Source organism: Vibrio sp. Vb0888 (genome assembly GCF_033338835.1).
Classification (GTDB): domain Bacteria; phylum Pseudomonadota; class Gammaproteobacteria; order Enterobacterales; family Vibrionaceae; genus Vibrio; species Vibrio alginolyticus.
In genome coordinates this window covers 1-57,671 of record NZ_JAWOTL010000011.1, presented here as the reverse complement: position 1 = coordinate 57,671, position 57,671 = coordinate 1, and the positions used below count along the sequence as shown (strand labels likewise).

General features: G+C 45.4%; 53 protein-coding genes and 1 pseudogene (1 of these 54 running past the window's edge). 22 read left to right on the top strand and 32 right to left on the bottom strand.

What is annotated here, in order from left to right; genetic code table 11:
- The 6 genes from R7P72_RS15870 to pgpA all read left to right on the top strand — a co-directional run.
- Positions 1-570, top strand: the 3' portion of a protein-coding gene (locus tag R7P72_RS15870; RefSeq protein ID WP_005381574.1) for a riboflavin synthase. 84 nt of this gene lie to the left of the window's left edge; the window shows 570 of its 654 coding nt (coding positions 85-654); the start codon falls outside the window, past its left edge; its stop codon occupies positions 568-570.
- 173 nt (positions 571-743) lie between these two features.
- The gene (ribBA, locus tag R7P72_RS15865) at positions 744-1,853 is read left to right on the top strand and encodes a bifunctional 3,4-dihydroxy-2-butanone-4-phosphate synthase/GTP cyclohydrolase II (RefSeq protein WP_005381573.1); all 1,110 of its coding nucleotides are present in this window, start codon (positions 744-746) and stop codon (positions 1,851-1,853) included.
- 169 nt (positions 1,854-2,022) lie between these two features.
- A complete protein-coding gene (ribE, locus tag R7P72_RS15860) occupies positions 2,023-2,493 on the top strand; it encodes a 6,7-dimethyl-8-ribityllumazine synthase (protein WP_005381572.1) in 471 nt (156 codons plus the stop codon).
- On the top strand, positions 2,493-2,960 hold the full coding sequence (gene nusB, locus R7P72_RS15855) for a transcription antitermination factor NusB (protein WP_005381571.1): 468 nt from the start codon (positions 2,493-2,495) through the stop codon (positions 2,958-2,960). The genes ribE and nusB overlap by 1 nt, the downstream gene beginning before the upstream one ends.
- Before the next feature lie 78 nt (positions 2,961-3,038).
- Entirely contained in the window at positions 3,039-4,004 is a 966-nt protein-coding gene (gene thiL / locus R7P72_RS15850; RefSeq protein ID WP_005381570.1) for a thiamine-phosphate kinase, read from the top strand.
- A 91-nt stretch (positions 4,005-4,095) separates the two neighbouring features.
- Positions 4,096-4,602, top strand: coding sequence for a phosphatidylglycerophosphatase A (pgpA, locus tag R7P72_RS15845; protein ID WP_005381569.1), 507 nt, complete (start codon positions 4,096-4,098; stop codon positions 4,600-4,602).
- A 58-nt stretch (positions 4,603-4,660) separates the two neighbouring features.
- Here pgpA and dxs read toward each other — a convergent pair whose 3' ends face one another.
- Genes dxs through xseB form a run of 3 tightly spaced genes read right to left on the bottom strand, consistent with a single transcriptional unit; the run spans position 4,661 to position 7,695 of the window.
- Positions 4,661-6,526 (bottom strand): 1-deoxy-D-xylulose-5-phosphate synthase, encoded by a 1,866-nt coding sequence (gene dxs, locus R7P72_RS15840; protein ID WP_005381568.1) that lies wholly within the window; start codon positions 6,524-6,526, stop codon positions 4,661-4,663.
- 20 nt (positions 6,527-6,546) lie between these two features.
- The gene (ispA, locus tag R7P72_RS15835; protein ID WP_213907319.1) at positions 6,547-7,431 is read right to left on the bottom strand and encodes a (2E,6E)-farnesyl diphosphate synthase; all 885 of its coding nucleotides are present in this window, start codon (positions 7,429-7,431) and stop codon (positions 6,547-6,549) included.
- A 21-nt stretch (positions 7,432-7,452) separates the two neighbouring features.
- Positions 7,453-7,695 carry an exodeoxyribonuclease VII small subunit gene (gene xseB / locus R7P72_RS15830; RefSeq protein ID WP_005381566.1) on the bottom strand — a complete coding sequence of 81 codons (243 nt, stop codon included), beginning with the start codon at positions 7,693-7,695 and terminating at the stop codon, positions 7,453-7,455.
- Between the two features lie 263 nt (positions 7,696-7,958).
- Here xseB and pomA point away from each other — a divergent pair, with 263 nt between their 5' ends.
- The 7 genes from pomA to rlmM all read left to right on the top strand — a co-directional run bounded on the left by pomA (position 7,959) and on the right by rlmM (position 14,856).
- A complete protein-coding gene (gene pomA, locus R7P72_RS15825; protein WP_005381564.1) occupies positions 7,959-8,720 on the top strand; it encodes a flagellar motor protein PomA in 762 nt (253 codons plus the stop codon).
- Positions 8,721-8,734: 14 nt separating this feature from the next.
- Positions 8,735-9,682: a flagellar motor protein MotB gene (locus R7P72_RS15820; protein ID WP_213907318.1), complete on the top strand. Its 948-nt coding sequence runs from the start codon at positions 8,735-8,737 to the stop codon at positions 9,680-9,682.
- A gap of 211 nt (positions 9,683-9,893) precedes the next feature.
- Positions 9,894-11,342 (top strand): tRNA uracil 4-sulfurtransferase ThiI, encoded by a 1,449-nt coding sequence (thiI, locus tag R7P72_RS15815; RefSeq protein ID WP_005381986.1) that lies wholly within the window; start codon positions 9,894-9,896, stop codon positions 11,340-11,342.
- 513 nt (positions 11,343-11,855) lie between these two features.
- Positions 11,856-12,776 carry a transcriptional regulator GcvA gene (locus R7P72_RS15810; RefSeq protein ID WP_005383616.1) on the top strand — a complete coding sequence of 307 codons (921 nt, stop codon included), beginning with the start codon at positions 11,856-11,858 and terminating at the stop codon, positions 12,774-12,776.
- Entirely contained in the window at positions 12,757-13,380 is a 624-nt protein-coding gene (locus R7P72_RS15805; RefSeq protein WP_017820609.1) for an alpha/beta fold hydrolase, read from the top strand. Before R7P72_RS15810 ends, R7P72_RS15805 begins: the two co-directional genes overlap by 20 nt.
- Positions 13,370-13,768 carry a DUF423 domain-containing protein gene (locus R7P72_RS15800; RefSeq protein WP_047010151.1) on the top strand — a complete coding sequence of 133 codons (399 nt, stop codon included), beginning with the start codon at positions 13,370-13,372 and terminating at the stop codon, positions 13,766-13,768. Before R7P72_RS15805 ends, R7P72_RS15800 begins: the two co-directional genes overlap by 11 nt.
- Positions 13,765-14,856, top strand: coding sequence for a 23S rRNA (cytidine(2498)-2'-O)-methyltransferase RlmM (gene rlmM, locus R7P72_RS15795; protein WP_017820611.1), 1,092 nt, complete (start codon positions 13,765-13,767; stop codon positions 14,854-14,856). The genes R7P72_RS15800 and rlmM overlap by 4 nt, the downstream gene beginning before the upstream one ends.
- Positions 14,857-14,964: 108 nt before the next feature.
- Here rlmM and xni read toward each other — a convergent pair whose 3' ends face one another.
- The 5 genes from xni to queF form a co-directional block, all read right to left on the bottom strand.
- Entirely contained in the window at positions 14,965-15,747 is a 783-nt protein-coding gene (gene xni / locus R7P72_RS15790) for a flap endonuclease Xni (protein WP_005381982.1), read from the bottom strand.
- Between the two features lie 59 nt (positions 15,748-15,806).
- Entirely contained in the window at positions 15,807-17,183 is a 1,377-nt protein-coding gene (ppnN, locus tag R7P72_RS15785; RefSeq protein ID WP_005383611.1) for a nucleotide 5'-monophosphate nucleosidase PpnN, read from the bottom strand.
- Between the two features lie 291 nt (positions 17,184-17,474).
- Positions 17,475-19,040, bottom strand: coding sequence for a sensor domain-containing diguanylate cyclase (locus R7P72_RS15780; protein ID WP_005381978.1), 1,566 nt, complete (start codon positions 19,038-19,040; stop codon positions 17,475-17,477).
- Between the two features lie 98 nt (positions 19,041-19,138).
- Positions 19,139-21,421, bottom strand: coding sequence for a tetratricopeptide repeat protein (locus R7P72_RS15775; RefSeq protein WP_005381976.1), 2,283 nt, complete (start codon positions 21,419-21,421; stop codon positions 19,139-19,141).
- Between the two features lie 164 nt (positions 21,422-21,585).
- The gene (gene queF / locus R7P72_RS15770) at positions 21,586-22,431 is read right to left on the bottom strand and encodes an NADPH-dependent 7-cyano-7-deazaguanine reductase QueF (RefSeq protein WP_005381974.1); all 846 of its coding nucleotides are present in this window, start codon (positions 22,429-22,431) and stop codon (positions 21,586-21,588) included.
- Between the two features lie 108 nt (positions 22,432-22,539).
- Between queF and syd the strand changes: the two genes are divergently transcribed.
- Complete coding sequence (syd, locus tag R7P72_RS15765) at positions 22,540-23,085, top strand: SecY-interacting protein (RefSeq protein WP_005381970.1); 546 nt, start codon at positions 22,540-22,542, stop codon at positions 23,083-23,085.
- Between the two features lie 2 nt (positions 23,086-23,087).
- Positions 23,088-23,864: a Zn-ribbon-containing protein gene (locus R7P72_RS15760; protein WP_005381968.1), complete on the top strand. Its 777-nt coding sequence runs from the start codon at positions 23,088-23,090 to the stop codon at positions 23,862-23,864.
- 111 nt (positions 23,865-23,975) lie between these two features.
- Here R7P72_RS15760 and R7P72_RS15755 read toward each other — a convergent pair whose 3' ends face one another.
- From R7P72_RS15755 to metN, 3 genes are read right to left on the bottom strand one after another with little or no spacing between them, the layout of a single operon-like run.
- Complete coding sequence (locus R7P72_RS15755) at positions 23,976-24,785, bottom strand: MetQ/NlpA family lipoprotein (protein WP_005381966.1); 810 nt, start codon at positions 24,783-24,785, stop codon at positions 23,976-23,978.
- A gap of 32 nt (positions 24,786-24,817) precedes the next feature.
- Complete coding sequence (locus tag R7P72_RS15750) at positions 24,818-25,495, bottom strand: methionine ABC transporter permease (protein ID WP_005381964.1); 678 nt, start codon at positions 25,493-25,495, stop codon at positions 24,818-24,820.
- Positions 25,485-26,519, bottom strand: a complete 1,035-nt coding sequence (metN, locus tag R7P72_RS15745) for a methionine ABC transporter ATP-binding protein MetN (RefSeq protein WP_005381962.1) — start codon at positions 26,517-26,519, stop codon at positions 25,485-25,487. The genes R7P72_RS15750 and metN overlap by 11 nt, the downstream gene beginning before the upstream one ends.
- 341 nt (positions 26,520-26,860) lie before the next feature.
- Here metN and gmhB point away from each other — a divergent pair, with 341 nt between their 5' ends.
- From gmhB to treC, 4 genes are all read left to right on the top strand, one after another.
- Positions 26,861-27,412 carry a D-glycero-beta-D-manno-heptose 1,7-bisphosphate 7-phosphatase gene (gene gmhB, locus R7P72_RS15740; protein ID WP_005381961.1) on the top strand — a complete coding sequence of 184 codons (552 nt, stop codon included), beginning with the start codon at positions 26,861-26,863 and terminating at the stop codon, positions 27,410-27,412.
- 74 nt (positions 27,413-27,486) lie between these two features.
- Positions 27,487-28,434, top strand: coding sequence for a trehalose operon repressor TreR (treR, locus tag R7P72_RS15735; protein ID WP_005381960.1), 948 nt, complete (start codon positions 27,487-27,489; stop codon positions 28,432-28,434).
- Between the two features lie 176 nt (positions 28,435-28,610).
- A complete protein-coding gene (gene treB / locus R7P72_RS15730) occupies positions 28,611-30,035 on the top strand; it encodes a PTS trehalose transporter subunit IIBC (RefSeq protein WP_025768902.1) in 1,425 nt (474 codons plus the stop codon).
- A gap of 87 nt (positions 30,036-30,122) precedes the next feature.
- Positions 30,123-31,808, top strand: a complete 1,686-nt coding sequence (treC, locus tag R7P72_RS15725; RefSeq protein WP_025768903.1) for an alpha,alpha-phosphotrehalase — start codon at positions 30,123-30,125, stop codon at positions 31,806-31,808.
- 98 nt (positions 31,809-31,906) lie between these two features.
- Here the strand turns inward: treC and R7P72_RS15720 are convergent, their stop codons facing one another.
- The 3 genes and pseudogenes from R7P72_RS15720 to R7P72_RS15710 all read right to left on the bottom strand — a co-directional run bounded on the left by R7P72_RS15720 (position 31,907) and on the right by R7P72_RS15710 (position 35,152).
- Complete coding sequence (locus tag R7P72_RS15720) at positions 31,907-32,806, bottom strand: hypothetical protein (RefSeq protein ID WP_005381957.1); 900 nt, start codon at positions 32,804-32,806, stop codon at positions 31,907-31,909.
- Between the two features lie 131 nt (positions 32,807-32,937).
- Positions 32,938-34,459: pseudogene (locus tag R7P72_RS15715) on the bottom strand (winged helix-turn-helix domain-containing protein).
- Positions 34,460-34,549: 90 nt separating this feature from the next.
- Positions 34,550-35,152: a YitT family protein gene (locus R7P72_RS15710; RefSeq protein WP_017635671.1), complete on the bottom strand. Its 603-nt coding sequence runs from the start codon at positions 35,150-35,152 to the stop codon at positions 34,550-34,552.
- A gap of 347 nt (positions 35,153-35,499) precedes the next feature.
- Here R7P72_RS15710 and glyA point away from each other — a divergent pair, with 347 nt between their 5' ends.
- Positions 35,500-36,750: a serine hydroxymethyltransferase gene (glyA, locus tag R7P72_RS15705; RefSeq protein WP_005381985.1), complete on the top strand. Its 1,251-nt coding sequence runs from the start codon at positions 35,500-35,502 to the stop codon at positions 36,748-36,750.
- 418 nt (positions 36,751-37,168) lie between these two features.
- Here the strand turns inward: glyA and lipA are convergent, their stop codons facing one another.
- From lipA to leuS, 12 genes are all read right to left on the bottom strand, one after another.
- Positions 37,169-38,134 (bottom strand): lipoyl synthase, encoded by a 966-nt coding sequence (gene lipA / locus R7P72_RS15700; RefSeq protein ID WP_005391329.1) that lies wholly within the window; start codon positions 38,132-38,134, stop codon positions 37,169-37,171.
- Positions 38,131-38,793, bottom strand: coding sequence for a lipoyl(octanoyl) transferase LipB (lipB, locus tag R7P72_RS15695; RefSeq protein WP_005384137.1), 663 nt, complete (start codon positions 38,791-38,793; stop codon positions 38,131-38,133). Before lipB ends, lipA begins: the two co-directional genes overlap by 4 nt.
- A gap of 176 nt (positions 38,794-38,969) precedes the next feature.
- Positions 38,970-39,248 carry a DUF493 family protein YbeD gene (ybeD, locus tag R7P72_RS15690; protein WP_005384135.1) on the bottom strand — a complete coding sequence of 93 codons (279 nt, stop codon included), beginning with the start codon at positions 39,246-39,248 and terminating at the stop codon, positions 38,970-38,972.
- A 139-nt stretch (positions 39,249-39,387) separates the two neighbouring features.
- Complete coding sequence (locus R7P72_RS15685; protein WP_005384132.1) at positions 39,388-40,566, bottom strand: serine hydrolase; 1,179 nt, start codon at positions 40,564-40,566, stop codon at positions 39,388-39,390.
- Positions 40,567-40,657: 91 nt separating this feature from the next.
- Complete coding sequence (locus tag R7P72_RS15680; RefSeq protein ID WP_005373001.1) at positions 40,658-41,461, bottom strand: septal ring lytic transglycosylase RlpA family protein; 804 nt, start codon at positions 41,459-41,461, stop codon at positions 40,658-40,660.
- 2 nt (positions 41,462-41,463) lie between these two features.
- Positions 41,464-42,585 carry a rod shape-determining protein RodA gene (gene rodA / locus R7P72_RS15675; protein ID WP_005373004.1) on the bottom strand — a complete coding sequence of 374 codons (1,122 nt, stop codon included), beginning with the start codon at positions 42,583-42,585 and terminating at the stop codon, positions 41,464-41,466.
- Positions 42,585-44,501, bottom strand: coding sequence for a penicillin-binding protein 2 (mrdA, locus tag R7P72_RS15670; RefSeq protein WP_005373006.1), 1,917 nt, complete (start codon positions 44,499-44,501; stop codon positions 42,585-42,587). The genes rodA and mrdA overlap by 1 nt, the downstream gene beginning before the upstream one ends.
- A 29-nt stretch (positions 44,502-44,530) precedes the next feature.
- Positions 44,531-45,001, bottom strand: a complete 471-nt coding sequence (gene rlmH / locus R7P72_RS15665; RefSeq protein ID WP_005373008.1) for a 23S rRNA (pseudouridine(1915)-N(3))-methyltransferase RlmH — start codon at positions 44,999-45,001, stop codon at positions 44,531-44,533.
- 4 nt (positions 45,002-45,005) lie between these two features.
- Positions 45,006-45,323: a ribosome silencing factor gene (gene rsfS, locus R7P72_RS15660; protein WP_005373015.1), complete on the bottom strand. Its 318-nt coding sequence runs from the start codon at positions 45,321-45,323 to the stop codon at positions 45,006-45,008.
- 88 nt (positions 45,324-45,411) lie between these two features.
- Positions 45,412-46,431, bottom strand: a complete 1,020-nt coding sequence (holA, locus tag R7P72_RS15655) for a DNA polymerase III subunit delta (protein WP_005373017.1) — start codon at positions 46,429-46,431, stop codon at positions 45,412-45,414.
- Between the two features lie 5 nt (positions 46,432-46,436).
- Positions 46,437-46,976: an LPS assembly lipoprotein LptE gene (gene lptE / locus R7P72_RS15650; protein ID WP_005373019.1), complete on the bottom strand. Its 540-nt coding sequence runs from the start codon at positions 46,974-46,976 to the stop codon at positions 46,437-46,439.
- A gap of 152 nt (positions 46,977-47,128) precedes the next feature.
- A complete protein-coding gene (gene leuS / locus R7P72_RS15645) occupies positions 47,129-49,702 on the bottom strand; it encodes a leucine--tRNA ligase (RefSeq protein WP_005373022.1) in 2,574 nt (857 codons plus the stop codon).
- Positions 49,703-49,855: 153 nt separating this feature from the next.
- Here leuS and R7P72_RS15640 point away from each other — a divergent pair, with 153 nt between their 5' ends.
- On the top strand, positions 49,856-50,326 hold the full coding sequence (locus R7P72_RS15640; protein WP_005373024.1) for a zinc ribbon-containing protein: 471 nt from the start codon (positions 49,856-49,858) through the stop codon (positions 50,324-50,326).
- Between the two features lie 83 nt (positions 50,327-50,409).
- On the opposite strand, the gene lnt is transcribed toward R7P72_RS15640, so the two are convergent.
- The 5 genes from lnt to miaB form a co-directional block, all read right to left on the bottom strand.
- On the bottom strand, positions 50,410-51,927 hold the full coding sequence (lnt, locus tag R7P72_RS15635; protein WP_005373026.1) for an apolipoprotein N-acyltransferase: 1,518 nt from the start codon (positions 51,925-51,927) through the stop codon (positions 50,410-50,412).
- A gap of 32 nt (positions 51,928-51,959) precedes the next feature.
- The gene (gene corC / locus R7P72_RS15630; protein ID WP_005384118.1) at positions 51,960-52,859 is read right to left on the bottom strand and encodes a CNNM family magnesium/cobalt transport protein CorC; all 900 of its coding nucleotides are present in this window, start codon (positions 52,857-52,859) and stop codon (positions 51,960-51,962) included.
- 105 nt (positions 52,860-52,964) lie between these two features.
- Positions 52,965-53,429, bottom strand: coding sequence for an rRNA maturation RNase YbeY (gene ybeY / locus R7P72_RS15625; RefSeq protein WP_005373030.1), 465 nt, complete (start codon positions 53,427-53,429; stop codon positions 52,965-52,967).
- A gap of 2 nt (positions 53,430-53,431) precedes the next feature.
- On the bottom strand, positions 53,432-54,529 hold the full coding sequence (locus R7P72_RS15620) for a PhoH family protein (RefSeq protein WP_005373033.1): 1,098 nt from the start codon (positions 54,527-54,529) through the stop codon (positions 53,432-53,434).
- A 73-nt stretch (positions 54,530-54,602) separates the two neighbouring features.
- Complete coding sequence (gene miaB / locus R7P72_RS15615) at positions 54,603-56,027, bottom strand: tRNA (N6-isopentenyl adenosine(37)-C2)-methylthiotransferase MiaB (RefSeq protein WP_005373038.1); 1,425 nt, start codon at positions 56,025-56,027, stop codon at positions 54,603-54,605.
- A 257-nt stretch (positions 56,028-56,284) separates the two neighbouring features.
- On the opposite strand from miaB, the gene R7P72_RS15610 reads away from it, so the two are divergent.
- On the top strand, positions 56,285-57,463 hold the full coding sequence (locus R7P72_RS15610; protein ID WP_005384117.1) for a 2-octaprenyl-3-methyl-6-methoxy-1,4-benzoquinol hydroxylase: 1,179 nt from the start codon (positions 56,285-56,287) through the stop codon (positions 57,461-57,463).
- Positions 57,464-57,476: 13 nt separating this feature from the next.
- On the opposite strand, the gene R7P72_RS15605 is transcribed toward R7P72_RS15610, so the two are convergent.
- The coding region (locus R7P72_RS15605; protein WP_206949545.1) for a hypothetical protein at positions 57,477-57,671 on the bottom strand (195 nt) is incomplete at its 5' end.

The following is a 57,671-nucleotide window of genomic DNA, read 5'->3' as shown; positions in this document are numbered from 1 at the left end:
GGTACGCTTGATATGTCAGACGTTAAGTTAGGCGATAGCATTGCGACCAATGGTGTTTGCTTAACGGTAGTTGACTTCGGAAGCCACTATTACAGTGCTGATCTGTCATTAGAAACCTTGAAGAAAACTGGGTTTGCTGAATACCAAGTAGGCGATAAGGTGAATCTAGAAAAAGCCATGTTGCCAACAACGCGATTGGGTGGACATATCGTTTCTGGCCATGTCGATGGGGTTGGTGAAATTGTCGAACGCAATTCAGTTGGCCGTGCGATAGAGTTTTGGGTTGCAATGCCTGCGGAAATTAGCAAGTACGTTGCAGAGAAAGGCTCGATTACTGTTGATGGTATTAGCCTAACCGTCAACGACTTACGTAAAAATGCTTTTAAGCTGACGATCGTTCCTCATACGAGTGAAGAAACTACGATTGACCAGTTTCAAGTGGGGCGCAAAGTCAACTTAGAAGTTGATGTACTTGCGCGTTATATGGAGCGTTTACTGCAAGGACAACAAGAAGATAAGGCCGAGTCTCGTATCACGATGGACTTTTTACAGCAAAACGGTTTTGCATAAGTCTTGGGAGTGGCTGCGTGAGGCATGCGATAAAGAGCAGACTCACAGAACACCGCGAGATTCATTGACTTGCTTAATGCAAAGCTCAAACTATTGACCTAACTAGCATTCACTGCAACGTAATTTTTCATTGCTGTCGCAATAACAAATTTAGAATAACGGGATAACAGACTATGCCAATCAGTACGCCACAAGAAATTATTGATGATATTCGCGCAGGCAAAATGGTCATCCTAATGGATGATGAAGACCGCGAGAATGAAGGTGACTTGATCATGGCTGCCGAGCATATTACGCCGGAAGCCATCAACTTTATGGCAACCTATGGCCGTGGCCTGATTTGTTTAACCATGACCAAAGATCGTTGCGAAAGTCTAGGTCTGCCACCAATGGTGCAAGACAATAATGCGCAATACACCACCAACTTTACTGTTTCGATTGAGGCAGCAGAAGGGGTAACGACTGGTATTTCAGCCGCAGATCGCGCACGTACCGTTCAAGCAGCAGTCGCGCCAAACGCTAAAGCTGCGGATTTGGTGCAGCCTGGTCACATCTTCCCTCTCGCAGCTCAAGACGGCGGTGTACTGACTCGCGCAGGTCACACTGAAGCTGGCTGTGATTTGGCTCGTCTTGCTGGTTTAGAGCCAGCATCGGTGATTGTTGAGATCTTAAATGACGACGGCACCATGGCTCGTCGCCCAGATCTAGAGATCTTTGCAGAGAAGCACGGTATTAAATTGGGCACTATTGCCGACCTAATTGAGTACCGCAATAACACTGAGACAACGATTGAACGTGTGGCAGAGTGCAAGCTACCGACAGAGTTTGGCGAGTTCACGTTAGTCACTTACAAAGACACCATTGATAACCAAGTGCACTACGCAATGTGCAAGGGCGATTTGAAAGAAAAAGCGCCACTGGTTCGCGTTCATCTTCAAGACGTTTTTACCGACTTACTACGTAGCGATCGTAATGCAGAGCGCAGCTGGACACTAGATAAGGCAATGAAACGCATTGGTGAAGAAGGCGGTGTGCTGGTTGTTCTTGGCCATGAAGAATCGACCGATCTACTTATTCATCGCGTGAAGATGTTCGAAGCGCAAGACAAAGGTGAAGCCCCAACGCTTGCTAAAAAACAAGGCACGTCTCGCCGTGTTGGCGTTGGTTCACAGATTCTTGCGGATCTCGGTGTACATGATATGCGCCTTCTGTCATCGACCAACAAAAAGTACCACGCGTTAGGTGGTTTTGGTCTGAACGTTGTTGAGTACGTCTGCGAGTAACAACCGAACAATAAGTTCCTAGTCTTTGACGTGCTTAACTCGTCAATGGCTAGGAACCGGTGATTTGCCTCCAATTTCCATTAGATATTGCTCACAAATTTGTGCTAGAATCCGGCGATTCTCACTTGATGAACATATTTCACTTATAAATAGAGTTAAAGGAAAGCTTATGAAAGTGATCGAGGGTGGCTTCCCAGCGCCAAATGCAAAAATTGCTATCGTTATTTCTCGTTTCAACAGTTTTATTAACGAAAGCCTACTTTCTGGTGCGATCGATACACTAAAGCGTCACGGACAAGTAAGCGAAGACAACATCACGGTTGTGCGTTGTCCAGGTGCCGTAGAACTACCTCTAGTAGCTCAGCGTGTTGCTAAAACTGGCAAATTCGACGCTATTGTTTCTCTAGGGTCTGTTATTCGCGGTGGAACGCCTCACTTTGACTATGTTTGTAGTGAAATGAACAAAGGTCTAGCACAAGTGTCTATGGAATTCAGCATTCCAGTAGCATTTGGTGTTTTGACTGTTGATACGATCGATCAAGCGATTGAACGCGCAGGAACCAAGGCTGGTAATAAAGGTGCAGAGGCTGCACTAAGCGCACTTGAAATGATTAATGTACTATCTGAAATTGATTCCTAATGGGGGCCAGTGTGAAACCAGCCGCACGTCGTAACGCACGTCAATTCGCTCTACAGGCGATCTACTCATGGCAAATTACTAAAGAGAATGTTGCCAAGATTGAAGAACAGTTTTTGTCTGGCGACAAATACGATGAAGAAGAACTTCATGCATCTGAGCCAGCGCTTGCTGCTCCAGAGACAGACGTAGCTTACTTCCGTGAACTATTAAGCGGTGTTGTACTTAGCCACGCTGAGCTAGATAGCAAAATTCGTCCATACATCTCTCGTCCTATGCAGGATTTAGATATGATGGAACTTGCTCTTCTTCGCCTTGCTATGTACGAGATGACTCGTCGCGAAGATGTTCCTTACAAAGTTGTTATCAATGAAGCGATTGAACTTGCAAAAGTTTTCGCAGCAGAAGATAGCCACAAGTTTGTGAATGGTGTACTTGATAAAGCAGCACCTCACATTCGTAAGAAATAACGATTTCTTCAATGAAAAGGTCAGCACATGCTGACCTTTTTTGTATCAAAAGCTTTTACATCAAAAAGTAAGTGAATTATGTCTGGTGAATTTAATCTGATAGACAAATACTTCGTCGGTCGTCAGAGCCAACGTAAAGATGTCCATCTAGCCGCTGGTGATGATTGCGCTTTGGTCAAAGCGCCAGCTAATGTTCAGATTGCGATTAGCACGGATACATTGGTAGCTGGAACGCATTTCTTAGCCGACGCGAACCCAGCATGGGTCGCACACAAAGCATTGGCTTCTAACATCAGTGATTTGGCGGCGATGGGCGCAACGCCTGCGTGGGTGAGCTTTGCATTAACGATGCCTGAGCCAGATGAAGAATGGCTTGCACCTTTCTGTGATGCATTTTTCGAACTGGCTGATTACTATGGTATTCAGTTAATAGGCGGTGATACCACCAAAGGCCCATTGTGTCTGACACTGACGGTGCAAGGTTTTGTACCTGAAGACAAAGCTCTCACACGTTCCGGCGCCAAGCCTGGGGATTGGGTATATGTAACGGGAAACCTTGGCGATGCAAAAGCTGGCTTGGATGTGATTCTAGATGACTCTCTGCGCAGCAGAGCCGGCGCGGAAGCACTAGAGCGAGCTCATTATCTTAGTTCTCCGCGTGTGCTTGCTGGACAAGCTCTTGTTGGCTTAGCCTCGTCGGCGATAGATATTTCAGATGGTTTAATCTCTGATATTAAGCACATTTTACAGCGATCTCAGGTTGGGGTGAGTATTGATGTCTCTCAGCTACCGATCTCTTCAGAATTAGTCCAGTTTTTAGATGATAAGATCAGCGCGCAGCAGTATGCTTTAGCAAGTGGCGAAGAATACGAGTTGTGTTTTACCGTGCCGGAGCAAAATCGAGGCTCGTTACAAAGCGCTTTATCTCATACTGGCTGTAAGGTCACATGTATTGGTCAAATCCGACCAAATGGAACCTTCGAGCTGCATGATAACAATCAACCACTTGATTGGGACTTAAGTGGCTTCGACCACTTTAAATGATCTGAGCTAAGCTCTAGCCAAGAGCCTGTTACTATTGAGTAACTCGCAGGCATGACGATTGAAACCAAACTAGCAGTATAGGTTTAAGGATATGACCAACCCTCTTTCTCTGATTTCATTAAAGAATCCGTGGCATCTATTGGCGACGGGTTTTGGCAGTGGATTATCCCCGTTTATCCCTGGAACAATGGGCACACTGGCGGCCGTGCCTTTCTTTTTGCTGTTGGCACAATTACCATTTACGGCGTATGTCATTGTTGTTCTGATTTCGTGTGTGATCGGCATTCAAATATGCCAAGTGACGTCTGCAGACATGAAAGTACATGATCATGGTTCAATCGTATGGGATGAGTTTGCGGGCTTTTGGATTACGATGAGCATTGTACCTGCACTGAATATTCCACTCACTGAATGGAAGTGGTTGATCACTGGCTTCATCTTATTTCGTTTTTTCGATATGGTAAAACCTTGGCCAATTGGGTGGCTAGATAAGCGAGTTCACGGTGGGCTGGGTATTATGGTTGATGATATCGTGGCGGGAATTATGGCTGGTGTTGCCCTGTTTCTAGTCGCAAAATACGCTGGCTGGATGAATTAAACCATGAACTAAACACTGGACGTAAAAAAGGGATGCCATGAGCATCCCTTTTTACATGCTATTTTGCTAAATAATCCAAGATGGATTTTTCAATTCCTTTTGCATCGAGACCAAGCTCTTCATGCAGTTCATCTTGTGTTCCCTGATGAATAAACTCATCGGGTAAACCTAGGTTTAAGACTGGCTTAATGATTTTATCTTTCATCATGAACTCAACGACACCCGCACCTGCACCACCTGCGATAACATTTTCTTCTAACGTCACGAGCACGTCATGATCTGCGGCTAATTGACGAATTAATGCTTCATCGAGCGGCTTCACAAAGCGCATATCAGCAACAGTGGCGTTAAGGTATTCTGCCGCTTCTAGCGCGTTACCCAAGAAAGTACCAAAGCTCAGAATAGCAACTTTTTCACCTTGGCGAACCATGCGTCCTTTACCGATTTCTAACGCCGTAAACTCAGTTTCGATTTCTACGCCCATCCCGCTACCACGAGGGTATCGAACCGCACTCGGGCCAGAATGCTTATGGCCAGTGTAAAGCATTTGTCGGCACTCGTTTTCGTCGCTTGGCGCCATGATCACCATGTTCGGAATACAGCGCATAAAGCTCAAATCGAACGCACCTTGGTGAGTTTGACCATCTGCGCCAACGAGACCTGCGCGGTCGATCGCAAACATCACTGGTAAATCCATGATCGCGATGTCGTGGATCAGTTGGTCATAACCACGTTGCAAGAAAGTCGAATAGATAGCTACGATTGGATGATCGCCCGCAATTGCCATACCTGTTGCAAGTGTCACTGCGTGCTGCTCAGCAATCGCCACATCAAAGTATTGGTCTGGGTACTCTTTTGAGAAACGCACCATACCTGATCCTTCGCGCATTGCTGGCGTAATTGCCATTAGCTTAGGATCTTGGGCCGCCATGTCACATAAAAAGTCACCGAAGATCTTTGAGTAAGTTGGCTTACCGCCACTGCTCTTCGGCAGACAATTATGCGTTGGATCGAATTTAGGAACACCATGGTAGCCGATAGGATCTTTCTCGGCAGGCTCATAACCTTTGCCTTTCTTGGTCATGATGTGTAGGAACTGAGGACCTTTGAGCTCACGCATATTTTTCAGCGTTTTGACGAGTTCATTGACGTCGTGCCCATCAATCGGGCCAATGTAATTAAAGCCGAACTCTTCGAACAGAGTACCAGGCACTACCATGCCTTTGAGGTGTTCTTCCGTACGGCGAACCAACTCTTTAATAGGTGGAACACCAGACAGCACTTTTTTACCGCCTTCACGGATAGAAGTGTACAAGCTACCAGAAAGTACCTTCGCAAGGTGGTTATTCAGGGCGCCGACGTTTTCTGAAATCGACATTTCGTTGTCGTTCAAAATCACCAACATATCAGGATGAACGTCGCCAGCGTGGTTCATGGCTTCGAATGCCATGCCTGCTGTAATTGCGCCATCGCCAATCACACTGACAATTTTACGGCCTTTACCTTCTTTTTGTGCGCTGATGGCCATGCCAAGACCTGCACTAATCGATGTTGAAGAGTGGCCGACAGATAAGGTGTCATATTCACTTTCTTCACGCCAAGGGAAAGGGTGTAGACCATCCTTTTGGCGAATTGTTGGCATTTTATCGCGACGTCCGGTGAGGATTTTATGCGGGTAAGCCTGATGACCAACATCCCAGATCAATTTGTCGATAGGGGTGTTGTAAACATAATGCAGAGCGACAGTTAGCTCTACGGTGCCTAAGCCAGACGCTAAGTGTCCGCTAGATTGGCTCACTGAATTTAGCAGATACGTTCGCAGTTCATCACACAGATTTGGTAATGTTTCTTTCGGAAGAAGACGTAATTCTTCCGGTGTATTTGCTAACGCCAGTGTTGGGTACTTTGAAATATCAAGAGTCATATAAATGCGCGCTTATAGTGTTAATTTTTGCGCTCGATGACATATCGGGCGAACTCTTCGAGTAACTGAGTATTGTATGGGATAGCTTCCAATGCTTGAAGTGCTTCCTGTAACAGAGTGTGAGCTTTCTCTATGGCTCCCTCTAAACCCAGCAGGGAAGGATAAGTGCTCTTATTCAGACCTTGGTCGGAACCTTGAGGCTTACCCAGTGTTTCTGTGTCACTGATGATATCAAGAATATCGTCTTGAACCTGAAACGCCAAACCAATTGCTTTTGAGTAGCGCTCCAAGTGAGGTAGAACCTCGATACCTTTCTCACCAGCAGCTAATGCACCTAATTTTACCGCACAATCAATCAGAGCTCCGGTTTTTTTACGGTGTATCTCTTCCATTTCTTCAAGAGAAACTTGGCGATTTTCCGCGCCTAAATCTAAGGCTTGCCCTATACACATGCCGCTGGCACCAGAGGAATGCGCTAAGGCTTTGATCATGTTGATGCGTTGAGCTTCTGCCGCCGGGCTTAATTGACCATCAGCAATAATAGTGAAGGCAAGGGTTTGTAGTGCATCACCTGTCAGTATTGCGGTTGCTTCATCAAACTTAATATGACAAGTTGGTTGACCTCGACGCAGTTCATCATCGTCCATGGCTGGCAGATCATCATGAATGAGTGAGTAGGCATGTATACATTCGATAGCAGCGGCGGGGGTGTCTAAGTCTTCAGGTTTACAGCCGAGCATTTGACCTGTGATGTAAACAAGAAAAGGGCGAACGCGTTTCCCACCTAGCAAAAGGCCGTATTTCATTGCTTGAATCAATGGCTGCTCTTGATATGGAAGCTGATCGAGCCACAAATTCAATTGCTGATTGTTTCTTTGTTGAAAAGACGTCAATATCTGTTGCATCACATTGCTCACTACTGATTGTTATTCTGAATCTGGTTTGAAGTCACTCAGTGGTGCTTCATCATCTTCACTAAGAAGAATGCTCACGCGCTGTTCGGCGTCGCTTAATTTAGTTTGGCCTGCACGAGCTAAGGCAATGCCTCGTTCAAACTTACGCAGGGCATCATCTAGAGCAAGATCGCCATTTTCTAATTGATCAACCAAGCTATCAAGCTCTTCAATGGTTGCTTCAAAGGTCATGTTTTCTGGTTTCTTGACCGCCATCTTTTTTCTGCCTTAATCAAGCCTCGGGTAAGATGCACGAAAGTTACCTTAGCCTAGTAACTTGGTCAAATTTAACCTTATATAATTGTCACAAAATTAGCGTTCAACGAGTCTAAGCGATGAAACCCCATATTTTGGTTGAGGTTGTTAAGTGTAATTTGTGATCCATTAGCTAAGATTTTTCTAAAAATTCTGCGCGAGTTGTCGATACAGGTAATAATCCGCCCAATGGCAGTATTTGAGTATAGCGTGAGGAGTGCTTTGTGGATTTAGCAACCCTATTAGGTTTGATTGGTGGTTTTGCATTCGTCATTATGGCGATGGTGCTTGGTGGCAGCATCGGCATGTTTGTCGATGTCACGTCGATCCTTATTGTCGTTGGTGGCTCAATATTCGTCGTGTTGATGAAGTTCACAATGGGACAGTTTTTTGGTGCGACAAAGATTGCTGGCAAAGCCTTCATGTTTAAAGCGGATGAACCCGAAGACCTGATCGCAAAAATTGTGGAAATGGCCGATGCGGCGCGTAAAGGTGGTTTTCTTGCTCTTGAAGAGATGGAAATAAACAACACATTCATGCAGAAAGGCATTGATCTACTGGTTGATGGCCATGATGCCGACGTTGTGAGAGCGGCACTCAAAAAAGACATCGCGCTTACGGATGAACGACATACGCAAGGTACTGGTGTATTTCGCGCCTTTGGCGACGTTGCTCCTGCGATGGGAATGATTGGCACCTTGGTTGGTCTTGTTGCGATGCTTTCAAACATGGATGACCCTAAAGCGATTGGACCAGCAATGGCCGTTGCACTCTTGACCACATTGTATGGCGCGATCCTGTCCAATATGGTGTTTTTCCCTATTGCGGATAAACTTTCTCTTCGCCGTGACCAAGAAACGCTAAATCGCCGTTTGATCATGGATGGCGTATTAGCGATTCAAGATGGCCAAAACCCGCGAGTGATCGATAGTTACTTGAAGAACTACCTCAATGAAGGTAAACGTGCCCTTGAGATTGACGAGTAACTTGGAGAGTCGTGATGGATGATGAAGATAACAAATGCGATTGTCCGCCACCTGGCCTCCCGTTATGGATGGGGACATTCGCAGATTTGATGTCGCTGCTGATGTGTTTCTTTGTTCTTCTGCTCTCGTTTTCTGAGATGGATGTACTGAAGTTCAAACAAATTGCAGGATCAATGAAATTTGCCTTCGGTGTGCAAAATCAGCTTGAAGTGAAAGACATTCCCAAAGGCACTAGCATTATTGCCCAAGAGTTTCGACCGGGTAGGCCGGAACCTACTCCGATTGATGTTATCATGCAGCAAACCATGAACATCACTCAGCAGACGCTTGAATTCCATGAAGGAGAGTCTGATCGAGCTGGTGGCACAAAACGTGATGAAGGCAAGTTAACGGGGGGGCAATCGCCAGAAACGTCAACTCAAAACAATGAGTCTGCCGAAGCGGACATGCAACAACAGCAATCTAAAGAGATGTCGCAAGAGATGGAAACCTTGATGGAAAGCATCAAGAAAGCCTTAGAACGAGAGATTGAACAAGGCGCCATTGAAGTTGAAAACCTCGGTCAGCAGATTGTTATACGTATGCGTGAAAAAGGTGCATTCCCAGAAGGTTCGGCCTTCTTGCAGCCTAAGTTTCGCCCTTTAGTTCGTCAGATTGCAGAGCTAGTAAAAGATGTGCCAGGCATTGTTCGAGTATCTGGCCATACAGACAATCGACCGCTAGATTCGGAGCTTTATCGTTCTAACTGGGATCTCTCTTCTCAGCGCGCAGTATCAGTCGCGCAAGAGATGGAGAAAGTGAGAGGCTTCTCTCATCAACGTTTAAGAGTACGAGGCATGGCGGATACTGAGCCCTTGTTACCGAATGATTCTGATGACAATCGCGCACTTAACCGACGGGTTGAAATCAGCATTATGCAAGGCGAGCCTCTCTACAGCGAAGAAGTGCCGGTAATTCAATAACTAGGCTTTAGTTTTAAGTCAGTAAAGAGATAAGAAAGCGAGCAGATTGCTCGCTTTTTTTGTTTTTCCAATCCGCTTGGGTGTATAATCTTGCGCCTTAAAAGTGAGCTCAGACTACTTTTTGTGACTGAAACGCGGTTTTACTGCGTATGAAGTATTGAAGTTGAGTGTCACTCTTTGTTGATTGCGAAACTAACCTGCGAATTAGACTATGAAATTTATTGTAAAGCCCCATCCAGAAATTTTTGTAAAAAGTGAATCTGTGCGTAAGCGCTTCACAAAGATTTTAGAGTGCAACATTCGTAACATCATTAAGAGCCGCACGGAGTCTGTCGCGGTATTTAACCGTCGTGATCACATTGAAGTGACCTCTGAGAGTAACGAATTCCACGCTGAAGTTCTTGAGGTTTTGACTCATACACCAGGCATTCACCACGTACTGGAAGTGAAGCAAACTGAATTTAAAGACTTGCACGATATCTTCGAGCAAGTGCTAGAACTCAACCGTGCTGCACTCGAAAATAAAACCTTTGTTGTACGTGCGAAGCGTCGTGGCAAGCATGACTTTACCTCCATTGAACTAGAGCGTTATGTAGGCGGTGGTTTAAATCAAGCGATTGAAAGCGCTAGTGTTAAGCTACGAAACCCAGACGTGACGATCAAGGTAGAAGTCTCGAACGACAAGCTAAACCAAGTATTGTCTCGTCATAAAGGCCTAGGTGGTTTCCCTCTGGGTACGCAAGAAGACGTGTTAAGCCTGATCTCGGGTGGTTTCGACTCTGGTGTTTCAAGCTATCTTCATATCAAGCGTGGTTCAAAAGTACATTACTGCTTCTTTAACTTAGGTGGTCCAGCACACGAAATCGGCGTTAAGCAGGTTTCTCACTACCTATGGAACAAATACGGTTCTTCAGCAAAAGTACGTTTTATCTCAGTTGATTTCGAACCTGTGGTTGCGGAAATCCTAGAGAAAGTCGATGACGGCCAAATGGGCGTGATCTTGAAGCGTATGTTTATGCGTGCAGCAGGCATGATCGCTCAGAAGATGAAGATCGAAGCATTGGTAACAGGTGAAGCGCTAGGTCAAGTATCGAGCCAAACGCTAACCAATCTACGCCATATCGACAACGTAACTGACACGCTGATTCTGCGTCCACTTATCAACTGGGATAAAGAAGACATCATCAATCTAGCACGTGAAATCGGCACAGAAGATTTCGCAAAGACAATGCCAGAATACTGTGGTGTTATCTCTAAGAAGCCAACCGTGAAAGCGGTGAAAGGCAAGCTAGAAGCTGAAGAAGAGAAATTCGACTTTAGTATCCTTGAGCAAGTGGTTCAAGAAGCTCGCATGATGGACATTCGTGATATCGCGAAAGAGTCTGAGCAAGCCGCACCAGAAGTAGAGCAAGTTCAAGCGGTAGAAGAGCACGCGGTTGTGCTAGATATTCGTAGTCCTGAAGAGGAAGACGATAACCCACTTGAAATCGAAGGTGTGGATGTGAAACATATCCCTTTCTACAAGCTGGGTACACAGTTTGGTGACTTAGACCAGTCTAAGACATACCTACTTTACTGTGACCGCGGTGTGATGAGCCGTCTGCAAGCGCTTTACTTGCTAGAGCAAGGCTTCAGCAACGTAAAAGTTTACCGTCCATAGCTGACTGTTAAAATACGTTAAAAGGCGCAAATTGAGACATCAATTTGCGCCTTTTTTGTTTTTGATCGCGTTACAGACAACCATTACTTAGCATAATGTTGAGGCTCATCGCAAAGCCATACACTTTGTGTTGATATAACGATAATTAATCCGAAAGAAGAGTAATAAAGTGATATTGCTGCCAGATATGCGGATGAGATTTTTGATAGATAAAAAAAACACCGCCTAATTTAGGCGGTGTAACAAATTTGACAGACAGGTCAAAAATAAATACAGGAAGTATATATGTTTTGTCACAGGGAGTGTGGACAAAACATTATGGTAGAAATCTACCTAACTCGAAATACGAGTTTGCAAACACAACATCGCAACAACGAAGCCAATTGATTTCCAAAGAAATCAAGCCGTTCAGGCCCGTGTTGCGGGGTGAAATATAGAATTTATCTGGCTGTTCGACAACGGACATTTTATAATGTTTCAGATTAAAAAAACTAATCCTATTAGAGGTCCCATATGTCTCGCAGATTGCCTCCATTAAATTCGCTTCGAGTCTTCGAAGCGGCTGCTCGTCATCTCAGTTTTACACGAGCAGCAGAAGAGTTATTTGTTACTCAAGCCGCGGTCAGTCACCAGATTAAAGCGCTTGAAGAGTTCTTATCATTGAAGCTCTTCCGTCGACGTAATCGTTCTTTGTTGTTAACAGAAGAAGGCCAAAGTTACTTTCTCGATATCAAAGATATTTTCACCTCGATTGCGGAAGCGACAGATAAGGTGTTGGAACGTAGCGAAAAAGGGGCATTGACGATTAGCCTACCGCCGAGTTTTGCTATCCAATGGCTTGTACCTCGTTTGGCCGATTTTAATGCTCAAGAGCCCGATATCGATGTACGTATTAAAGCCGTAGATATGGATGAAGGCTCACTGACTGATGATGTTGATGTGGCGATCTACTATGGCCGTGGGAACTGGCCAGGTTTGCGAGCAGATAAATTGTACCAAGAGTTTTTGATCCCACTTTGTTCACCTTCATTACTTTTGGGTAACAAACCATTAGAATCTTTAAGTGACCTCAAATTACATACTTTGTTACACGATACTTCGCGTAAAGACTGGAAGCAGTTTGCTCGTCATTACAACATTGAAGGCATCAACGTAAACCACGGTCCTATTTTTAGTCACTCAACGATGGTGCTACAGGCTGCTGCGCACGGTCAGGGGGTCGCGCTCGGTAACAACGTACTCGCCAAACCTGAAATGGAAGCCGGACGACTCATTGCACCATTCGACGAGGTGTTGATATCTAAGAATGCATTCTATGTGGTGTGTCATGAACAGCAGGCAGATATGGGCCGAATCGCAACGTTTAGAGACTGGATGTTAGCAACCGCGAGAAAAGAACAAGAGGAAGTATTGGATGAATCACTGGATAGCTGAGGGACCTGAAAACGGACCGCTGTTTATTTTTGCTCACGGCGCAGGTGCGGGGATGGAGCATGACTTCATGACAGCTGTCGCCAAAGGATTAGTGGAGCAAGGTATTCGTGTAGTGCGTTTTAATTTCCCTTACATGGTGAAACGTTCGGAAGATGGCAAAAAGCGTCCGCCCGATCGCGCGCCAAAGTTGCTCGAAGCATACAGCGAAGTGATCGCTCACTTTACTTCTTCTCCCGTGGTTATTGGTGGTAAGTCAATGGGCGGTCGTATGTCGAGCTTGTTGGCTGAAAATGAGCTGGTGGCGGGCATTGCCTGTTTAGGGTTTCCATTTCACCCGCCAGGAAAGCCAGAGAAATACAAAGGCGAGCACTTAGCAACCATTGAGAAACCTACGCTGATTCTTCAAGGGGAACGAGACACCTTTGGTAAGCGTGAGGAATTCGATGATTTCGTCCTTTCGTCACAAGTAACGGTGAGCTTTTTACCTGATGGTGACCACAGCTTCAAACCGCGCAAGATCTCAGGTCATACTGAAGTAGGTAACATTACACTCGCGATAGAGCAGTTAGCGGCGTTTATAAAAGAGGTGTACAGTGAAAAGTAAGTGGTTACTCTCATTCTCTGGATTGTCTGGGCTGCTTTCGGTCGCTCTTGGAGCATTTGCTGCTCATGGGCTAAAAGCGACACTGGCCCCTTATTTGCTCGGTGTATTTGAGACCGGAGTTCTGTATCAATTTATTCACACGTTGGCGATTGTGTTTTGTGCCATTCTGCTTCTGCTCAATTTGGGACAAAAAGCACAAAAATATTTTTTCATTGCGGCGATTTGCTTTATTATCGGCATCTTTTGTTTTAGCGGCAGTCTTTACGCGCTGGCGCTGACGGGCATTAAGTGGTTTGGGCCAATTACTCCTGTGGGAGGATTACTGTTCATGATTGGTTGGTGTCTGTTCTTTTTTGCTGCGTTCAATATCAAAGAGGTCTCCAAGTGAAACAACTAATGCTCTATTGCCGTTCTGGCTTTGAGAAAGAGTGTGCTGGTGAAATTCAGGACAAAGCGACACAGTTGGAAGTGTATGGCTTCCCTCGTGTGAAGAGAAACTCAGGTTATGTTGTCTTCGAGTGTTACCAAGATGGAGATGCCGACAAACTTGCGAGAGGTTTAGACTTTAAGTCTTTAATTTTTGCTCGACAAATGTTTGCGGTAGCAGCTGAGTTTCAATCGTTGCCAAGTGATGACCGCATTAGTCCAATTTTGAATGAACTAGCAGACATTGAAGCATTCCCTCGTTGTGGTGATTTGAGAATTGAAACGCCAGATACAAATGAAGCGAAAGAGCTACTGAAATTCTGCCGTAAGTTTACCGTCCCAATGCGTCAAGCGTTGCGTGGCAAAGGCTTAATGCTGAACAAAGATAACGCGAAAAAACCAGTACTGCACATTTGCTTTGTTGAGCCTGGCCACTGTTACGTTGGTTACTCTTACACTGACAACAACTCACAGTTCTTCATGGGTATCCCTCGCCTTAAATTCCCAGCAGACGCTCCAAGTCGTTCAACACTTAAACTGGAAGAAGCATTTCATGTCTTTATTCCACGTGAAGAGTGGGATGAGCGTTTAGCACCAGGTATGTGGGGTGTGGATTTAGGTGCATGTCCAGGCGGTTGGACGTACCAATTAGTGAAGCGCTCAATGTTCGTTCACTGCGTTGATAACGGCATGATGGCAGACAGCTTGATGGAAACTGGCCAGATCAAACACCATATGGTGGATGGCTTTAAGTTCGAACCAGACCGCAAGAACGTAACATGGATTGTTTGTGACATGGTGGAAAAGCCAGCTCGTGTTGCTCACCTGATGGGACAGTGGCTGTTAAAAGGTTGGGCAAAAGAGGCTATCTTTAACCTTAAGCTGCCAATGAAAGGGCGTTATGACGAAGTGCTGCAAGACCTTGAAAATCTGAAGCAGTTCCTCATTGATAATAAGGTAAAGTTCAAGCTACAAGCTAAACATTTGTATCATGATCGTGAAGAGATCACGATTCATATCCAATGTCTGTCGAATATTTCACCTTACTAACTTTATTCCCTGAGTCTTTTGGGGATAGTGATTAGAATAGAAAAAGCGCCTTCAAATGGCGCTTTTTTAATATCTGAGGGTTTCATGGTGTGAAACTACCATCGGGCACTACTCCGCTTTGTTTGGCCCTAAAAAGCGAATATCTTGCAAGTTAAAGCCTAGTTCTATATCGCACTTTAAAGCGGCGACGCGTTTACATAAACGAGCAGACTCAATGTGCTCATCCAATTTTTTACGGTATTTCGGTACGAGATCTTCACTAGCGTAGGCAGCTTCAATACTCTCAAACTGAGTGAGAATCTCTTTCGCTGCTTTCGGGCCAATTCCAGGTACGCCCGGAACCTGGCTAGAGCTTATCCCTGTCAATCCCCAGTAATCCGCTAGTTGACTTGGTTTTACGCCGAACTCTTTTTCGATAAATGGTTCATCTAACCAACGATGTTGGAAATAATCACGGATTTGTAGGGTAGGGGAAAGTAGCTGGCAGTAACCTTTGTCAGTCGAAACGATGGTGACTTTTTCACCATGGCTGGCCACTTTCGTTGCGAGTGTAGCAACCAAATCATCTGCTTCATCGCCTTCAGACAGCAATGAATCAATACCTTGCTCCCACCACGCTTGTTGAATCGCATCTAACCCTTGCAGTAATGGCAGAGGCATTGGTTTTCGGTTTTGCTTATAGTCAGGGAGAATTTCAGCGCGCCAACCTCTGTCTTGTTCGTGGTGATCAAAAACTGCGATGATGTGTGTCGGGTTGGCCTCTGACAGAATGCGAGTGAGGGTTCTTTGCGTTGTGGTTATGGTTCTTGCTATGTCGGTTGGATCTGGTTGTGCTGAGTGCACTCGGCGGATCAGGTTTAGGGCATCAATGATAACAAGATGAATAGACATAATGACTTAGCAATAAAAAAGGGGGCGTAATGCCCCTAGTGTAACGAATGCTAGCCTGACTATCGACCACCAATTTCCGGGTGAGCGATTCGATAACACGGTTCGTAGTCTGAACCGCCAGGTAATTTCATTCGGTGCTGTTCGACAAAGTCTTTTAGCAACTTATCGAGTTTTTTCATGAGGACTGCGTCGCCATGAATGGTGAAAGGCCCTCTACGTTCTATTTCTCGAATACCTTCAGCCTTTACGTTACCTGCCACTATGCCAGAGAAGGCTTGACGCAAGTTGGCCGCTAAAACTTGCGGTTCTTGATCTAGGCTTAAATCCAATTGTTCCATCGACTCATGAGTAGGCTCGAATGGCAGTTGGAAGTTTGGCTCAATTTTCAATGACCAGTTAAAGCTGTACGCATCGCCTTTCTCTTTTCGGTGAAGGCGTACCGAGTCCATGGAGCGTTTCATAATACGAGCGACTTCTGCCGGGTCGTCAATGATGATCTCGTAGTGCTTTTGCCCTTCCTCACCAAGTGTGTCGCGAATGAACTCATCAATAGAGCGGAAGTACTCTTCACTCTCTTTTGGTCCTGTTAATACGATAGGCATTGGCTGATCGGCGTTATCCGGGTGCATCATGATACCAAGAATGTACAGTAGCTCTTCCGCTGTGCCCGGGCCACCTGGGAAAATAACGATACCATGAGCCATACGGACGAAAGCTTCCAAGCGCTTTTCGATGTCGGGCATGATGACCAGTTCATTTACTATTGGGTTTGGTGGCTCGGCAGCAATAATCGAGGGTTCGGTTAAACCAAGATAACGTTGCTGAGTATAACGTTGCTTTGCGTGCCCAATTGCTGCACCTTTCATCGGCCCTTCCATTGCACCAGGGCCGCAACCTGTGCAGATGTTAAGTTCACGCAGGCCCAGTTCGTTACCCACTTCACGTGTGTACTGATACTCCACTCCATTGATAGAGTGACCACCCCAACATACGACAAGATTCGGTGCGATACCTGGAGTTAATGCTCTGGCATTACGAAGAATGCCGAACACGAGGTTCGTAATGTGAATTGGGTTAGTAAGGTTGAGCCGCTGGGCGTCTGCCAAATGCATGTTTACGTAAACGATATCACGCAATACGGAGAACAGATGCTCTTGGATACCTTTAATTATTTCGCCGTCAACAAAAGCGTGCTCTGGCGGATTAGTCAGCTCAAGCTTAATACCACGCTCACGACGCACGACGTTGACATCAAACGATTGGTATTTATCGAGCAGTTCTTTCGAGTTATCGGTATGGCTACCGGAGTTCAACACCGCTAACGTGCAATTACGATACAGCTGATAAAGTTCACTCGAGGCTGTGTTCTTTAAGCGCTCTACTTCTAGTTGAGATAGCAAGTCCATGCTACCAGCGGGGCTTATATGGGTAATCATAACGCCTCCTTGTGTTGCATTAATTTTAGGGAAAGTACCAACTTACCTTTTTGGTGTTATACGTATGGTTTGATGAAAGGTAGTTGGCCGATTTGGTTTTATGGTTATCAACTCCCAAGCAACCTCAAGATGATACATTTGCCTTTTATAAATACATCATCTTGAAGTGACTTGGGTTTTTACAGCTTAGCAGACTAAAAGGGAAGAAATGTGATAACTCGTTGAAAATGGGTGGTTATAAAGCGTAGATTGCACCAAATTTGGTTTGTTTGCTCGCTTTTTGTACGAATCTTAGCTCCAGTTAAGCTGGTTTGTTCCACGTTTTTTAGCGTCCGCAAGCATCTTGCCAAGACGATCGAGCACATACTCTGGCGTATCGGACTCTTTGAAAGACGTCGATACAGCAGCTAAGGTAATCATGATATTTTGCTCACGGAACTTAAAGGGTAATTGGCTAATATCACGCTGGATATGCTTAATCAGATCCAGTGTGTATTCTTCAGATTGTTCCGGGACGAGTAGAATAAACTCCTCGCCACCAAAGCGAGCTACTGTTTCCGTTTCTGATACGCGCTTGTTAATAGTACGAGCGATGATCTTCAGCGCTTTATCGCCAGCCGTATAACCATAGCTATCATTCACCGCTTTGAAGTTGTCTACATCAAATAGCACAACACGAAGGTTTTGCTGAGAGCGAATCCAACGGCGATACTCTAGCTCTAGTCGATCGTTAAATGCAGTGCGGTTATAAACTTTAGTCAGCGGGTCGAGCAACATACGCTGAGCTTGGTCATCTAAGCGTCGACGATAATCTTGCGTAGTTTCAAATACCGCTTCGAGTTGGTTCTTACTGTAACTTAACCGCTCTTGCAGCGCTTGCTCTCGCTCTTCCGTCATTTTCAGTCGCTCTGTCAGCGACGCCATTTTTTCGAGAAGAGGCGTGATTTCTTTTTTCACAACCGCGATATCTTGAGCTTGATTAAGTGACTTTTGGCTTAATTCAACCAAGCTGTTCATTTCTGTGTTGAGCTCTTGGCGGTGTTCAAAGTAGGTATGATGCTGGTCGACGTTCTGATGAACGGTTTTTAGGTTACTTGCGAGAGAAGTGTTCAGCTGATCAAGGAATTGGCTAGACGCCTCGCGCTCGAACTTTGTTGCTTCGACAACCAATTTCAGCGTTGAGAGCGTAAGCTCAATGAGAGACTCGGCACTCACGCCAAGGAGCAACTTAGCGCGAATATCCAGCAATCTATCGCCTGATTCTCCCTCGAAATCCAGCTCTGTAATAGTATGTTGAAGGTCGCTGGCCAAGCATTCAAGTTGAGATCTGTCAGGATTGTTTTCAAATTCACTAAGATGTAGACGTGAATTAGACGTAATGATTTTCAGAGCGCGTTCGTAAATACTCAGTAGCTTAGTGGCTTGATCAGCTTTATTGCTGGCGTGAACTTCAGAGAAACTCATCAGGTTCCGTAGTTCACGTTTTAACTGCGCAGGTAAGCCAGTGACACGTTGCAGTGTTTCACCACTGTGCTTGATTTGTTCGTCAAGGTAACCGTTCTGTTTATCCATCGTCTTCGACTGCTGTTTGAGCATCCTCTCTAATACCGCTAAACGCGGGATAAGAGTGCTGATATCTTTTTGATGTTGCAGCTCTTGTTGGATTTCAAATAGGTAGTTGGATACCTGAGTGTTCGAACCCTGGCAAGCTGAAGACAATGATGCCACAACGCGTTTAAGAACTTGTTGTTCACGTTTGAATTTGAGTGAAGTATCACGATGAGTCAGTCTGAGTTGGTCAAGTTGACAACTCAGCTGATGCAGCTGCGACTGAATATCGGATTCCAAGATTCCCATGAAGTGACTACGGTTAAGTCCATGTACTACTGACAATTATCTGATAATAACAAAAAACTTTATAGCGTCATTAGTTATTACGTTCAACAGGCGTTTAATTATCCATTTTTTAATATTTTCTTGATGTCGTCCTCATTCTTGTAGGACGAATGGATCTTGATCAGGCCTTGGCTAATGGCATGTTGACAGGCAGTTCTTATGTTACCTGTTGCAAAGCTAGCAGCAGGCGCATTATCGATGGCTTTTAAGAACACCCAGTGGCTTTGCTTATCCTTCAAGCTGACTTCTCGTGCGATGTGAGTCGCAAGCAACAACAGATCGAGTAATTCCTCATCGTTAATTGCAGTGTAGGCTCGGGGTAAGAACGGATAATCACTGATGCCCATACGAATAATACGATTGACGTTGTGCTGCTGAGCGAACTCATCCACCCAAGTCTGGAATTTTTCGAACATGATTTCGGCAGAAGCATCACGGTCAGCGTTCGGTTCTATGTAGAGTAAGTTCGCATCTGAGAAATGGTAAAGACGCGACGGTTTTTCTATTTTTTCCGCAAGGAAGTCGCCAAATGCCCGTTCTAGTTCTAGACCTGCCTTATAGCCGTTATGGACGTACATGCTTCGTAAGAATGGCAAATCGATCATAACAAAGCGTAGGCGATCATTAAGTGGTTCGTGGATCAATTCACCCATTTGCCATTGCTCGAAAGTTTCGCTCGACTTTTTCAATGAGCGAGAAAGCTTAACATTCAGCATACGCAAGTTACGTAAACGAGAGCGAGAGTGGGTGAAGAGGTCGTTGCGCAGTTTTTCGATTTCACTTGCTTGGCGCTGCATAATGACACCACGGCGCATAATGAACAAAAACATGACCAATACAGTAATAAACAATGCAAATGAGATTTTCTGGAATTTACGATGCTCTCTTTCCACTTGCTCTAAGCGTTCTGATTGACCGATGTAATGGATGGTTTGTTCGGCAAATTCTTTTTGCTGACGGAACGCATCCTCACTGATTTGGTTAAGCTGCTTTTGTTCTAGACGAACGAGGTTGGTGTATTTTTTATAAGCTTGCAGAGAAAGTTTGTATTCGCCTGCCTGCTCGTAACCCAACCCAAGTAAACGGTATGACTGCTGCTTAATGAAGTTGTTATTTTCAGGTGACTTTTCAGCAAGCGCTAATGCCAGCTTTGCATTAGTAATGACGTCTTTACTGTCATTTTGATGATAAGCCAGACCTGACTGAAGCAGGGCAGCCTTTGCTTCAAGCTTAGGAATATTGGTGTATTCTAAAAGCTCTTTAGAGCGGTCTAAGTACTGCTCTGCTAGCGCGTAGTTATAGAGTTGTAGGTAGGTAGCCGCCAAGCTTAAGCGAATTTTAATGATTCTATTGATGTTCTTACTGGTACTTTCATGGTCAAGCACGTTGAAGTAATGCACTAACGCAAGGTTAAACTTACCCTGATAAAAGTAGATGTCGCCCATTTGCTCTAGGACGTCCGCTAGGATCGGAGAGCTAGGGTAGGAGTCATAAAAATCTGCGGCTTGGGATAAGTATTCGATCGCTTTGTCGTACACTCGTCGCTCCTGGAAGAGCCTAGCCAAAAGGCGATTCACTTTTGCTAATCTTGCACCACTGTTACTTTCAATAGATTGCCAATAACCGTATAGCAGTTCTGACAAAGCCAAATTGTACTTCTTGCTATTGAGGTAAAACTCGCCGACGGCAGTGTAGTAGTCGATCAAGGCTAACTCAGAGCGGCTATCGTCAAGCATGGTCTTTGCTTCAGAGTACAAGTTTTCCGCTTTAATGATATCGCCACTATGTGAAGCGAGGAGTGCTCTTTGCATCACTAGTCGGTAGCGAACGCTGTCGGTGCGTTGTAATACGGCATCGGCTTCATCGAGCTGTTGTTCAATTTGGTTAAGCGTGTCTTCCGCTTTTGAGTAGTTTTCGTCGTACATCCAAATCATTTGGTTGCGCATCAGCTGGAGATCTAAGTCCATGTACGGCAATTGATATTCTTGCGCTAAGCGTTCCGCTTTATTTAGGTGCTCGATAGCCGAACGAACATTACCCATGGCGTAATCTGCCTGAGCGATAATCTTGTGCGCTTCGATGGTGCTGCTTGGTGTGCGAACGCTACGATCTGTTTCGTCGCGAGACATGGCTGAAGGGCTGTCACTTTCTTTGCGTTCTGTTAGCTCACGCTGTGACAAATAGTTGGTTGCCGCTTGTTTTGCTTGTGATGGCTCTATTTCCGCCAATTGTTGTGCTTCGTTGAGTAACGCGGACGATAAAATGGTTGCATGAAGTGGCTGTACAAACAGCAAGCAAAGAAAGCCAATCAATTTGAATAGACGCGAACTGTCCCAAAACATCCTTTCGTTCCCTCGAACTGTTTTTAGATATGGCGATAACGGCGAAAAGCCTCAATTAGCCGTTTAAATGCGGGTTGAAGCCATTTGATATAGTAACATGCTTGGACAATAAAAACGTCCGGCAACCCTTTAGATTGCCGAACTTATTTCTGTTGCCTATGCGCTTACTGACGAGCCATACGGTGATTGTGAGCTGGCTTATCTTGTTCCGTTGAGCGGTAAGGGTTGATATCCAAGCCTCCACGGCGCGTATAGCGGGCAAATACGGTCAGTTTGCTTGGTTGGCAGTATTTCATTAGATCCGTAAAAATACGCTCTACACACTGTTCGTGGAACTCATTGTGCTCGCGGAAAGACACTAAGTAACGTAACAGCTTCTCACGATCTATTTTTGCGCCTTGGTAGCGAATTTCTACACTGCCCCAGTCGGGTTGGTTAGTGATCAAACAGTTTGATTTCAATAGGTGGCTATGTAGCACCTCTTCAACTTGTACTTCACCTGACGCACCTTCAAGCAAATCGGCATCAAAATCGTAACTGGTGATGTCAATGTCTTGGTCATCTATACATTCACCGTCCATTGTCACAATAGGTTGATTGGTATAGTGGGTCACTGGATTCACCTCAACCAGCACCTTTTCACCTGCGCATTCAGACAGGTCTTGTGTTAAACGCTCAGTCACTTCTTCCCAGCTTGCAAAGCGGGTTTGGTTGTAGCTGTTTAAGTACAGTTTGAAAGACTTCGATTCAATCAAGTTTGCACTGGTGGCTGGAATGTATACTTCGCCAACGGCCACTTGTGGTAAACCTTTACTATTTAACCAAGACAGTTCATACAGCGTCCAAATGTCGTGCCCCATAAAAGGCAGAGTATCGCCTAACTGAAGGTCATCTCGGTTCAGGCTGCGAGGGACTGGTTGCAGCAAGCTTGGGTCATACTGGTTCGCATACTCGGTCGTTTTACCTAGTGTTAGGCCAGCAAGCTCTTTAGCGTCAGAATATTTGCTCATACTTTGTGGTCGTTTTCGATTAGAATGGCGAGAATTTTACTGAATCCGCTGGTCAATTGCCATCCGGCAAGTACGGCTATCTGATAAATAAGGAATGAGGAGACCTTCATGACCCAAAACGTTACTCAGGCGCTACAAGAGTTCAGCCTGCGCTACCAACAAGCTTGGCAAGCTAAGCACAATGAGTTGCCAAGCAGTGAAGAGCTTGCAGAGCTTGTTTCTCCTTGTGTCGAAGAGAAGCGTGATGGAAAGGTGCTTTGGAAAGCGGTCGCACGTGATGAAATGGCCGATTTCACCAATGTGGAAAATGCGATTGAGTTGTCACTGCAAGATGATGTTAAAGCCTTTTATGGTTCTCAATACTGCGCTGATATGGAGGCAACTTGGCAAGGTAATTCGTTGACGCTGCTGCAAGTGTGGAGCGATGACGATTTCGTGCGTCTACAAGAAAATATTCTTGGTCATTTGGTGACGCAGCGCCGCTTGAAACTTAAACCAACAGTATTTATCGCAGCGACAGATGAGGAAATGGATGTGATTTCTATTTGTAACCTCACTGGCAATGTGATTCTAGAGCGTTTGGGCACCTCTAAACGTGATGTATTGGCAGATTCATTGGTTGAGTTCTTGAATAAGTTAGAGGCTGCCGTCTAAGTATGTATGTTGTTGAGTTGCAGTTTGAGTGTTTTGATAACACCACCGTCAGCGCGGTAGACAAAGCCATTAATGGCTTGATGGATGCTCTGCGTTACAACGGCCAAGTATTAGGTCGTGAATTCCCGATAGTGATGGGAGAAGGTGAATTTTTCGTTCGTGTTGTTTGCCCAGAACAAGACGGCTTGCATCCACGTTATCACTCAGATTTCGTCAAAGTGTGCATGAACCGTTTGTCGGATGCGTCTTTGCTTGCTCCGAAAATGCGTATGCTGGGGCGTGATTTGAATTCAGAACAAGCAGCCGAAGAAGAGACACCTAGCTGGCAAGTGTTGTACACGACTTATGTTCATACGTGTTCGCCTTTGCGAAGTGGTGAAACCCTGTTGCCAATTCCTTTGTATCGTAATGAGCCAACACTTAATGGAGACCATAAAGCCGTCATTAAGTGGCAGACTGAGTGGCAAGCGTGTGATGAAATCCAAATGGCAGGGGGTTGCCGAGCGGAACATGCGGCGCTGCACGAAATTTGCGATGTGGATAGTGTGCTGTTTCGCCGAGGTTGGGACTTACGTGGCCGTATCGAATACATCACGAAGATCCCTACGTACTATTACCAGTATCGTGTCGGTGGTCAGTCGTTGGAGAGCGAGAAAGCGCGCAAGTGTCCAAAATGCGATGGCGAGTGGCTACTCGATGAGCCACTACATGACATATTTCATTTTAAGTGTGATGACTGCCGAATCGTGTCGAATATCTCTTGGGACCATCTTAAGTAGCGAATTGAAGCTACTTAAATGGGTAGATAGACAAATAGAAAGGGCTGACGTTTTCACATCAGCCCTTTTGTGTTTAGAACGTTGTTTTCAGTCATGTTTTGAAAAGTGGGATTACCAACCTTTCACAACACCGCCTTTGAACAGTTCTTTTGCCGCTTCGTAAACTTCTTCCGTTTGGTAAGCTTTTACGAAGTTTTGTACGTTTTGCGCATTAACATTTTCTTCGCGAGCGACAATTAGGTTTACGTATGGTGAGTCTTTATCTTCAACGAACACGCCGTCACGCTCTGGCGATAGGTCGATAGAGCTTGCGTAAGTGGTGTTGATGATAGATAGCGTTACGTCATCCAGTGAACGTGGAAGCTGTGGGGCTTCTAGTTCAATGATTTCGATATTTTTAGGGTTGCCTACGATGTCACGTACTGTAGCGAGTAGACCAACGCCATCACGTAGCGTAATCAAACCTTGTTGCTCAAGAAGCAGTAGTGAGCGACCTAGGTTAGTTGGGTCGTTTGGTACTGCGATGCGTGCGCCATCTTGAATTTCATCAATTGATTTTACTTGCTTTGAGTAACCAGCAATAGGGTAAACGAATGAGTTACCCGCGATAGCCAGTTTGTAGCCGCGGTCTTTCACTTGTTGGTCTAGGTATGGTTTGTGCTGGAACGCATTCGCGTCTACTGAACCATCATCCAGAGCGGCGTTTGGTGTTACGTAATCGGTAAATGTTACTAGCTCAACGTCTAGGTTGTATTTCTCTTTTGCTACTTTAGCGGCAACTTCGGCTACTTGTGCTTCAGCACCAGCAATAACGCCAACTTTTACTTTGTTTACGTCTACTTCTTTGTCGCCGCAACCCGCTAGAGCAAGAGCAGAGGCGGCCGTTGCTACAGTCAAAAGACCTTTAAGGCTAAATTTCATCTTTATCTCCTTATAATTTGTATTTTTGATGCTTATCTGTGGTCTACACGGCGCACCACTGCGTCGCCGATAGACTGAATAATCTGTACTAGAACAATCAACATCACGACAGTCACGGCCATGATAGTTACATCGTAGCGGTGGAAACCGTAACGAATGGCTACGTCACCTAGGCCGCCGCCGCCTACCGTACCCGCCATAGCTGAGTAGCTAACGAGAGTGACCAAGGTAATCGTTACTGAGTTAACAATAGTCGGCATTGCTTCAGGTAGTAGAACTTTTGTGATGATCTGTGTTGGTGTCGCCCCCATTGACTGCGCTGCTTCCACCAAGCCTGTCGGTACTTCTAATAAAGCACCTTCAATAAGACGAGCGACAAAAGGAATGGCGCCAATAGTCAGTGGGACGATTGCTGCGGTTGTACCGATAAAGGTTCCAACCAGCATTTTTGTCACTGGAATAATCGCAACCATCAGTACGAGGAATGGCACAGAACGACCAATGTTAACGATAGCGCCTAAGCCGCTATTTAGGCTGGTGTTTTCAAGTAGGCCGCCTTTCTTAGTAATATGGAGGATTACGCCTAATGGAATACCCACAGCAAAGCCGACTAATCCGGCAACCGCAACCATGTAAAGCGTTTCCCACGTTGCACCTAAAAGTAGTTTGCTGTTTAAGCTCAGCCATTCAGAAATCGTATTAAAGGACATAACCAAGTACCTCTACTTTTACGTTGTGCTTACGCAGGTATTCAAGAGCTGCGTTGTCATCTTCTTCGTTACCAAATAGCTCTGCGACCATCATGCCGAATTTCACGCCACCAGCGTAATCAAGGTCGGAACTCAAAATACTCACATCAATATTGTATTTACGAGAAATTTGCGACATTAACGGTGCATCGACGGTTGCGCCAGTAAACTCTAAGCGAACCAACGGGTAGCTGCCATCAACACGCTCTGCTTGCAGACGAGCTTGGTAATCTTCAGGAATGGAAAGATCCAGCGTTGAGCGAATGAATTGGTGCGCTAGCTCTGTCTTAGGGTGCGCAAAAATATCGCCAACGGTGCCTTTTTCCACCAGCTCACCACCACCGATGATTGCTACTTCGTGACAGATACTTTTTACGACTTCCATTTCGTGAGTGATAAGTAAAATCGTGATGTTGAGTTTGCGGTTGATCTCTTTCAATAACTCAAGGATAGATTGAGTTGTTGCCGGGTCTAGCGCACTAGTGGCCTCATCACAAAGCAGCACGCTAGGATCGGATGCCAATGCACGAGCAATTGCCACACGCTGTTTTTGGCCGCCACTTAAGTTAGATGGGTAGCTCTCGTGTTTGTCGGCTAAGCCTACAAGCTTTAGCAACTCAGTTACTTTTGTTGTGATTTGCGATTTGTCTTTACCTGCCAGTTCTAGTGGCAGTGCTACATTATCAAACACAGTACGAGACGAAAGCAGGTTAAAGTGCTGGAAGATCATGCCAATGTTACGGCGTGTTTCGACTAGTTGTTTTTTGCTGAGTTTGGTTAGATCCACACCATCAACGATGATGGAACCAGAGGTCGGCGCTTCTAACATGTTTACGCAGCGAATCAGCGTACTTTTACCAGCACCTGATGAACCGATAACACCAAAGATGGTGCCTTTGTCGATGTGTAGGTTAATGTCTTTCAGGGCAAGGATTTCCTTACTGCCTTGGTAGAACACTTTATTGACGTTTTTTATTTCTATCATGTTTCAACCTGCCCAAAGATACGGGGAACTTCGCTGTCAAAAACGGCCTTTGACAGAACTTAATGTTGAGCTTTATCTCAATTTTCAGTTGATGCTATGGGTTAAGCAGAATGAAGTCAATAGATATTTTTACGTCTAGACGTCTAAATGTATGGATGTTCTGTTTTGAAACGAAGATGTATAGATAACAAGCAGGAGGTAGACGGCGGGGCACCCTCAGATTTACCGATTCTTGCCCAACAAATCAACCGTTTTGTCGAGGCCTAGAATGAATTAGATAGTGTTGAAGTTTATAAGGTATGTAATAATCTGATTAAACCGAGTTAATAGAGAAATACGTTTTGGCAAAACCTGCTGTTTTTATCGATCGTGATGGCGTGATAAACGTTGACCACGGCTATGTTCATGACGAACATGATTTTGAGTACATTGATGGTGTATTTGAAGCGACGAAAGCGCTAAAAGATAAAGGCTACCTTCTAGTGTTAGTGACGAATCAATCGGGCATCGCACGCGGTAAATTCAGTGAAGACCGTTTCTTGTCTCTGACTCAATGGATGGATTGGAACTTTGCTGATAATGGTGTTGAGTTCGATGGTATCTATTACTGCCCACATCATCCAGAACATGGCATTGGCGAGTACAAGCAAGATTGTGAGTGCCGTAAGCCAAAACCAGGCATGTTCATTTCTGCGCGTGACTTCTTGAAGATCGACATGGAGAAATCTGTGATGATCGGCGATAAAGCTGAAGACATGATGGCAGCAGAAGCGGCAGGCGTTGGCACTAAGATTTTGGTTCGCACTGGTAAGCCAGTAACAGAACAGGGCGAAGCCATTGCAACGGTAGTATTAGATAGCATTGCGGATGTGCCTGCGTACTTAAACAAGTAATCTTCATTACTGACTGAGTTAAGGGAAGCCACTGCTTCCCTTTTGTTTGATTCCTTCTTTTAGTCTGAACACTTATGAGCAAAAAACTCACCATTCTTGATATCGCAAAATTGGCAGGCGTGGGCAAATCAACAGTAAGCCGTGTGCTTACTAACGATCCAAAAGTGAAACCCCAAACGCGAGAGAAGGTTGAGCAAATCATTCGTGAATCTGGTTATGTGCCGTCCAAATCTGCGCAATCAATGCGTGGCGGCAGCCAAAAAGTTATTGGGGTTATCATCTCCCGTTTAGACTCACCATCAGAAAATCGCGCCGTTGGTACCATGCTCAATGCTTTGTATTCCGCTGGTTATGATGCGGTGATCATGGAGAGCCAATTCGATCGCGATAAAACCAATGAACATTTGGATGTGCTTAAACGTCGCAACGTCGATGGGGTGATCGTGTTTGGTTTTACTGGATGTGATGAGCGAGCATTGGCAGAGTGGGGTAATCGTATCGTTGTGATCGCGATGGACACGCAAATGGTTTCTTCGATCAACTACGACAACCAAGGTGTGATAGACATGGCTTTGTCTCATCTTGAGCAGCAATCTTTATCTCGCATTGCTTATATTGGTGTTGATCCTGAAGACAAAACCACTGGCTTAGCTCGTCTAAATGCTTATAAAGCTTGGTGTCAACGCAAGCAAATTGCACCTTGTTTCCAAACGGGTAAGTTGAGCCATGAAAGTGCTTATCAGTTGGTAGACAAAGTCCTTCAATCTGATACTCAGGCCATCGTGTGCGCCAGTGACACCATCGCGTTGGGCGTGATTAAGCGTCTTCAAGAGTTAGGCCGTGAAGACGTGGTTGTGACAGGTGTTGGTGGTAATGAATTGCTCTCTTTCCTTTTCCCTAAAGTATTTAGTGTCGACCCAGGTTATACCCTTGCAGGTGAGAAGTCCGCTAACATGCTGATCAATCAATTAAATGGTGATGAGGAAGTGGTTCACTTTACTCAACAGCCTATCGTTTGTTAATCCACACTAAAACGATCTGCTCTAAAATTATACTGTGATCATTCTCAATTAATGGGACTGTTCCCATTTTGTTTTTTGTCTTCGAATGGCAATATTAAAATTAAGAAATGGGAATGTTCCCATTTATAAAAACAAAATGATGAATCGAATGTATCCAATACAGGGTGGACAAAGTTATGAGTAAGATTGCGCGTAAAGACGTGGAGCGTCTTATTGAGCTGGTCGGGGGGCCGGACAATATTGCCAGTGTAAGTCACTGTTTAACTCGCTTGCGTTTTGTTCTAAATGATACGGACAAAGCAGATACGAAACAGTTAGAAGCATTACCGATGGTGAAGGGCTGTTTTACCAACGCAGGCCAGTTCCAAGTGGTTATCGGTACTGAAGTGGATGAAGTTTACAAGGTACTGATCGGACTGACGGGTAAAAGTGAAGCCAGCAAAGACGAAGCGAAGAACGCTGCTCGTCAAAACATGAATATCGTTGAGCGTGGTATTTCCCACCTTGCAGAAATCTTTGTACCACTGCTACCTGCGATCATTACCGGTGGTCTGATTCTTGGCTTCCGTAACGTGATTGGCGACATCAAGATGTTTGATGGTCAAACGCTAACGGAAATCAGCCAGTTTTGGGCTACGGTACACTCTTTCTTATGGCTGATTGGTGAGGCGATCTTCTTCTTCCTACCAGTTGGCGTGTGTTGGTCGACAGTGAAAAAGCTCGGCGGTACTCCGATTCTGGGTATCACGCTTGGTGTAACATTGGTTTCGCCACAGTTGATGAACGCCTACCTGATTGGTAAGCAAGTACCCGAAGTGTGGGACTTTGGCTTATTCGCCATCGAGAAAGTGGGCTATCAGGCGCAAGTGATTCCAGCAATGCTTGCTGGTATGGCACTGGCGTTTATTGAAACCAACTTAAAACGCATCATTCCGTCTTACCTTTACCTAGTGGTCGTGCCGTTTGTCTCAATCATTGTGTCTGTGATTCTTGCGCACTCTATCATTGGTCCATTCGGTCGTATGTTGGGTGACGGCGTTGCTTTCGCAGCAAAAGCAGCCATGACGGGTGACTTCGCTATGATTGGCTCAACCATCTTCGGCTTCCTATACGCGCCATTGGTCATTACTGGTATTCACCACACTACCAACGCGGTAGACCTTCAACTGATGCAAGAGCTAGGCGGTACGCCAATTTGGCCTCTGATTGCACTTTCAAACATTGCTCAAGCGTCTGCGGTCGTCGGCATCATTATCATCAGTAGAAAACACGGCGAGCGTGATATCTCAGTGCCTGCGGCTATCTCTGCTTACCTTGGCGTGACTGAACCGGCGATGTACGGCATCAACTTGAAATACAAGTTCCCAATGCTGAGCGCGATGATCGGTAGTGCGTGTGCTGCTGCTATTTGTGGTAGTGCGGGCGTAATGGCGAACGGTATCGGTGTGGGCGGTTTGCCGGGCATCTTGTCTATCCAACCGCAGTTCTGGGGCATTTTTGCTTTGGCTATGTTAGTCGCAATGCTAGTACCTGCTGCATTAACGTTAATTCTTTATAAGCGTGCACAAGCCAAAGGTGAGCTTGAGCCTGCAAACGCGTAATTCTATTTGAGGCAGTGACTTGGCTGCCTCCTCCTATTTTTCTTTTCAAATTTTAAGTTTCCGATTACTGGTAAGTGAGTGTTAGAAATGGCTATGACCAAGCATGATGAGAGCTGGTGGAAAACCGCAACCATCTATCAAATTTACCCAAAAAGCTTTTGTGACAGTGGCAGTAAAGGCACGGGCGACATCAAAGGGATCATTTCTAAGCTGGATTATCTTAAGCATCTTGGTGTGGATGCGATTTGGCTGACGCCGGTTTACCAATCGCCAATGATCGACAACGGTTATGACATATCCGATTACTACTCGATCAACCCTGAGTTCGGCACTATGGAAGATTTCGATACTTTGCTAGCAGAAGCGCATCAGTTGGGTATTCGTATCATCATGGACATTGTAGTGAACCACACGTCGACAGAACACAAGTGGTTCCAATCCGCACTGGGTGATAAAAACAGCCCATACCGTGATTACTACATCTGGAAAGATCCGGTAGATGGTGCTGAACCAAACAACTGGCAATCAAAGTTTGGTGGCAACGCTTGGGCGCTGGATGAAAAAACAGGCCAGTACTATTTGCACCTTTTTGCTAAAGAGCAAGCGGACTTAAACTGGGAAAACCCAGTAGTGCGTGAAGAAGTGAAAGAAGTCATCAGCTTCTGGGCAGACAAAGGTGTCGATGGTTTCCGTCTCGACGTTATCAACCTGATTTCCAAGCAGCAAGATTTTCCAAGTGACGATATTGGTGATGGTCGTCGTTTCTACACGGATGGTCCACGTGTGCACGAATACCTTCAAGAGATTAGCGAATCTGTGTTTCAAAAATACGGCAGCGTGACGGTGGGTGAAATGTCTTCCACTACGCTAGAGCACTGCCAGCAATATTCTTCGCTAGACGGCAAAGAGCTATCCATGGTGTTCAACTTCCATCATCTGAAAGTCGATTATCCAAATGGTGAAAAATGGACCAAAGCGCCGTTTGATTTCATTCAGTTAAAACAGATCTTCAATCATTGGCAAACGGGCTTAAATGGCAAAGGGTGGGGGGCGCTGTTCTGGTGTAACCACGACCAGCCACGCGTTGTGAGCCGATTAGGTAACGACGAGCAATACCGTGTTGAATCTGCCAAGATGCTTGCGGCATCAGTGCACATGATGCAAGGCACACCTTATGTTTACCAGGGGGAAGAGATCGGCATGACCAACCCGGGTTATACCGAAATCAGCCAATATTGTGATGTTGAAAGTACTAACATGTACGACATCATGGTCAACCGTGATGGTGTATCTCATGACGATATGATGGCGATCTTGGCACAGAAGTCGCGTGATAACTCACGTACACCAATGCAATGGAACAGTGCAAAACACGCGGGCTTTACTGAGGGCACGCCGTGGCTTGAAGTGGCGCAGAATTACTCTGAAATCAATGCTGAAGCTGCGGTTGCCGATTTGAACTCGGTGTTCTACTTTTACAAGCGTCTGATTGAACTGCGTAAACAGGTTCCAGTCATCACCGATGGCCGTTACGAGGACCTGCTGCCAGAGCACAAACGTATTTTCGCTTACGCTCGTCAGAACGATAAGCAAACGCTGCTGTGTATCAATAACTACTACGCAGAAGAGGTGGAATGCGTTCTGCCAGAACGTTTTGATATGAGTAAAGCGAAAAACTTGCTATCTAACTATCAAAACTCAGCGAGCGCAGTCGCGTCAAACCATCAAGTGTTACGACCTTACGAAACTCGTATTTTATTGATAGAAGAATAAACTCGGGTGTCATCACCCCTAAGATTGATGTTCGAGATGAAGGCTTTGGTGTGCTCCCCAAAGCCTTCTTTTATTGAGATATCTCTAAAAATGCGAGCTTATTTTGTTTCAATCGCTGTTAGCTGCACTTTCTCTTCGTTGATTTGTACTTGTTGTACTTTTAGTAGTTCAATTTGTTCAATCAGACCTAAGCTCGGATTAAACCAACGTTCTGCCGAAGTAGCGAACTCCATTGAGTCCATGTCATCACAGTTCAGGTTGTAGATGTTCTCTTCCATCAGGTATGCCGCTTCAATTTTCTTGCCTGAGATCGAGAACGCTTTACGCACGCCAGTCTCTCGGATTTGCTGTTGCCAAACCACTTGGCAAGATGCTGTCATAGGAAGGTTTTGTACCCACTCATGATCTTCAAAACGGTCTAGAAGGTTGTGAACTGCGTAGCCTGTAAGAGTGGTTTGCAGAGACATAGTTTCTTCACCGATGTCAATATTCGGGCTTTTCTCTTTTACGTCGTCACCGTTTAGGCGGAAAATCGGACCGCTGTGCATAAGCATGGCAATAAACTGATGACCAATGAAATAAGCGTCAGTGATTTCATGGAGTGCACCATCTGATCCTGCAAAGTAAAGCGTATTGCTCTCTTCGTCGTCGTTGTACTGCTCGTCTGAATAGTAGAACTGTTCGGCGCCGTAGTTCACCAAGTCATTAACCAACTGGACCATTGCCTCGCTGTTTGGGATTTGTGCCAATGCTGCCAATATTTGCTCGCGACCCATCGCTTGGAAGCTCAGTTTCATGTCGCCTTCTGGTTGGCCATCCAAGCTAAATGCGTAGTTTAGCTGTGTGCTTGGCGTGGGAGCGAAGATTGAGTTGTGAATCGAGACGTCGAAACTTTCTTGAGGCACTTTGTTTGGATTCGCACTGCCAGAAGACGAACCTCCGCCACAGCCGTAAAGAGCCAGAGTTGCTGCTGCGATAAGCGTCATTTTGTTTAGCATGGTTTACATTCCTGATTGATAAGGCCGTTTCATGTTGGGCCGTTGCTTGAATGCGAGCATGCTAAGTTCAGTGAGAGAAAAAGGGCAAAAAACAAAAGCTAACAGGGGTTAATGAAAGCTTAATTTTATATTTAGGTCTTTGTTTTATTTGGGGTTATTTCGTTGGCTACGTTAGTGCAATACTCGTTAATGAGCGCTTTCCATCGGCTTATGATTTCTTGATCGGTCACACTAACATGCAACGTTTTCCACGGTTGGAGGCAAGTCTCTTTTGATTCAGATTGAGAAAGACGTTCAAACAAGGTTTCGGAAGGTAAAACGCGCAGCAGCGCCACCAGTGATTCCATGTAGTTGAGACGGAACTGTTCAAGTTTGTTCTGCTTATAAGCAAATGTGAGACACAAAGGTATAAATCAGTGCGTTTTGGATGCGTGAGTCGCCATCTGGTGTCGTTAACAGAGCTTTTGCCCTGTCTAAGTTACCTAATTTGAAATGCAATAGACCTAACCAGAGGCTCAGCTCATCTGGCAAAACATCAAACGACGATTGTACTTGAGTTAAATACGCTTCCAGCTTTTGATGTTCGTGCTCGTATAAGGCGAGATGTCTTGCCGTTGTGATAGCCGCAAACTCATCAGATTGTCGGAGAGGTTGGCTAGAAAAGGCATTCTCGAATAACATTTTTTTGTGAACACCCGAAAGCTGCCACGTACTTGCCGAAGGTGCAGGCAGATTGAAGTATTGCGCGACATCCGAGTGCATTTGGAAAATATCCGATTGTAGGTCAGATAAACGCAGTGTGTACTCATTGCGAAACGCCAGCTTGCCCGTCGCAGGATAAATAAGGTTCATCTGCGCTTTCAAGATGCCTTGCTCTGCGCCGTCTTTTAACTCGATATTGAGCTCGTAGTCGCTGGTCTGCATGTTTCGTGCGCCAGGGAAATATGGCGTATGACCGATAGGATCAAGAAAGTAACTGGGAGCATCTTGGTTGGCGATGTCGGTGTATGGATATTCGACCTGTTGTTGCAGCAAGATGGCTTTGACCAGTATGCGGTATTTTCGCGCCTGAGAGCCGATTGAATCGACACGGTTGAGTAGTAGCTCGACTTTGGGAATCAGTAGTTGATGACGTGTTTGCTGTGTTGAGATTTCTTGGCGTTGCCATAACAAGCTTGCGAGTGTCATGCTACATACCGCAAGTATGGCACACAAGCTATAAGCAAAAATTAGCTTGAAGTTTTTACGGTTCGCAACTTGAGCTGTAATAGCACGTCGATGGTTTTTCTCTGGTGGCACTAAACGGATATTCGCTGGGTTTAGAAAGTAACCTTTGCGAGGATAAGTGACCAAGAGCTTAGTCGCATCGTACTCGGGGAGATGCTGTTGTAGCAGCGCACGTAAGGTGCTAATGCGGTTAGTGAGTACATTCTTAGAGATGAATTTGCTCTGCCAAATGGTTTCGATAATGGTATCGGCAGAGAGCGGATGTCCCACGCTTGTTAGCAGCAGTTCTAATAATTCAATGGTGCGAGGTTCAAGATCAATCGCGATAGCATCTTGATGAAGGGTCTGTGTCTTCGGGTTATAGATCAGCTCTCCAATCGCAATACAACTGTGAGTCTGTTTAGCTTGTTGCAGAAAGTCGCGCATACCGTACCGATCTATTTGGAAATCGCGAAGTATTATATAGCGATGGGAGCGCGAAATCTTATAAATCGCACTTCAATCATTATCAAAAATTTATGAACCGTAGGTCACGGAATAGCGGTGCGGTTTGTGGTTCATCGCTAACACGAGATTGAGTGCAAACGCCCCCAAAATTGAAAGGCCAATCACTTCTGGTGTGACAAAGAAGAATGAAGCAAACAGGATACATGCATCGATTGCCATTTGGCTTTTGCCAACTGAAATGCCAAATTTGTCTTGGATAAACAAACACAGCACGTTAAAGCCACCCAAGCTGGAGCGATGTCGGAATAGGATCAGCATACCGAGCCCCATTAAAAGCCCGCCTGCGACGGCGCAATAAACTTCATTTACCGATTCGAGCGAGATTAGCAAATAAAGATGATCGGCAAAGATAGAAACCAACGCGCCAGAAATGGCACTATTAATGGCGAAATGACGGCCGAAGCGTTTCCATGCTAGTAAGTAAAAAGGACTGTTTGCTAAAAAGTACAGCACACCAAAGGTAAAAGGTGTAAATTGGCTAATAAGCAGAGCCAATCCAGTCGTGCCTCCCGTTAGAAGGTTCGCGGATTGGAGAAAGAAAACGCCTTGAGCTACTAAAAAGGTACCCGTGAGAATCGCTATCCAGTCTTCTTTTAATGAGTGTTTTTCCATCAATGTTGCAGTCATTAGTGATAAATAAGGCGTGCATAGTAGTAAAAAGATGATCTTTTCGGTAGCTAGAGGGTAAAATTTACGGTAAACCTATGTAATTGCTGTTTTACAGGGTGTAAAGCACAAATTTGACAGGCAATAGATTGTCGTTATGCGATTGCAATGCTGGCATGATAAACATTGCTTGTCATCATGAAAAAACTGCATGAGAAAAATTGTAAATTTCTCTTTATGACCTAAATCAAATTATGTAGAATGCGCGCCATTAGGGTGACGAAAACGTTTGCGTCGGGTCATTCAACAGTTTTTTTGCAACTTTCAGTACTAATCTGAGTCAGGAGATACAGATGCTTAAGCGTGATATGAACATCGCAGATTACGATGCGGAACTGTTCGCAGCTATCCAGGAAGAAACTCTTCGCCAGGAAGAACACATTGAACTTATCGCTTCTGAAAACTACACAAGCCCACGTGTAATGGAAGCGCAAGGTTCTCAGCTAACGAACAAATACGCTGAAGGCTACCCAGGTAAGCGTTACTACGGCGGTTGTGAGTACGTAGATAAAGCTGAAGCACTAGCAATTGAGCGTGCATGCCAATTATTTGGTTGTGAGTACGCTAACGTACAGCCTCACTCAGGTTCTCAAGCAAACAGCGCAGTTTACATGGCGCTTCTTAACCCTGGCGATACAGTTTTAGGCATGAGCCTAGCACACGGTGGTCACCTAACTCACGGTTCACCAGTAAACTTCTCGGGTAAGCACTACAACGTTATCCCTTACGGTATCGATGAAGCTGGTCAAATCAACTACGACGAGATGGAACAGCTAGCACTTGAACACAAACCTAAGATGATCATCGGTGGTTTCTCTGCTTACTCGCAAATCGTTGATTGGAAACGCATGCGTGAAATCGCTGACAAAGCAGGTGCTTACTTATTTGTTGATATGGCGCACGTAGCGGGTCTTATCGCCGCCGGTGAATACCCAACACCAGTACCGCATGCTCACGTGGTAACAACAACGACGCACAAAACACTAGCAGGTCCTCGCGGTGGTCTTATCTTGTCAAATGCTGGCGAAGATATGTACAAGAAACTGAACTCAGCAGTGTTCCCTGGTGGTCAAGGTGGCCCTCTAATGCACGTTATAGCTGGTAAAGCAGTAGCGTTCAAAGAAGCGATGGAGCCAGAGTTCAAAGCTTATCAAGCTCGCGTAGTGAAAAACGCAAAAGCAATGGTTGGTCAGTTCCAAGAACGTGGCTACAAAATCGTATCTAACGGTACAGAAAACCACTTGTTCCTTGTTGACCTAATCGACAAAGATATCACTGGTAAAGACGCAGACGCGGCACTAGGTGCAGCAAACATCACTGTAAACAAGAACTCAGTACCAAATGACCCACGCAGCCCATTCGTAACGTCTGGTATTCGTGTAGGTACGCCAGCGATCACTCGCCGTGGCTTCACTGAAGAAGATGCAAAAGAGCTAGCAAACTGGATGTGTGACGTTCTAGATAACATCGGCAACGAAGAAGTTATCGAAGCGACAAAACAGAAAGTGCTAGAAATTTGTAAGCGTCTACCAGTTTACGCCTAACATTTTTTGAAAATAACTCAGGCGAACTCGTTCTATTTCTGCGATTCGGTTTGATTATTTGATTGATGAAAGGTCCTCATTTGAGGGCCTTTTTGTTTGTCTGGCGTTTGGAATGAGATATAGCGAGAGAGTGTGATAAGGGGATGGCTACCAACACTGTCCCTTTTCAATATATCCAAACCACGTCATTCCGACGAGCCTAGGCGAGATCAGGAATCTTGTTGAGGCACACTCTTTTACTCAGAGTTTCCCTAAAAATCATCAGTATTCTGAAAACAGATTCTGAATCACGCTCGTTCCTCGCAGTTCAGAATGACGGTGGTAGAATGGCTTTTTATCATCATTTGCCAGATGCAAAAAAGGTTGGCACTGAGCCAACCTTTCTTTTCAAAACAAGCTTTTCAAAACAAGCGAGAGCTTATTTAATCTCGATACCTTGAGCCTGCATATCGGCATGGTAAGAAGAGCGCACAAATGGACCACACGCTGCATGCGTGAAGCCAAGTTCTAGTGCAACTTCTTTTAGCTCGTCAAACTCTGATGGTGGAACGTAACGTTCTACTGGCAAGTGGTGACGGCTTGGCGCTAAATACTGGCCTAGAGTCAGCATCGTTACGCCGTGTGCGCGTAGATCTTTCAGTACTTCGATGATTTCTTCTTTGGTTTCACCAAGGCCCATCATCAAACCAGACTTGGTCGGTACATCTGGATGCTGCTCTTTGAACTTCTTAAGGAGCTCAAGTGACCATTTGTAGTTCGCACCTGGGCGAGCTTTACGGTAAAGACGTGGCGCGGTTTCTAAGTTGTGGTTGAAGACATCTGGCGGATTGTCTTTCATTAGATCAAGCGCTACATCCATGCGACCACGGAAGTCAGGAACCAGTGTTTCAATCTTAATATGCGGGTTTAACGCACGGATCTCGCGGTTACAATCGGCAAAGTGTTGTGCACCGCCGTCACGCAGATCGTCACGGTCAACAGAAGTGATTACTACGTATTTCAGCTTCATATCGGCAATGGTTTTCGCCAGTTTTTGAGGCTCTTCTGCTTCCGGTGGTAATGGGCGGCCATGAGCAACGTCACAGAAAGGACAACGACGAGTACAAATAGCACCTAAGATCATGAAGGTTGCTGTACCGTGGTTAAAACATTCCGCTAGGTTCGGGCAAGATGCTTCTTCACATACGGAGTGAAGTTTATTCTTACGCATCGCCGCTTTGATGTCTTGAATTCGTTGGCTGTCGGCTGGTAGCTTGATCTTCATCCAATCAGGCTTACGTAGCACTTCTTTCTGCTCTGTAGGCATGTTCTTTACGGGAATCAATGCCATTTTATCGGCGTCACGATATTTAACGCCTTTTTCCATCTGGATTGGTTTGCTCATGCTTTATTACCTTGAGAAGGTGCTTCTGTGCTGAATTCTACTTGCTCATAATCGAGCAAAGTAACGAGTTCTTCTATTAATTGTTTTTCTACGGCTTCTACATTGTCTGGGCCGCCAAATTGGCTGACCTGAACCATTTCCATACCTTCATAACCACAAGGGTTAATACGCAGAAACGGTGTTAAATCCATATTTACGTTCAAGGCTAAACCATGAAACGAGCATCCTTTACGAATGCGTAAACCGAGAGAGCATATTTTCTTACCGGCAACGTAGACACCTGGTGCGTCAGGTCGAGCGGCTGAGTCAATATTGTATGCTTTTAGCGTGTTGATCACGAGGTTCTCGATTGTGGTAACGAGATCTCGTACACCTAATTTTTTGCGGCGTAGGTTGATCAAGAAGTAGGCGACCAACTGACCAGGGCCATGATACGTAACCTGGCCTCCGCGATCACTTTGTACAACAGGAATATCGCCAGTGTTAATCAAGTGCTCAGCTTTACCTGCCTGTCCTTGCGTAAATACTGGGTTATGTTCTACCAACCAGACTTCATCACGGGTTTCTTCTGTGCGTTGGTCGGTGAACTCATGCATCGCCTTCCATACAGGCTCATAGTCTTGGCGGCCAAGTCGTTTTACAACAAGTTGGTGTTGCATGGGAATTCCTGTTGCTAATATATAAAGTTTTTGGATTATAAACCGGATAACCCTGATGCTCTACCGCTGCGTAACAGATTTTTAACTGAAAGCGATGTAAAGCCTCGTTATCTCTTTGATAAATAAAAAGAAAGCAGCCAAGGCTGCTTTCAAAAAAAATTTAATATATCAAAAAATTATAGAACCATGCGTACGATGTCAATTTCACCTAACTCTTTGTACAGTGTCTCAACCTGCTCGATAGAGGTTGCAGTAATGTTGATTGACACAGAGTGGTAGTTGCCCTTAGCACTTGGTTTAACGGTCGGGCTGTAGTCACCTGGAGCATGGCGCTGAATAACTTCAAGAACAAGCTCTGGAAGTTCAGGCTTTGCATGACCCATTACCTTGTAAGTAAATGAACAAGGGAACTCAAGCAGGTCTTTTAATTTTGCATCAGAGTTGATGGTTAGCATATCGATAACTCCAGTAGATATTCGTTGCGGTGCGAAATAGTACAGTCAAATTAGGGGGAACTCAAGACGAGGAGCTCAAACTTAAAAAGCCGCCCATTCAGGCGGCTTTGCGAATAAGTTTGCTACTCTAACGTTCTTTTTAGAAGAAGCTCTTGAATAACAATACGATGTAATCCCACATGCGGCTAAATAGACTACCTTGCTCTACGGTTTCTAGTGCCATTAGTGGGTACTCGGCAATATCTTCACCATCGATCTGATAGTATAGCTTACCAACTACATCACCTTTATTAATTGGGGCTTCTAGCTCTTTTTCAAGGACGAAGCTTGCTTTTAGGTTTTTCGCTTCACCACGCGGTAGTGTTACGTAAGTATCTTGGTCAAGACCCAGTGCTACGGTGTCTTTGTTACCCATCCACACTTTTTCTTCTACGAACGTTTCACCTGCTTTGTGCGGTGCCACTGTTTCGAAGAAGCGGAAGCCGTAGCTTAGCAGCTTTTTGCTTTCTGACTTACGAGCATTGGCATCTTTAGTACCCATAACGACCGCAACCAAGCGCATTTGACCTTCAGTTGCTGAACTTACTAGGCTGTAACCCGCATTACTTGTGTGACCCGTTTTGATGCCGTCAACGTTCATGCTCTTATCCCAAAGTAGACCGTTACGGTTGTATTGGGTGATGCCGTTGTAAGTAAATTTCTTCTCTGAGTACACTCGGTACTCATTTGGTACGTCACGGATAAGTGCTTTACCTAGCAGTGCCATGTCGTATGGTGTTGAGTACAATTCTGCGTTATCTAAGCCATGAACGTTGGCAAAGTGCGAGTTAGTCATACCCAATGTGTTGGCCCAAGCGTTCATTAGGTCAACAAATGCATCTTCTGAACCTGCAATATGTTCTGCCATCGCAACACAGGCATCGTTACCTGACTGGACGATGATACCTCGGTTCAGGTCACGTACTTTAACTGTTGTGCCTACTTCAATGAACATCTTTGATGAATCAGGGAAGTTTTTCGCCCACGCATTTTTACTGATGGTGACATCATCATCTTCTGAGATATTACCACGCGCTAGCTCTTGGCCGATTACATAGCTGGTCATCATCTTAGTCAGACTAGCTGGAGACAATTTTGTGTTCATCTCTTTCTCTGCCAGTACTTTACCTGAATGGTAATCCATCAGCACGTAGCCCTTCGCCGCGATTTGAGGGGCATCTGGAACAACGATAGGTGATGCAAGAGCAGATTGAGCGAAAGTTGCAGAAAGGGCAACCGAAGAAACGAGAATAGATTTCACAAACTTATTTTTATTCATGGTAATTCAAATTTTTGGGTTAACTGCAGACATCTTATCAGAATCCCTAGTTATGTAAGAGGGGGATCAAAGAGAAATTCATGACACGAGGTCATTTGGCAGTGTTGTGTTTTTTAATAAATGCAGACGAATAGCCGAGCAACTTTACTTTATCTAATGTGGCTTGCGTCAGGGAATAGTCAGTAAATGGCCCTAACAACAAGCGATAAGACTCTTTCGCACTCTCTAGGAAAGTTTCTGTATCCAATTTTTGACCAAGCTCGGTACCTAAAGTTCGCGCGCGTTCTTCATTTTTTGATGATGCCACTTGAATAACGTACCTAGGGTGCGCTTCTAATGACTTTTTGTCCGTGGACTGATTGATACTGATCACTTCAATTTCCACGTTCGCGGTGCCTGTTTTTATGACATCTAACTTGTGCGCGGCGGCATAGCTTAAATCAATGATACGGCCATCGTGAAAAGGACCTCGGTCATTAACTCGTACTATGGTGGTTTTGCCGTTGTCAGTATTGGTAACTTTTACGTAACTTGGTAACGGTAGCGTTTTATGCGCTGCCGTCATTGAGTACATGTCATAGATTTCGCCATTAGAAGTCAAATGACCTTGGAATTTTTTCCCATACCAAGATGCGCGGCCTTTTTCTTTAAAGCCTTTCGCATTGCGAACTATTTTGTAGTCTTTGCCACGCAAGTGGTAATCTTTGTTCCCACCTAGGCTGTACGGTTCATATTTAGGATGCGCATCCTCGATGTGTTCGACTGAAAGCGGTGTATCCGGTGCAACATCAGATTCGAGTTCGTAACGGCCTTCTTGTTCTTTTTGGCTAGTTGATGAACAGCCTGCCAAAATAAGAGCAGAGAAAACCAAGGAATATAAAGCGCGTTTTTGCATGTCTAGGTCGCCTTAGAGAATGCTTTTCGGTGCGTATGAATCGACATCAGAATACCAAAACCAGCCATCAAGGTTACCATTGATGTGCCGCCATAACTGATGAGTGGCAACGGTACACCTACTACAGGTAGGATGCCACTTACCATGCCAATATTTACAAAAATATACACGAAGAAGCTGAGTACAATACTGCCTGCCATCATTCGTCCAAATGCGGTTTGCGCTTGGCTGGCGAGATATAAACCTCGTCCAATAATAAATAGATAGATGGCTAAAAGGCAAAGGAAGCCAATCATACCCCATTCTTCAGCAATTACTGCAAAGATAAAGTCAGTGTGTCGTTCTGGAAGAAATTCTAGTTGTGACTGCGTACCTTGCAACCAACCTTTGCCGGAAATACCACCGGAGCCAATCGCAATTTTACTCTGAATAATGTGGTAGCCCGCTCCTAGCGGATCAGATTCCGGGTTAAATAGAGTACGAACTCGCACTTTTTGATACTCTCGCATCAAGAAAAACCACAGAATTGGAATGAAACCACCTAATGCAATCGCAGCACCAGCGATGATTTTCCAGCTAATGCCGGCGAGGAAGATAACAAAAATACCGGAAGCGGCGATCAGGATCGAGGTACCTAAGTCAGGCTGCTTTGCAATGAGAATGGTTGGTAAGCAGACCATAATCAGTGCAACAATGAGTGTTTTTAGCGTTGGTGGAAGGGGCTGTCTACCGACATAGCGAGCCACCATTAATGGCACTGCGAGCTTCAATAGCTCTGACGGTTGAAAGCGCACAAAACCGAGGTTAAGCCAACGCTGCGCGCCTTTCGATGCTTCACCGAAAAACAGCACGCCGAAAAGCAGTATAACGCCACCAACGAACATCAAAGGTGCCAAGCTTTCGTAAGTTCGTGGAGAAAGCTGTGCAAGGACGAGCATCACAACGAGTGAAAGCACCATTCGCATGGCTTGGCGATCCATCATCAGTAAACTTTGGCCACTGGCGCTGTACATGATCACCAGGCCAAACCCCATCAGGGCCAGTATGCCAAGTAGGAGTGGTAAGTCGATATGGAAGCGTTCAAACAGGGCGCGATTTTTACCTGTAGAGGGATCCATCTTCATTACTGTTTTACCTCTTTCTTCGCATTGTTTTCAGGCTCAATTTCTTCTGGACCAAGAACGACTCGGTCAAAAATTTTCCTTACTACTGGGGCACCGTTACTAGAACCACCACCGGCATTTTCTAGTACTACAGTGACGACCACTTTAGGATCATCAAATGGTGCAAAGCCAGTAAATAACGCATGGTCACGTAAGTGCTCGGCGATCTCATCGGCGTTGTATTCTTCGTTTTCACCCAGACCGAAGACCTGTGCAGTACCTGATTTACCCGCTGTTTCATAATTCATTTTGTAGAATGAGCGGCGAGCTGTTCCGCGCGTGCCATGGTTTACCCGACGCATGCCTTCTTTCGCCATATCCCAGTACTTTTTAGGCACATTCTTGATTGGTGGGTAAGTCACGTATTCTGTCGCTTGCTGCTCTTCGAAGTCGTTACCATTTTCTATCGTCGCTTTGAGCAAGTGAGGTGCGATCACTTCTCCCTCGTTTACTAATACGGAGGTTGCTTTGGCGATTTGCATTGGTGTTGCTGTCCAATATCCTTGGCCGATACCCACAGGGATCGTATCACCTTTATACCACGGGGTTTTATGGCGAGACATTTTCCAGTCACGAGTCGGCATGTTTGCCTTACTTTCTTCGTAGATATCAATGCCAGTGTAATCACCAAAACCGAACATCATCATCCAATTCGAAATACGGTCAATACCCATGTCATAAGCGATTTGATAGTAGAAGGTATCAACAGACTCTTCGATCGACTTAATGATATCGACGCGTCCGTGTCCCCAACGCAACCAGTCCCGGAACGGACGTGTGTTAGAGTTTGGTATGCGCCAATAACCAGGATCATTTCGTGTGGTGTTAGGTGTGACGACACCTTCTTGCAGCGCGGCTACCGCCATAAATGGTTTGATGGTAGAGGCCGGAGGGTAAATGCCAAGTGTAGTGCGGTTGACCAAAGGACGGTTTTTATCGTTCAAAAGGGCACGATAGTCTTTACCTGAGATTCCGTGCACGAACGAGTTAGGATCGTAGCTAGGACTTGAAACCATAGCCAGTACACCGTTGTCTCTAGGATCGATCACTACAGCACTGCCTCGGCGGCCGTCCAATAATTGGTGTACGTACAACTGCAAGTTGATATCAAGGTTTAAAACGATGTCTTTTCCGGGGACAGGTGGAACGTACTTTAAGGTACGAATTACTCGGCCGCGGCTGTTTACCTCGACTTCTTGATATCCGGCTGTACCGTGTAAGAGGTCTTCGTAGTATTTTTCAATACCCAGCTTACCAATGTCGCGAGTGGCTTGATAGTTTGCGTCTTTTTCTTCTCGGATCAGGCGCTGCATGTCGCGATCATTGATTCGAGAAACGTAACCAATCACGTGGGTTAAGACTTCGCTGAAAGGGTAGTAGCGCTTTAAGGTCGCACTTATTTCCACACCCGGAAAGCGGTACTGATTGACGGAGAACACCGCTACTTGTTTTTCGTTCAGTTGGGTCAGCAGTGGGACCGATTTAAATCGACGAGTCCGTTTACGCTCGTGGTGGAAACGTTCAATCTGGTCTGGTGTAATTTCCAGAATAGTTTGTAATTCTTGGATGGTTGCATCAATGTCTTTAATTTTTTCTGGGGTCAGTTCTAAGTTAAAGACGGGACGGTTCTCTGCCAGTAAAACGCCATTTCGGTCATAAATTAGACCTCTGTTAGGCGCGATAGGCACTACTTTGATGCGGTTATCGTTCGAGCGGGTTTGATAGTCTTGAAACTGGTTCACCTGAATGTTGTACATGTTGGCAACCAGAGCTCCCATCAAGACAACAATGCCGATAAAAGCAACAATAGCGCGGCTGGCAAACAGACGCGCTTCGGCTTGATAATCTCGGATTTGACTGCGTCGTTTACGAATCATTAACGCTTGGCTCTAAAGTTAAACAACGATTATTCGCGATGATAAGGGTGGTTAGCGGTGATGCTCCACGCTCGGTATAAGCTTTCTGCCATTACGATACGCACTAGAGGGTGGGGTAGCGTTAAGGCAGACAATGACCAGCTTTGGTCTGCTGCAGCTTTGCATGCAGGAGCGAGTCCTTCGGGACCGCCGATTAATATTGATACATCACGGCCATCTAATTTCCAAGCTTCTAACTGCTCAGCGAGTTGAGGAGTGTCCCATTTTTTACCAGGGATATCTAACGTGACGATACGGTTGCCTTTTGGTATCGCCGCGAGCATCGCTTCCCCTTCTTTTTGCAGGATGCGAGCGATATCGGCATTCTTACCACGCTTGCCAGCAGAGATTTCAATCAACTCCAACGGCATATCATGCGGGAAACGGCGACGATATTCTTGAAAGCCTTCCTCAACCCATTTTGGCATTTTTGTGCCAACAGCAATTAGTTGAATTTTCAAAAGATTAACCCCAGAGTTTTTCTAGCTGGTAGAGTTCGCGGTGCTCTTCTTGCATCACGTGAAGCATGGCGTCGCCCATATCTAGGACTACCCATTCACCTTCGTTTTCACCTTCCATTCCTAGTGGCTCAAGACCGGCTTTTTTCACTTCTGTTGCAACATGGTCAGCGATGGATGAAACGTGGCGTTTGGATGTACCAGTACAGATGATCATGTAATCTGTCACGCTTGATTTATCTTCCACATTTAGGACGATAATGTCTTCCGCTTTCATGTCGTCGGCTTTATCAGCTAAAAAGTCTTTCAGTTCTTCGCGAAGCACTCGGTTTTCCTCGGTTTGTCTCTTATCTCTACAGTGTTTTACATTCTTGCTTGCAAAACAGGTCGCGCACTATATCACGCTTTGATTTTTAAATTGCCAGCTTAATATCAGGAGAGCAGGTTTCTAAGCTCAACTGATGAATAGTTGGCCATACAGACTCGTCATATTGAGTTTTGGCTTTTATCTCTGCTTGAGCCAACAAGGAGAGCAATGCACAAATACGACTCGCCGATAAGCGGGTCAGTGCTGCGTTATAGAGTGGACGCTTGTTTTGCCAAACTCGATATTTCTCAAATACCTGGTTCATTCCCATTTGAGTTAAGTCTTGATGCATATTTAAAAGTTGGCTCAACTCTTTTTGTACACTTCGAATCAAGATCACGGTCTCAACCCCTTCCGCCTCAAGTTGGCGAAGAATGCGTTGTGCACGGTTTGTTTTACCTGCCAGTAAGGCGTCGATCCAGTTAAAGGTAGTGAAGTGATTATGGCGACTTAGGGCTTCCTCTAAACGTATGATGGTCAGCTCACCATCCGGATAGAGTAGGGCCAATTTCTCTAAGCTTTGTGTCAATGCAAATAGGTTACCTTCATGCCATTGAGCCAACATTTGCAGTGATTGCTGATCGGGTTTTAGTCCCAACGTGCGGCAACGTGTCTGAATGAACATAGGTAGGCGTTGAAGGTCTGGCGACAAGCAGCTTACCCAATCGCCTTTTGAGCTTAATGCTTTGAACCATTTCGCATTTTCTTGGGCTTTGGTCAGTTTGCTACCAACAATGACGAGCATGATGTCATCATGAAGCATATCACACAGTGTTTGCAGCTCTTTGCTGACGGCGGTTGTTACGCCACTTTCAGGAATTTCAAGCTCAATCAATTGACGGTTTGAAAACAGGCTCATCGCTTGGAAACAGTCGTAAACTTGGTTCCAGTCGATGCTAGCATCCACCGAAAAACGGTGTTTTTCCTCAAAACCTTGCTGAAACGCTGCCTTTTGGATTGCTTGGCGGCTTTCTTGAATCAGTAACGGCTCATTACCAAAGATTAAGTAAACCTGTTTAACTTGTTTAGTTAAATGATCCGTTAGCTTATCGGCATAAATTCGCATAGTGACTAAGAGTTTGTGTTCGCTGGCTCAGAGATTTGTCCTGCTTCATATTCGGCACGAATACGGCCCAACTGGCGCATCATCTGTTTTGCAGCTTGCAAGCGCATCTCGTCTTCAATTACGTCACGCTCAACAGATTTTGCAAGTGCGGTCAACGGGTTGTCTAGGTAGTTGCGGTTTACTGTTGTCGTAAAGTTTTTAGAACCATAGCCAGGAATTGTCACACGGTATTTTACTACGTATGTCAGCTCTTTTTCTGCTGCACGGCTATTTTGATAAAGCGATAGTGTACGCTCATCGATTGTCGCTTCCGTCAAATGAAGGTTGGGTACCGTCGATGATGGTTGAACAAGTTCAACTTTGTTCAGTTCGAGTTGAGAGCGAACATAGCGAGTTAATTCACTGTATTCATCGTAGCTGGAGAAAGACATAGTGTGCAGCTCTTCCGGTACGGAATACTCGCCGCGAAGGTGAAAACCACAGGCAGAAAGAAGCCCCGCTAATACCAATACCACTGGTAGTTTAATCAAAGAGAAAAAGCGCATTGATTGTATTCATCCTAAATTGAAGGGGTTATTTACCTTAAACCACTCATGTGAATGGTTTGAGGTAAATAAACAGGGTAGAAAACTACCCTGTTTAATGACTCTTGGTTAACAAATAAGTTCGCTAAACAGAGACAAATTGACAGCTGCGATTAGTTTGCAACGATGTTCAGCAGTTTACCTGGAACGTAAATAACTTTACGAATAGTCAGGCCATCAGTGAACTTAACCACGTTTTCGTCGTTTAGACCAAGCTGTTCGATATCGTCTTTAGAGATATCCGCTGGGACTGTTAGCTTCGCACGTAGCTTACCGTTAACTTGAACAACGATAGTTTTTTCGTCTTCAACTAGCGCTTTTTCGTCAAACGTCGGCCATGCCGAGTTATCAATGTCTGTTTCACCTAGTGCTGCCCATAGCTCGTATGAGATATGCGGAGTGATAGGGTAAAGCATGACAACAATAGCTTTCAGTGCCTCGTCAAGGATTGCACGATCTTGCGCAGATTCTTGAGGCGCTTTCGCTAGTTTGTTCATCAGCTCCATGATCGCTGCGATCGCGGTGTTGAATGTTTGACGACGAGCGATATCGTCCGTCACTTTCGCGATAGTCTTGTGAACGTCACGGCGAAGTGCTTTTTGATCACCAGAAAGCGCTGCGGTATCTACTGCTTCTGCTGCGCCTTTCGCTGTGTGCTCTTTCACTAGTTTCCAAACACGTTTTAGGAAGCGGTTCGCACCTTCTACGCCAGACTCTTGCCATTCAAGTGTCATGTCCGCTGGAGACGCGAACATCATGAATAGACGTACTGTGTCAGCGCCGTACTTGTCTACCATTTCTTGAGGGTCGATACCGTTGTTCTTAGACTTAGACATCTTGATCATGCCTGAGTGCGTTACATCACGACCTTCAGTGTCTTTAGCAGAAGTAATGCGGCCTTTACCATCACGTTCAACGGCTACGTCTGTTGGAGCTACCCACTCTTTACCACCTTTCTCGTTCTCGAAGTAGAACGCATCAGCCAGTACCATGCCTTGACACAGTAGTTGCTTGAACGGTTCGTCAGAAGTTACGTAACCCGCATCGCGCAGTAGTTTGTGGAAGAAGCGTGAGTACAGTAGGTGCATACAAGCGTGCTCGATACCACCGATGTATTGATCTACTGGTAGCCAGTAGTTTGCTTTTTCTGGGTCTAGGATGTCGTCCGCTTGTGGTGAACAGTAACGCGCGTAGTACCAAGAAGATTCCATGAACGTATCGAACGTATCTGTCTCACGTAGAGCAGGTTCGCCGTTAAAGGTTGTCTTCGCCCACTCTTTGTCTGCTTTGATTGGGCTAGTGACGCCGTCCATTACCACGTCTTCTGGAAGAATCACTGGTAGTTGGTCAGCAGGTACTGGGTGAACTTCACCGTCTTCAGTCGTTACCATTGGGATTGGTGCGCCCCAGTAACGTTGACGAGATACACCCCAGTCGCGTAGACGGAAGTTTACAGTCTTAGTGCCTTTGCCCTCTGCTTCTAGTTTCGCTGCGATTGCGTCGAATGCCGCTTGGAATTCTAGGCCATCGAATTCACCTGAATCGAACAGTACACCTTTCTCAGTGTATGCTGCTTCAGAGATGTCTAGCTCGCTGCCATCAGCAGGCTTGATAACTGGCACGATGTCTAGACCGTACTTCGTTGCGAACTCGTAGTCACGTTGGTCGTGCGCAGGTACAGCCATTACCGCGCCTGTACCGTAGTCCATCAGAACGAAGTTTGCTACGTATACTGGTACTTCGCGGCCGTTCAATGGATGAATAGCAGTAAGGCCAGTTGCCATACCTTTCTTCTCCATTGTCGCTAGCTCAGCTTCTGCAACCTTGTTGTTCTTACATTCGTCGATAAACGCTGCAAGCTCTGGATTGTTCTCTGCTGCAAGAGCTGCAAGAGGGTGACCAGCAGCGATACCCACGTAAGTCACACCCATTAGCGTATCTGGACGTGTTGTGTAAACTTCTAGGTCTTGTTGACCCTTAACTTTAAACTTCAGTTCAACACCTTCAGAACGACCAATCCAGTTGCGCTGCATGGTTTTTACCATTTCAGGCCAACCTTCAAGCTTATCTAGGTCGTCTAGTAGCTCTTGAGCGTACTCAGTGATTTTGATGAACCATTGAGGGATTTCTTTTTGCTCTACAGGCGTATCACAACGCCAGCAACAACCGTCTTCAACCTGCTCGTTTGCAAGAACAGTTTGGTCGTTAGGACACCAGTTAACAGAAGAAGTCTTTTTGTAAACTAAACCTTTCTCGTAAAGTTTAGTGAAGAACTCTTGTTCCCAGCGGTAGTACTCCGGTGTACATGTTGCGAATTCACGGTTCCAATCGTAACCAAAGCCTAGAAGCTTAAGTTGGTTCTTCATGTATTCGATGTTTTCGTAAGTCCAAGGTGCTGGCGCAGTTTTGTTTTTTACTGCTGCGTTTTCTGCAGGTAGACCGAATGCATCCCAACCGATTGGTTGCATCACGTTTTTGCCTTGTAGGCGTTGGAAACGAGATACTACATCACCGATAGTATAGTTGCGCACGTGACCCATGTGCAGTCGACCACTTGGGTATGGGAACATGGACAGACAGTAGAATTTTTCTTTATTTGGGTCTTCACTTACAACAAAGGTTTTGTTGTCATCCCAGTGCTTTTGAACTTTTTGTTCAATATCTTGTGGGTTGTATTGTTCTTGCATCGATGGTATCCGTTATCTTGGAATTTGTGAGTTCGGTTAGAACAGACTTAAATAGATCGTCATAGAATACCTAAAGCTAGGGATCACAACAATAGCCAATCTGTACCCATGCGCCCTTAAGTGACGCAGGTAGGAGAAAGATGGAGGTCAGTTATGCCTAAACGTAAAACAGGTTATGAGGAAATGCTCGAGGATGTGATTGAAACCTTGAAGCACAGTCCGGAAGAAGTTAACAAAGCGATTGAGACGTCGGGCAAAGTGGTGGATGCTGCTAATGACTTGACCAAAGATGAGTTGGCTTTAATCAAAGCGTACCTTAAAGCAGACTTAAAAGAGTTTTCAGAGAGTTACGAGGATAGCAAAAGCGGCCCGTTTTACTTAACGATTGCGGATTCGATATGGCAAGGGCTGTTAGAGATTACAGACCGAACTAAAGTTGAGTGGGTTGAGTTGTTCGATGACTTAGAGCATCAAGGGCTATATGAAGCAGGAGAGGTGATAGGCTTAGGCACTTTAGTCTGTGATGAGTGTGGTCACAAGACAACGTATAACCACCCAACAGTAATCATTCCGTGTATTAAGTGTGGTCACAAAGGCTTTACTCGTCAGTCATTAAAGCCATAAATGGCGAGTAACGACTGTATAATGCAATGAATAAAAAGAGGCTTAGTCGCCTCTTTTTTGTCTTTTCTACTTTCAAGCTGTTATCAGCTCTGTTTTCTTCTTAAACCGAAAGTCAGCGCTAAACTTAACCCAACCCAAATATACAATGGCCAAGTACCAAGGATTCGATATGGCGTTTTCCCATCGGTTGGGGTGAGCTCTGCGCGCAGTACTGCAGTTTCAAACTGCGGTACTTGCTCAACGATTTTACCTTTGTGATCGGTTACCGCTGTTAATCCGTTGTTAGTCGAGCGGATGAGCGGTTTACCCAACTCTAAGGCACGCATACGGGCGATCTCCATATGCTGAAGAGGACCGATAGAGTGACCAAACCATGCATCGTTTGAAAGCGTTAGAATGAAGTCTGTTTCGTCAGTCACATTTTGACGCACTTGCTCATTAAAGATGATCTCATAGCAAAGCGCTGGTGCCATGTGCATGCCATTCGCAACGATGTTTGGCTGCACAAAAGCCCCACGGCTAAACGACGACATCGGTAGGTTAAAGAATGGCGCTAATGGGCGCAAAATATCTTCAAATGGTACAAACTCACCAAACGGTAATAGGTGATGCTTATGGTAGCGTTCGCTCAAGTCGAAACTGTAGTCACCGTATGGTGTGATGCCGAGGGACAGAATACTGTTGTAGAACTGTCGGTCTTCAGCTTGGTTGACGACACCGGTGATGATTGCGCTGTTATTCATTTTTGCAGCGCTGTCGATATTGCTCAAAAATGAAGGCACTTCAATTTCAAAAGCGGGAATTGCTGCTTCTGGCCAAACGATAATGTCAGCGTCCCAGTTTTCACGAGTTAAGTCAGCGTATTTCATGATGGTTGGCCAGCGTTGACTTGGTAGCCACTTTAGGTTTTGGTCTACGTTACCTTGAATCAGCGCGAGCTTAGTCGTGTCTTCTGGTCGGGGTGTTACCCAATCGTAGTTGCGAATCCCAAAGCCAGTACTGAGTAGTACCGCAGGGATAATCACCATCAGCCACTGCTTATGAATCCATGCATAGGCTAACGCCCCTGCGCTGATAAGGATAAATAGAGTAAGCAGTTCTACGCCGCCAATTGGTGCAAAGCTTGCGAGTGGAGCATCTATCTGGCTATAGCCTAGCCATAACCAAGGGAAGCCGGTCATCACCCAACCACGCAACCAATCACTTATCAGCCATAAAGCAGGTGCAGCGAGAAGTGCTTTTGTGAGCGTAAATTGAGGAAACAGCTTGTTGTTGAGCCAAGCAAATAAGCCTGAATAAACAGCCAAGTAGGCAACAAGTAAGCCCATTAAAAATAAATTGGCAATGAGCGGCATACCGCCAAAACCGGAGATACTGACGTAAACCCAGCTAACGCCAGTTGCAAATTGACCTAACCCCCAAGCATAACCAATCCATAGTGCGCGTTTCGGAGTTTGGTTAGCAAGAAGAATCAGTAGAATTGCAGGGCTAAGAATGGCAATAGGCCACAGCTGGTAAGGAGCGAAAGCGAGTGTAGTAGAGGCGCCAACAAAAGCGGCCACTAAGGGCCGCTTAAGGCGATGAAAGAGTTCATTCATCATTGTAATTTCTGAGATTCCCAATGGGTATCGCGTTACTCTTGAGTGGCTTCAACCAGGGTTTCTTCGTCTGGGATCGTCACTTGGAGTTGAATGACACGACGGTTATCGGCAGCGGTGACTTTGAAGTTGTAGCCTTCAATTTCAACCAGTTCACCACGAGAAGGTAAGTGACCAAAGGCAGTCATGACCATACCACCAACGGTATCAACTTCCTCATCGCTGAAGTTGGTTCCGAATGTCTCATTAAACTCTTCGATGGTTGTCAGCGCTCTGACAGCAAACGTATGCTTGCTCAGCTTACGAATGTCCGTCTCTTCACTTTCATCGAATTCATCTTCAATATCCCCGACGATTTCCTCAAGGATATCTTCAATGGTCACAAGACCAGAAACACCACCGAATTCATCGACAACAATGGCCATATGATAACGTTCTTCACGGAATTCTTTCAGCAGTCGATCAACGCGTTTACTTTCCGGTACTACAACCGCTGGTCGAATGACTTCTTCGATATCAAATGGATTACTGCCTGAGCCTAAGTATTTAAGTAAGTCCTTCGCTAGAAGTATGCCTTCCACATGGTCTTTATCTTCGCTGATCACAGGGTAGCGAGAGTGTTGAGCATCGGTAATCAAAGCAACCAAGGTATCAAGGTCGTGAGTACGCTCAACGGTAACCATTTGCGAACGCGGGATCATAATGTCACGCACACGCATTTCGGAGATTTCCATAACACCTTCGAGCATATCGCGAGTGTCATGGTCAATCAGGTCGTTAACTTCAGAGTCGCGGATAACATCCACAAGCTCTTGGCGATCTTTTGGTTCGCCCTGAAATAGTTGACCTAGACGTTCAAAGAAGGACTTTCTACTCGGACCTTCTGCCTTTTCTTTCTTATCTTCGTTAGAAGAGGGAGAATTATCTTCGTTCATTGTTTCTCAATTAAGTAACGCTATCAGAAGTGTGATAGCACACATAGAGAGGCGAACACGAGAGTCATTTAGGTGGTTCGCCTTTCCCTGTCGAGTGGCCAATAGCTACTCTTTTTCAGCAATGTAAGGATCTTCATAACCCATACCTTGCATGATTTCGGTTTCGAGGGACTCCATCTCTTCGGCTTCGTCATCCTCTATATGATCATAACCTAGCAGATGCAAGCTGCCATGTACAACCATATGCGCCCAATGTGCTAGCAGAGGCTTGCTCTGTTCAACCGCCTCTTTTTCAACAACTTGGCGGCAAATAATCAAATCACCAAGTAAATCTATTTCCATACCAGGAGGTGCTTCAAATGGAAACGACAACACATTAGTTGGTTTATCTTTGCCGCGATACTCATGGTTGAGCGTATGACTTTCTTGTTCATCAACAATACGAATGGTGACTTCGGCTTGTGGCTGGAAGAGAGGAATTGTCTTATCTAGCCACAATTGGAAATCTTGCTGCGAAGGCAGACCTTCTTCATTTTCGACTGCCAGTTGCAGATCAAGTTCAATCGCCATGATTATTCCTTAGTTGAAGCAACTTGTGCATTCAGTTCGGCTTTTGCTGCTTCTAGTAACTTCGCATCGCGTTCTTCACGACGGCGTTTCTCGAACTCTTTACGCTCTTTCTGGTCTTGTGCTTCCCACTTCTCGTACGCGTTAACGATACGAGCAACCACAGGGTGACGTACAACGTCGTCGGCTAAGAAGAAGTTAAAGCTGATGTCGTCAACTTCGCTTAGTACTTCAATAGCATGACGAAGACCCGATTTCGCACCACGAGGTAAGTCAATCTGCGTGACATCACCAGTGATAACCGCGCGAGAGTTAAAACCAATACGCGTTAGGAACATCTTCATCTGTTCAACTGTGGTGTTCTGACTCTCATCAAGAATGATAAAGGCGTCGTTTAGAGTACGACCACGCATGTAAGCAAGAGGGGCAACCTCAATCACGTTACGTTCAATCAGCTTCTCTACGCGCTCAAAGCCCAGCATTTCAAATAGGGCGTCGTATAGCGGACGTAGGTATGGGTCGACTTTCTGGCTTAAATCACCAGGTAGGAAGCCCAATTTCTCACCAGCTTCAACCGCTGGACGAGTAAGTAGAATACGGCGGATCTCTTGGCGCTCTAGTGCGTCAACAGCTGCTGCTACAGCAAGGTAGGTTTTACCTGTACCTGCCGGGCCAATACCAAAAGAAATATCATGCGTGACCATGTTAACCAAGTACTGCGCTTGGTTTGGCGTACGTGGTTTGATCACACCTTTCTTGGTTTTGACGAAGACTTCTTTACCATGCTCGATATTAGACTCAGTATTCTGCTCAAGAACACCAGACTCTTTGATCGCTAGATGGATTTGCTCAGGCTCAATATCTGGGATCTCACCTCGTACAGGTGCGGTATCAACATATAGAGTTTTCAGGATATCCAGCGCAGCTGATGCGGTATGAGGTTTACCGACAATCGTAAAGTGGTCACTACGGTGGTTAATTTCAACGCCTAGACGACGTTCTAAATGCTTGATGTTGTCATCGAATGGACCGCACAGGCTAGCTAGTCGGCGGTTGTCTGAAGGTTCTAGGTTAATTTCTAGAGTTACGATTTTATTGCTCAATGTTGCCTCTCATTTTTTGCCACTTAGTGAGAGCCTGATAACGACCAGGCTCTCTATGGCTATTTATACGAGCTTACGGCGTAAAAGTAGCTACACCCAGCTCATCTTCGCGACGTGTTTTCGCCATCATCTGCGTTGGGGAAATCACACTACGAAGATCCATGTCTTTTTCAGTACGTACTAGCTCACCACGCAGTGAGTTTGCAAATACGTCTACGATCTTCACATCAACGAACTGACCAATTAGGTCTGCACTACCTTCAAAGTTTACTACACGGTTGTTTTCTGTACGAGCGCGTAGTTCCATTAGGTTTTTCTTCGAAGGACCTTCAACTAGAACACGTTGTTCTGTGCCAAGCATTAAGCGAGAGTAACGCATCGCTTGAGCATTGATAGTTTGCTGTAGTTCGTAAAGGCGCTCTTTCTTCACTTGTTCTGACACATCACAAGGGTAATCCGCTGCTGGCGTGCCTGGACGTGGAGAGAAAATAAAGCTGAAGCTCATGTCAAAGTCTACATCTTTGATTAGCTTCATGGTGTCTTGGAAGTCTTTGTCTGTCTCACCAGGGAAACCAACAATAAAGTCTGAACTGATTTGAATATCAGGACGAGCTTTACGCAGTTTACGGATGATCGATTTGTATTCGATAGCGGTGTGAGGGCGTTTCATCATCGTTAGGATACGGTCACTACCACTTTGCACAGGTAAGTGCAGGAAGCTCACAAGTTCTGGCGTATCTTCGTATACTGCGATGATGTCGTCTGTGAATTCTAACGGGTGGCTCGTCGTGAAACGAATACGGTCGATACCATCGATAGACGCAACCAAACGAAGCAGTTCTGCAAATGAACAGATCTCACCATCGTGCATAGGACCACGGTACGCGTTTACGTTTTGACCCAGAAGGTTTACTTCACGTACGCCTTGTTCAGCAAGTTGGGCGATTTCGAACAGTACGTCATCCATTGGACGGCTTACTTCTTCACCACGAGTGTACGGTACGACACAGTAAGTACAGTACTTAGAGCAGCCTTCCATAATAGAAACGAATGCTGTCGCACCTTCAGCGCGAGGTTCAGGTAGGCGGTCGAATTTTTCGATCTCTGGGAACGAAATGTCCATAACTGGTGCATCATCGGACTGAGATTGTTTGATCATCTCAGGTAGGCGGTGCAAAGTTTGTGGGCCAAAAATAACGTCAACGTATGGTGCACGTTCACGAATATGGTCACCTTCTTGCGTTGCTACACAACCACCTACACCGATAACTACGCCAGGTTTTTTATCTTTTAGTGTTTTCCAGCGGCCTAACTGGTGGAAAACTTTCTCTTGCGCTTTTTCACGGATCGAACAGGTGTTAAGTAGAAGTACGTCTGCTTCCTCTGGCTCTTCCGTCAGCTCGTAGCCGTTTGCAGCATTAAGCAGGTCGGCCATTTTTGATGAATCGTATTCGTTCATCTGGCAGCCCCAGGTTTTAATTAGCAGTTTCTTACTCATCTCACTTTCGCTCGTTCAGTTGTACTTAAATCGGAGAGCTATTGCTCAAATTATAGCCGCCATCACGGCGGTAAGCGGCGTATTGTACTGCTTTAAAAAGCACCTGACTAGTGATCTAGCTAATTCTCTGCAAAGCCTGATGAAATCTAGTTTTTCGCCCTATGCAGAACAAGGTTTTTTGTTAAACAATTTTGTAAAAATAGCCATGGAAAGTACAATAAAAAACGCCAATTAATCAGCACGATGAAGAGTGAAAAATGAACAAGTATGACATCGCCGTGATCGGTGGCGGTATGGTTGGGGCAGCCGTCGCTGTTGGATTTGCCAAGCAGGGCAGAAGCGTTGTCTTGGTCGAAGGTACAAAACCTAAAGTTTTTGATGCCGCTCAGGCGATGGATATTCGTGTATCTGCAATCTCGCACCAGTCGGTGGAGTTACTTGATTCACTCGGAGCATGGCCAGAGATCAAGAGCATGCGAGTTTGTCCTTATCGGCGCTTAGAAACTTGGGAGCACCCAGAGTGCCGTACTCGTTTTCACTCTGATGAATTGTCATTGGATCAGCTAGGTTACATCGTTGAAAACCGCCTAATCCAATTAGGTCTTTGGCAAGTCTTCTCTCAGTATGAAAATCTAACCGTGATGTGTCCTGAGCGATTAAAAGCCATTGAGTTTGCAGATGTAAATCTTGTGACACTAGAAAGTGGGGCGCAGTTTGAAGCTAACTGGGTGATTGGTGCTGATGGTGCAAACTCTAAAGTTCGTCAATTGGCTGGAATTGGTGTAACTGCGTGGGATTACCGACAACACTGCATGTTGATTAATGTGAAAACAGAATTGCCTCAGCAAGATATTACTTGGCAACAATTTACACCTTCAGGCCCACGTTCATTTTTACCTCTGTGCTCTTTGAGTAACGACGATGGTCAAGTAGTAGGCCAAGGTTCTTTGGTTTGGTATGACTCGCCTAAACGTATTAAACAACTGTGTGCGATGAGTAAACCTCAACTAAGAGAAGAAATTTTACGTCATTTCCCTGCTGAATTAGGCGATATTGAAGTTTTACAGTTTGGCTCATTCCCACTCACTCGTCGTCATGCGCAAAGCTACTCAAGCAAAAATTGCGTGTTAGTGGGTGACTCTGCCCATACGATCAACCCGCTTGCAGGGCAAGGGGTAAACTTAGGCTTCAAAGATGTAGACGTTCTCCTTTCGGTAACAGAACAACAAGAAAAGCTGGAAGATACCTTACTCGCGAAATACGAACGCGCACGTCGACCTGACAACTTACTCATGCAGACGGGCATGGACTTTTTCTATAAAGGTTTTAGCAACGATCTAGGGCCATTGAAGTTCGTACGTAATGCTGCATTGAAGCTTGCTGAAAACTCAGGGCCAATTAAGGCTCAAGTACTGAAATACGCGTTAGGTATGTAGTAAGCTACTCAAATCACAGATAGAAAAAAAGCGAGCCATGAGCTCGCTTTTTTAATTCGGCAAATCTAATGATTTCCCGAGTCCAGAACCAAAAAAAGAAAAAACCCAGCAAAGTCATGCTGGGTTTTCCGATAATGGTGCGGAAGGAGAGACTTGAACTCTCACACCTTGCGGCGCCAGAACCTAAATCTGGTGCGTCTACCAATTC

Excerpts from the sequence above, each read along its gene's own strand:
- R7P72_RS15755 (WP_005381966.1), bottom strand. The coding sequence starts at position 24,785 with ATGAAATTTAGCCTTAAAGGTCTTTTGACTGTAGCAACGGCCGCCTCT.
- corC (WP_005384118.1), bottom strand. The coding sequence starts at position 52,859 with ATGAACGAAGATAATTCTCCCTCTTCTAACGAAGATAAGAAAGAAAAG.
- R7P72_RS15720 (WP_005381957.1), bottom strand. The coding sequence starts at position 32,806 with ATGCTAAACAAAATGACGCTTATCGCAGCAGCAACTCTGGCTCTTTAC.
- R7P72_RS15640 (WP_005373024.1), top strand. The coding sequence starts at position 49,856 with ATGCCTAAACGTAAAACAGGTTATGAGGAAATGCTCGAGGATGTGATT.
- rodA (WP_005373004.1), bottom strand. The coding sequence starts at position 42,585 with ATGAAGATGGATCCCTCTACAGGTAAAAATCGCGCCCTGTTTGAACGC.
- queF (WP_005381974.1), bottom strand. The coding sequence starts at position 22,431 with ATGAGCAAATATTCTGACGCTAAAGAGCTTGCTGGCCTAACACTAGGT.
- miaB (WP_005373038.1), bottom strand. The coding sequence starts at position 56,027 with ATGAGTAAGAAACTGCTAATTAAAACCTGGGGCTGCCAGATGAACGAA.
- ybeY (WP_005373030.1), bottom strand. The coding sequence starts at position 53,429 with ATGGCGATTGAACTTGATCTGCAACTGGCAGTCGAAAATGAAGAAGGT.
- R7P72_RS15760 (WP_005381968.1), top strand. The coding sequence starts at position 23,088 with ATGTATGTTGTTGAGTTGCAGTTTGAGTGTTTTGATAACACCACCGTC.
- R7P72_RS15780 (WP_005381978.1), bottom strand. The coding sequence starts at position 19,040 with ATGGGAATCTTGGAATCCGATATTCAGTCGCAGCTGCATCAGCTGAGT.
- holA (WP_005373017.1), bottom strand. The coding sequence starts at position 46,431 with ATGCGAATTTATGCCGATAAGCTAACGGATCATTTAACTAAACAAGTT.
- lipB (WP_005384137.1), bottom strand. The coding sequence starts at position 38,793 with ATGCAACACCAACTTGTTGTAAAACGACTTGGCCGCCAAGACTATGAG.
- xni (WP_005381982.1), bottom strand. The coding sequence starts at position 15,747 with ATGTCTATTCATCTTGTTATCATTGATGCCCTAAACCTGATCCGCCGA.
- syd (WP_005381970.1), top strand. The coding sequence starts at position 22,540 with ATGACCCAAAACGTTACTCAGGCGCTACAAGAGTTCAGCCTGCGCTAC.
- lipA (WP_005391329.1), bottom strand. The coding sequence starts at position 38,134 with ATGAGCAAACCAATCCAGATGGAAAAAGGCGTTAAATATCGTGACGCC.
- nusB (WP_005381571.1), top strand. The coding sequence starts at position 2,493 with ATGGGGGCCAGTGTGAAACCAGCCGCACGTCGTAACGCACGTCAATTC.
- xseB (WP_005381566.1), bottom strand. The coding sequence starts at position 7,695 with ATGGCGGTCAAGAAACCAGAAAACATGACCTTTGAAGCAACCATTGAA.
- leuS (WP_005373022.1), bottom strand. The coding sequence starts at position 49,702 with ATGCAAGAACAATACAACCCACAAGATATTGAACAAAAAGTTCAAAAG.
- glyA (WP_005381985.1), top strand. The coding sequence starts at position 35,500 with ATGCTTAAGCGTGATATGAACATCGCAGATTACGATGCGGAACTGTTC.
- R7P72_RS15810 (WP_005383616.1), top strand. The coding sequence starts at position 11,856 with ATGTCTCGCAGATTGCCTCCATTAAATTCGCTTCGAGTCTTCGAAGCG.
- lnt (WP_005373026.1), bottom strand. The coding sequence starts at position 51,927 with ATGATGAATGAACTCTTTCATCGCCTTAAGCGGCCCTTAGTGGCCGCT.
- treB (WP_025768902.1), top strand. The coding sequence starts at position 28,611 with ATGAGTAAGATTGCGCGTAAAGACGTGGAGCGTCTTATTGAGCTGGTC.
- R7P72_RS15775 (WP_005381976.1), bottom strand. The coding sequence starts at position 21,421 with ATGTTTTGGGACAGTTCGCGTCTATTCAAATTGATTGGCTTTCTTTGC.
- dxs (WP_005381568.1), bottom strand. The coding sequence starts at position 6,526 with ATGACTCTTGATATTTCAAAGTACCCAACACTGGCGTTAGCAAATACA.
- ppnN (WP_005383611.1), bottom strand. The coding sequence starts at position 17,183 with ATGATTACCCATATAAGCCCCGCTGGTAGCATGGACTTGCTATCTCAA.
- treR (WP_005381960.1), top strand. The coding sequence starts at position 27,487 with ATGAGCAAAAAACTCACCATTCTTGATATCGCAAAATTGGCAGGCGTG.
- metN (WP_005381962.1), bottom strand. The coding sequence starts at position 26,519 with ATGATAGAAATAAAAAACGTCAATAAAGTGTTCTACCAAGGCAGTAAG.
- treC (WP_025768903.1), top strand. The coding sequence starts at position 30,123 with ATGGCTATGACCAAGCATGATGAGAGCTGGTGGAAAACCGCAACCATC.
- R7P72_RS15805 (WP_017820609.1), top strand. The coding sequence starts at position 12,757 with ATGAATCACTGGATAGCTGAGGGACCTGAAAACGGACCGCTGTTTATT.
- R7P72_RS15710 (WP_017635671.1), bottom strand. The coding sequence starts at position 35,152 with ATGGAAAAACACTCATTAAAAGAAGACTGGATAGCGATTCTCACGGGT.
- R7P72_RS15750 (WP_005381964.1), bottom strand. The coding sequence starts at position 25,495 with ATGTCCTTTAATACGATTTCTGAATGGCTGAGCTTAAACAGCAAACTA.
- R7P72_RS15610 (WP_005384117.1), top strand. The coding sequence starts at position 56,285 with ATGAACAAGTATGACATCGCCGTGATCGGTGGCGGTATGGTTGGGGCA.
- ybeD (WP_005384135.1), bottom strand. The coding sequence starts at position 39,248 with ATGCTAACCATCAACTCTGATGCAAAATTAAAAGACCTGCTTGAGTTC.
- pgpA (WP_005381569.1), top strand. The coding sequence starts at position 4,096 with ATGACCAACCCTCTTTCTCTGATTTCATTAAAGAATCCGTGGCATCTA.
- R7P72_RS15820 (WP_213907318.1), top strand. The coding sequence starts at position 8,735 with ATGGATGATGAAGATAACAAATGCGATTGTCCGCCACCTGGCCTCCCG.
- ispA (WP_213907319.1), bottom strand. The coding sequence starts at position 7,431 with ATGCAACAGATATTGACGTCTTTTCAACAAAGAAACAATCAGCAATTG.
- ribBA (WP_005381573.1), top strand. The coding sequence starts at position 744 with ATGCCAATCAGTACGCCACAAGAAATTATTGATGATATTCGCGCAGGC.
- R7P72_RS15680 (WP_005373001.1), bottom strand. The coding sequence starts at position 41,461 with ATGCAAAAACGCGCTTTATATTCCTTGGTTTTCTCTGCTCTTATTTTG.
- thiI (WP_005381986.1), top strand. The coding sequence starts at position 9,894 with ATGAAATTTATTGTAAAGCCCCATCCAGAAATTTTTGTAAAAAGTGAA.
- R7P72_RS15685 (WP_005384132.1), bottom strand. The coding sequence starts at position 40,566 with ATGAATAAAAATAAGTTTGTGAAATCTATTCTCGTTTCTTCGGTTGCC.
- thiL (WP_005381570.1), top strand. The coding sequence starts at position 3,039 with ATGTCTGGTGAATTTAATCTGATAGACAAATACTTCGTCGGTCGTCAG.
- mrdA (WP_005373006.1), bottom strand. The coding sequence starts at position 44,501 with ATGATTCGTAAACGACGCAGTCAAATCCGAGATTATCAAGCCGAAGCG.
- lptE (WP_005373019.1), bottom strand. The coding sequence starts at position 46,976 with ATGCGCTTTTTCTCTTTGATTAAACTACCAGTGGTATTGGTATTAGCG.
- ribE (WP_005381572.1), top strand. The coding sequence starts at position 2,023 with ATGAAAGTGATCGAGGGTGGCTTCCCAGCGCCAAATGCAAAAATTGCT.